Genomic DNA, 57,671 nt, shown 5'->3' on the forward strand with positions numbered 1-57,671 from the left:
CCGAACTCACGGGATCGCTCATGGACGTCACGATGCGGATCGTCCACGAGGACGTCACCGTCCGCACCCGGATGGAACTCGAGGATGGCTATCCACTCATGCGGCTCGTCACGGTCGAGTCGTGAGTGGCTCGTCGACTTCCCGGGGGCTCCCGTGGTTCAGTCGACGACCGCGAAGGCACGAATCGGGGATCCCGATCCGTCCTCGACTTTCAGGGGAACGGTGAACAGAAGCGAGAACGGTGACAACTCTTCCAGGTTGGTGAGATTCTCGACGATGTACGTCTCGTTACCGAGTAGTTCGTAGTGTGCGGGGAACTCGTCCTCGCCGCTCGCGTCGATGGCAAGCGTGTCACAGCCGACCACCGTGACGCCCGCGTCGGTGAGATACTCGGCGGCTTCTCCGGAGAGACCGGGCCAACCGTCGAGATACTGTTGTCCCTTCTCCCCCGTGTCCCAGTAGCGGTCCCAACCGAACCGGAAGAGAACTCGATCTCCCTCCTGGATAGCACCGTGTTCGCTCTCCCACGCTTCGATTCGGTCGACGGGGACCGTCTCCTGCGGTCCATGATCGGATACGTCGATCGTCGCAGCCCGGCCGGCGAGGCGGTCGATCGGGATCGTCGCGACGTCGTAATGGGCGTCCCCGTCGGGGATGAAGTGGAGTGGTGCGTCGATGTGCGTTCCCGTGTGTTCGCCGAGAGTCAGCCGGTAGTGACACGCCGTGTCACCGCGCTCGTAGGACTGATAGAGCGTGTGTCCATATCGAGCGTGGGTGGGAACCGACGGTATCCCCTCCTCGAGGGTGTGTGAGAGATCGACCCACTCCCCGTCGGCGAGCGTCTGCATCGCGGCGAGGACGGAGCCATCATCGGCCATCGCCAGCACCTCCATGCACGGGATCCGGTTTCGACCAGCCACGAGGGTTCGGTCTCTCACCCAGTCTCGTGTCTCTGCGTTCTTTTTGAGCCATAGTCAACTCAGCTACTCTTCGGTGATATTAGTATTTTTGGCGGCCGGTACGTTCTCGGGAGCCCCCGATCGAAAGCAAAAACGGCTCTGCGTTCACTTGATGACGTCTATCTTGTCGCGGTCTATCGAGAGGGCCACGGCGAAGATGACGACGAACCCGAGGACGATCTCCTGGACGAACGACTGGATGCTCAGGAGGTTCATCCCGTTGGTCAACACGCCGATGACCAGCACGCCGAGGATGGTTCGGTGCGGGCCGCCGACGCCGCCGGTGAGAGCAGTGCCACCCATCACGATGGCCGCGATGCTCTCCAAGAGCAGACCGTCGGCCATGCCGGAGGTCGCAGAGGAGATCCGGACGGTCAACAGCACCCCTGCGAGCCCGCAGAGCGTTCCGGAGACCACGAACGCACCGATCTTGTATCGGTCGACGTTCACGCCCGAGAAGTCCGCGACTCGTTCGTTCTCGCCGAGTGCATACGTGTAGCGTCCGAACGTCGTCTTCCATGCGAGCAGGGAGGCTAACACGTAAAAGAGTAATCCCCACAGAACGAGATTCGGAACGTTGGGGATGGCGTTCCCGATGGCGATCTCTCGGATTCCAGGCGCGTTGTACGGAACCGCGCGGCCGCCAGTCATCAGGAGGGCAGATCCGCTAAAGACGGACAGTGAACCGAGCGTGACGAGAAATGAGGGGATCTTTCCTTTCGCGAACACCACGCCGTTCAGCAGGCCGACGCCGACGCCCGCAAGGACGCCAATGACGAGCGCAAGCAGGCCGAGGCTGTAGTTATTGATGAGCAACGCCGTGATGACGCCACTCAGCGAGACGATGGACGCCACGGACAGGTCGATGCTCTGCTGGAGGATGGGGAACGTGCCGGCCAGCGCAACCAACAGCAAGATCGTGCTGTTCATCATTACGTTCCCGACCAGGTTGTCGTAGGTCAAGAACACGTCCGACAGCACGGTGAAGATGGCCATCAGTATTAGCAACATCAGGAACGGACCGAGGTCGATGAGGATGTCCGCTACCGAGCGATTGCTGCGATACGCTTCGAACCAATCGAGGACCGAGTTTCCGGAAGTATCTCCTGGCATGGTTAGATCATCTTTTTGATTATCTCAGATTCGGACGGCTTGTCGCCGGGCGGTGCGTCGACGATATCCACCATTTCCCCCTCGTTCATCACGCCGATGCGATTACTCATTCCGATGAGTTCGGGGAGTTCGTCGGCGATGAAAATCATCGAGACGCCCTCGTTGGCGAGTTGCCGGAGGAGACGGTAGACTTCCTCTTTGGCACCGACGTCGATGCCACGAGTCACGTTGTCCATGACGAGAACCGAAACCTCCCGCTGGAGGTTCTTCCCGAGGACGACCTTCTGTTGGTTCCCCCCGCTGAGCTGGATGAGCGGAGACTCGATGCTCGGGGTTTTGACGTTGAGTTCCTCCACGACGTCCTCCGACATGGCTCGCTCCTTGTCGAAGTCGATGAGCCACGGCACCGAACCGAGTCCGGGTACCTTGTCGGCGATGAGGTCCGTCCCGAGACTCGGGAGCGAGACGTTGACCCGGAGCGGCTGGTAGAGCAGGGTGCCCTCCGATTGGCGATCCTTGGGCACGTATCCGATGCCGTTTTCGACCATCCGGGAAACGGAGCCCGTAGGGACCGTCTCGCCATCGACGGCGATCATTCCCTCGTCGGTGGCGTCGACACCACTCAAGACGCGACCGAGCGCGCTTTTGCCGCTGCCCATCACGCCACAGATGCCGAATATCTCGCCGCGTTGGACGTCGAAGGAGACGGACTTGAAGCCGCCCCGCTTCCGGAGGTCGGATACGGAGAGGACCGTGTCCTCGTCCGCGAGTTCGCGCTGTTTGGAAACCTGGTAGTACTCCTCTGAGACCTCGCGACCGACCATGCTCTGTTGCAGTTTGTCCTCGTTTGCGTCGTCCCGCTGGAGGTGGTTGACGACTTTCCCGTCTCGGAGGACGTAGATGCGGTCGCTGATCTCGAGGACCTCGTCGAGTTCGTGGGAGACGAACACGAATGAGGCCTGGTCACGGAGGTCGTTGATGCGGTCGAAGAGCAGATCGCGTCCGTCCTCCTCGAGCCCGGCAGTCGGTTCGTCCAGCAGGATGATCGGGTTTTCGGTGTAGACCGTCTCGGTGAACGCCCTCGCAATGCTCAGCATCTGCCGATCGCTGAAGGAGTAGCCCGAGACGCGTTTCTCGAGATCCAAGTCGATGCCGAGCGTGTCGAGAACCTCCTCTCCCTCCCGCTTCAGTGCGCCCGAGTCGAGAACACCGGCGGTCGAGTAGTCCGGGAACTGTTCCAGAAACAGGTTCTCGTATCCCGAGAGGTTCGGAATGATGTTCTGTTCTTGGTGGACGATCGCGATGCCGTGCTGGGCGGCGTCGCGCGGTGTCTCGATCGTGACCGCCTCGCCGTCGACGTAGATGCGGCCCTGGTCCTGCTGATAGATGCCGCTGAGGATGTTGAGGAGCGTGCTCTTGCCGGCTCCGTTCTCGCCGACGAGCCCGACGACTTCGCCGCTTTGGAGTTCGAAGTCGACGTCGTCGAGTGCGACGACGTTCGTGAACTCCTTCCGGACGTTCTCGATCCGGAATCGGACGTCGGACCCGGAGTTCTGTCCGGCCTTTTGCTCGTCCAAGTCGACGTTCGCACTCATCTCATGACTCGTATTGATCCATCTTCGGACGTCCGTCCGCGGTGTTCACGAGGTCTCCTGGCGACAGCAGTCATAGGTATGGGTTGTCCCCGTTCTCGTTCCGCCTCCGGTAATCCTCCTCGATCTGGTCGAAGAATTCCTCGTCGTCGTACGCGTCGGGGATGTCGAGATTGTTTGGCCTGTTGTCTTCGGTCCACTGGAGCTGGTTCCACTCGGACTGTCGGATCGGAACGAGTTCGTGTTGGGGGTCCCAGTCGTCACCGCTCTCGTGGACGGACATCGCCTTCCAATCGTACGGGGAGTGCCCGTCACTGTACGCCACGGACAGGTACTCCTCCGGCGTGGCGAATCTGGTTTCGAGGTCGCTGAATTTCGACTGGTCGAGTTCGGGGTTGAGGACCGTGAGGGTTCGAACCCACATCATCCGTTCCGGGGTTTCGGGACGCCATCCGTGAAGCCAGTCCCAACCCTTGGCGACGGCCCAGCCTCCTTGCCAGAACGGTGGCGCAGCCTGTTCTTGCACCTGGTACGGTTCGCCGGAGTCCGGACCGTTGTTCTGGAGATACTCGATGTTCGAGAGTGCGCCGTCGAATCCGGTGAACGGAATCGCCATGTCGTTCTCCGAGAGGACCGACGCCGCGCCCAAGCCGAGGGTGCCGTTGTTGGCGTACACGCCGTCGATGTCGTCGCCGTAATTCGAGATGAACGACGACATCACTTCACGACCATGTCGACGAGTCCACCCTCCCGAATAGATCTGGTCCAGCAGATTAATGTCGGGATACTCTTCTGCTGCCGCCAGGGCGCCCTGTTGGCGATACGATCCGATGTGCCCTTCCGGACCCAATATCATGACGTAGTTCCCTTCTCCACCCATCTCTTCGAAGAGAACTTTGGCAGGTATCGCTCCTGCGTGGAACGTCTCTGGAATCTGATATTGGACGAACTCCTCTCCGACTGACGATGGCAGGAGCCATTTCCCCATCGACCAGTACTCGAAGAAGGGAACGCCATTGGACACTGCCGTCTCCGCCAGCGATCGGACACCTGAGTCGCTCGGGGCAGTCGCGGCTATGATGTCCGCACCGCTCGTGATCGCGCCTTCGATCTGCGAGATCTGCTGGCTCAACTGTCCGCCGTGGTCCTGTGCATCGGCCGTCATGCCGAAGTCCTGGGCCGCCTCCTTCATGCCGTTGAGGAAGGCTCTCCAGAGGTCGATCTCGAGGCTATCGGGAGACATGAACACTTTGTCGATCTCCCTGTCGTAGCCCTCCTCCGGAGTCGGCGTGGTGTCTCCATTGCCACCGTTGCCGTTGCCGTTGCCATTCCCGTTACCGTTGCCGTTACCGCCGTTTCCGTTACCGCCATTGCCCGTACAGCCAGCCAGAGCACCGATCGCTGATGTTCCGACCACACCTCCGATGTTCTTTAAATACGTTCGCCGTTTGGCTTTACCAAAATACCGGTCATCCGTCATATGCAACGTTGGGTCCGTCGCTCTCACTTATATATCTTTTTGACGTTCCTGATTAATAATAATATAAATTGATATCAACTTAGTCACCCAATATATTGGGTTTCTCCCGCTAAAACGAGATATATGTTGTGGAATACCGCTGGTTTGTCCGTCGAATTTCTCTTGCTTCACGAGCAAAGTAAGACGATCTCTCACCTTGGTTTGTTGGTCGTCGGGGTACCGTTGCCTCAAAAGGAGTGGTGACTTCACTGACTTCGCTGTCGTTTCAACACCCTTCTTATAAATCAATCTTGAACTGTCCCGTGGTAACCGGTCTAATCTGGTGATCAAGATACCCCGATATCTCGTGATAGGGCTCTCGAAACGGGCGATCTATCAAACCATTCGACGTGCGTCTTATCGGTTTGGTATTAGCAAAAATACGTCGGCGAGCATTAGTCTGCCGACAGGCACAACCGCGCACCGGAGCGACCACGCCGCTAGCGACGTGACGTCGGCTGCGGCTCTTCCGGTTCGAACCTCACTCATTCCGCTCGCTTCGCTCGCTCCGTTCCTTGCTTCAAACTCGCCCTTCCATACCTGTGGCTCACCGTGCGGTTCGCTACAGGTATGGGCTCGGGCGGGTTCGAACCGGACTCAGTCGTGCGCAGTGAACGCAGTGAGCGAGCACGACTGATAGGGCCCGACCGCCCTCGCAGACACTCCTGTGACTCTCTTCGTTCGTCCCAAAAATGGGCTCGGGCGGGTTCGAACCGCCGACCTCAGCCTTGTAAAGGCCGCGTCATAACCAGCTAGACCACAAGCCCGTACGCTTTCGATCGGTCCCGGAGCGGAAAACGGTTTCTTTCCGCGGCGCCAACCACTCATGTGAACCGCCGTCTCACCGTCATCGGCCTGCTACTCGTCGCCGCCGCTCTCGGCCTGCTCGCCGTCGACCTCTGGCCCGCCGAGGCAGGCGAGTACGATCGGACCACTGTCGAGATCGAGGATGGAGACACCGGCGAGCGGCTGGCGACCGTCGAGGTCCGAATCGCCGACACCCAGACCAAGCGCTACACCGGCCTCTCGGAGACGGAGTCGCTCGATCCGGACGAGGGCATGCTTTTCATCCACGACGAACCCGGATCGTACGCCTACGTGATGCGGAACATGTCGTTCCCGATCGACATCGTCTTCATCAACGCAGACGGCACGATCTCGACGATCCACTCCGCCGAAGCGGATTCGGACGCCCGCTACGAGGGCCAGGGCCAGTACGTCCTCGAGGTTCGATACGGTTACATGGCGGATCACGGGATCGAGACCGGCGATCGCGTGATCATCGATCGCTGAGGGGAACCGTAACCGTCGATCGCTGAGAGGATTCCGTGGCCGTCGATCGTCACGAACGCCTTCGATCGCCGACTTCTCGTTCCCTGAAGGGAAGTCTCTTTGCCGCGAACGCGGTAGATTCGGCCGAATGAGCAGCCCCGACTGGGAGGACGACGATCCCTTCGAGGATCAGCGGGACGCGGTCGAGAATCCGATGAAACGGCTGTTCCGAGAGTACGGGTGGACCTATCGCCGCCACGTGACCGTCGGGATCCTCGCGAGCGTCTTCGCGCGACTGCTCGATCTCCTCCCTCCGTTGATGCTCGGGATCGCCGTCGACGCCATCTTCGTCACGCCGTCCCAGCGCGAGTCGGGCGAGGTGGCCGCCTTCAGCGAGCAGATCCCGCTCGTCGTGTTGCCGGAGGCGTGGCTGCCGACCGAGCAACTCGGCCAGTTCTGGTTCACCGTCACGGTAGTGGCCGGCGCGTTCCTCCTGGGTGCGGGGTTCCACTGGCTGCGAAACTGGGGCTTCAACGCCTTTGCCCAGCACATCCAACACGACGTGCGGACCGACACCTATGATCGGATGCAGCGGCTGAACATGACGTTTTTCGCCGACAAACAGACCGGGGAGATGATGTCGGTCCTCTCGAACGACGTCAACCGTCTCGAGCGGTTTCTCAACGACGGCATGAACTCGCTGTTCCGGCTGGCTGTGATGGTGGTCGGGATCGGCGGCATCCTCTTTTGGATCAACCCCCAACTCGCGGTGGTCGCGCTGTTTCCGGTCCCGATCATCGCCGGCTTCACCTACCTGTTCGTGAAGACGATCCAGCCGAAGTACGCCGACGTCCGTTCGACCGTCGGGACGTTGAACTCCCGGATCGAGAACAACCTCGGTGGCATCCAGGTGATCAAGTCCGCGACGACGGAGGACTACGAGTCCGACCGCGTCGACGACGTCTCCTTCGACTACTTCGACGCCAACTGGGACGCGATCGAGACCCGGATCAAGTTCTTCCCCGGCCTCAGGGTGATCGCCGGAATCGGCTTCGTGATCACGTTCATCATCGGCGGACTCTGGGTGTTTCAGGGTCCGCCAGGCCCGTTTTCGGGTGACCTCTCGGTCGGGATGTTCGTCGTGTTCATCCTGTACACCCAACGATTCATCTGGCCGATGGCGCAGTTCGGACAGATCATCAATATGTACCAGCGCGCCCGTGCCTCGGCAGCACGCGTCTTCGGATTGATGGACGAGCCGGCACGGCTCGATGAGGACCCGGATGCTACGGAGCTCGTCGTCGAGGAGGGCCGCGTCGAGTACGACGATGTCACCTTCGGCTACGACGAGGAGCCGATCATCTCCGGGATCGACTTTACGGCTGAGGGCGGCGAGACGGTCGCGCTCGTGGGGCCGACCGGGGCCGGAAAGTCGACCGTCCTCAGGCTCCTGCTTCGGATGTACGACGTCGACGACGGCGCGATCTGGATCGATGGCCAGGACGTTCGGGACGTCACACTCTCGTCGTTGCGTCGGTCGATCGGCTACGTCGGCCAGTCGTCGTACCTGTTTTACGGGACCGTCAGGGAGAACATCACCTACGGCACCTTCGAGGCCGACGACGAGGACGTGGTCGCGGCCGCAAAGGCCGCCGAGGCTCACGGATTCATACAGAATCTCCCCGACGGCTATGACACGATGGTCGGCGAACGCGGCGTCAAGCTCTCAGGCGGCCAGCGGCAGCGGCTCACGATCGCCCGGGCCGTCCTCTCCGATCCCGATCTCCTCGTGCTCGATGAGGCGACCTCTGACGTCGACACCGAGACGGAATTGCTCATCCAGCGATCGCTGGATTCGCTCACGGCCGACCGCACCACCTTCGCGATCGCCCACCGACTCTCGACGATCAAGGACGCCGACACGATCCTCGTCTTGGAGGACGGCGAGATCGTCGAACGTGGTAGCCACGAGGAGTTGCTCGCGAACGAGGGACTGTATGCGAACCTCTGGGGCGTCCAGGCTGGCGAGATCGAGGAGCTCCCCCGTGAGTTCATCGAACGCGCGGCTGAGCGAACCGCCACGATCGACGCCGAAAGCGATCTCGACGACTGAGACGCGGTTCGCCCTCGGAAATCGAACGAGACCTCCTCACGCCGGACCGACCGCCGGCTATACGGTCCGTCGTCCCGGAGTGGGCATATGCACCTCTCGGAGGTCACCTGGACGGACGTCCGCGACGCCACGATCGATGCGGCGGTGATCCCGGTCGGGAGCACCGAACAGCACGGACCCCACGCACCGCTCGGGACGGACGCGCTCACCGCCGAGGCCGTCGCGGCTGCCGCCGTCGACGCTTACGGTGAGGTCGACTCCGAAACTGCGGCCGATTCCGGAACTGCGGCCGATTCCGGAACTGCGGCCGATTCCGAGGATCCTGCCGACGGGACCCGCGGCGAGTTGCTCGTCGCACCCACGATCTCGGTCGGGATCGCCGAGGAACATCGCGCGTTCGACGGCACGCTGTGGGTAAGTCCCGACACGTTCCGTGCGTACGTCCGCGAGGCCATCGAGTCCCTCGTTTCTCATGGGATCGACCGCGTCGTCCTCGCGAACGGGCACGGCGGGAACGTCGACGCGCTCGCGGAGGTCGCCCGGCGGTTCTCCCGCGATCGGTCTCACGACGGCTATGCAGTCGCGTTCACCTGGTTCCAGTCGGTCGGCGAGCACGCCGGCGACATGGGCCACGGTGGACCGCTCGAGACCGCGTTCCTGCGTGCGACCCATCCGGAACTCGTCCGGGAGGACCGGATCGAGGCGGCCGCCGACGGCGCAGCCGACCGGTGGGGCGAGTGGGTCGCGGGCGTGAACCTCGCGCACGGCTCCGACGAATTCACCGATAACGGAGTGGTCGGCGATCCGCGGGCGGGGGACCGCGAGCGCGGCGAACTGCTGGTCGATCTCGCGAGCGAGTCGCTTGCGGACCTCGTGGCGGCAGTCGTCGATCGCGAGATGACGAGGAAGAACACGGCGGAGTGACGACGATCGCGACCCTTCGCTGAGGCGATCGGACGTCGAGCCTCCGCTACTCCGCTTCCGCCTCTTCGGGGTCGGCTTCCACGTCGCCTGCGGCGTCCTCGTGGGCATCCTCGAGGGATCCGCGGATCGCAGGGATCGTTCCGGTGAGATCTGCGACCTCCTCTGCGGCCGCCTCGACCTCCTCGATCAGTGCTGCAAGGTCGTCGATCCGCTCGCCGAGGTCGTCGGCATCCTCGAAGGCGTCCGCGCGTTCGCCGAGCACGTAGGCCTTTCTGGCCTGTCGGAGGTGGTCGGCAGCCTCTCCGACGTCCATCGCCGACTTGAGGCCGTTGAGGACCCCGAGGACGTTGTCGGCGTCGGTCTCCCAGATGGTCTCGGGGTCGGGAAGCTCGGTGCGTGCCGCCTCCAGGTGCGTTTCGACCTCCTCGCGCGTTTCGGCGGCCGCCTCGCCGAACAGGTCGTCGTCGTCGTCGAACGTGGCCTGACTCATACGTGGAACCTCGTTCCGTGGTGGTTTAAAAGCGACCCCGAAAGCGAAAGTGAAACAGGCCTCCCTGGGTTCTCTCGCCTACTGGTGGCCGTTCCGTCCGATTCAGTTTCGCTCCGGCCGGGTTGGGATCGGTGCGAGTCCTCCGTGTCAGGGCGTTCGTGAACGTTCTGGACTCCCGATCGACCCACGTCCGCGGTTCCGGTGGGAGCCGGCATACCGATTCGGGAACCGCACATGGAACTCTCGGAGAGAAGTATTCTACCGAAGTCGTCCTATCCGCGTGTTCTGAGGTCGTGAACGGAATGGTGTCCTGACGGAGTTCCACGCGAGCGGACGCGAGCGTGGAGCAAGTCAGGTCGTGAACGGAATGGTGTCCTGACGGAGTTCCACGCGAGCGGACGCGAGCGTGGAGCAAGTCAGGTCGTGAACGGAATGGTGTCCTGACGGAGTTCCACGCGAGCGGACGCGAGCGTGGAGCAAGTCAGGTCGTGAACGAAGTGAACGTCCTGACGGAGATTTGAACTCCGGTCCCTGGCTCCGCAAGCCAAGAGGATAGTCCACTACCCTACCAGGACTCATCTATTCGTATTCGCGAGACACATAAGATGGTTACGGTCCGCTCTGAGTATGGTTCCGATGCGCACGGATCACGTCACTCTCCTCCCCGCGGTCGCCGTTTCGGGCGTCGTGCCCGGCCAGGATCCGGAACGTTCCGGCGGATCGATCCGAAGCCACGCCGTTTATCCGACCGCACCTCATGTAAGGGTACAATGACCGATGCCGACCCGACCGTGACCCGCCTGTTCGGCGGTCCCGGAAGCGGGAAGACGACGGCGCTACTCGACCGTGTCGACGAACTCCTCGAGGAGGACGATATCGACGTTCGAGACGTCCTCGTCGTCTCCTACACCCGTGCGGCCGCCGCCGAGGTCCGCGACCGGCTCGCCGAACGTCGTGACCTCTCCCCGCGATCCCTTCAGGGCAACGTCTGTACGATGCACGCGAAGGCCTACGAACTACTCAACCTCTCGCGTGGGGACGTCGTCGGCGATGACGACAAATCCGACTTCTGTGAGGAGTTCGGGATCGAGTTCGAGGACGAATACGGCGGCGCGAGCCGCAGAACCGCACGATCGACGACGATCGGGAACAAGATCATCGCCACCTCCCAGTGGCTCCAGCGCACCAAACGTGACGTCGCCGACTGGTATGACGTTCCCTTCAAATGGAACGTCGAGGAGGTTCGCCTTCCCCCGGAGGTCGACCCGAACGCCCAGGAGGGCAACAAATACACTCCGACCTGGCCGGCCGACGACGATCGGATCGACGTCCCGGAGGCGATCCGCGCCTGGCGATCCTTCAAGGGTGAACACGAGCTCATCGGCTTCGCGGACATGCTCGAACGCGTCGCCCAGCGCTCGCTCGTCCCGAACGTCGACTTCCTGGTGATCGACGAGTTTCAGGACATTACCACCCTCCAGTACGACGTCTTCAACGAGTGGCGACCGCACATGGAAAAGGCCCTCATCGCCGGCGACGACGACCAGGTCGTCTACGCCTGGCAGGGCGCCGATCCCGACCTCCTCTTGGACACCGACGTCGACGAGGACGTCGTTCTCCCGAACTCCTACCGGCTGCCCTCCCGGATCCTCAACGTCGTCAATGCGGAGATCCGTCACATCGACAAGCGCCAGGAGAAGGACCTCCGACCGCGCAAGGAAGGTGGCGTCGTCGAGGGGATCGAAAGCCCGTCGATGCTCGAACTCGTCCGGAACGTCCGCTACACCGTCGAGGACGACGACGGGGACGTCATGTGTCTGTTTCGGGCACGCTATCAGATGTTCGATTTCATCGACGAGTTCCTCGATCACGGGATTCCCTTCACGCTGCTTACCGATGGCCGGATGTGGACCGATCGGCTCACCGATTACGTCCGCGCCATCGAGAAGTACAACGACGACGAGCCCGTGACCGGCCTGGAGGCTCGTCGGCTTGCGGACATGCTCCAGGATTCAACGTTCGGAACGAACGAGCGGGATGCGTTCTACGACCATCTCGACGATCTGGAGGAGACGGCGGACGTCGAGGACATCACGGCGATAGATATCGACCCGGAGACGATCACGGAGTACGCTCCGTTCATGCCCGATCGGACCAGCGCGAGCGACATGGTCCGAAAGGTGACGAGTTTCCAGCGGAACTCCATCGAGGCCTACTTCGATGGCGACTACCAGGACGTCGACCCGAATCGCGTCCGGGTGGGAACGATCCACTCCGCGAAGGGTCGTGAGGCCGACCACGTCTTCGTCTCGACGGACCTTACGGAGAAGGTAGTCGAACAGCTTGCCGCCTCCGTCGAGGACCCCACCGACGTCGACGGCGTCGAGGAGTTCACGAAGACGACGAATCCCGTGCCGGTCCTCGCCGACAACGAACGCCGCGTCTTCTACGTCGGAATGTCGCGCGCTCGCGAGCGGCTCGTCCTCCTCGAGAATCTCATAAACGGCGCGCCGACGCTGCCGGTGAGCGTGCTGCTTTACAACGAGCTTCGTGACGAGCCCGTCGACGAACTGCTCGAGGACGTGCAAGCGGAGCTTGCGGCGCCCGAACCCGAGCCGTGAGGTGGGCGGTGTCGATACCGTGATCGACGAGGGAACGCGCACAGGCGCAGCCACGAGCACCGACGCGGAGAGGGACGGGTCAGTCTCGCCGCTCGTCACCGACCTCTCGACGTTCTCCCCCCGACTCGCCGAGGAGGGGGCCGACGCGCTCGTCGTGGTCGGCGATCGGTTCGACGCTGATCTACAATATCTCACCCGCCTCGACGGGTTTCAGGGTCGGGTTGCGATCGTCGTGACGACCGATGCCGCGGTTCTTTGCCCGTCCGAGGGCCATCGAAGCATCGAGCGTGCTCGCGAGCGGTTCGTCGACACTGTCGCCACCGCTGCCACTTCCACCACCGTCGATGACGGACTCGATCGATCGATCCGGACGGACGATCTTGATGCTCCGGTCGGAAAGCGGGCTGCGTCGATTGTCACTGACCTCGTTGGGGACACCGCCGACATCCTCGTTCCACGCACGATCCCCCACGACGCCGTGGTCTACCTCGAAGACGCCGGCCATGCGCTCACCTCGACGACTGCGATCCGGGAGGCACGGGCGGTCAAATCCGGCGCTGAGATCGACCGGCTCCGCCGCGTTCAGGCGGGTGCCGCCCGCGGGATGGACCGGGCGGCGACGATCCTGGCCGAGGGTCGTTTCGGGTCGGATGACCCCCGCGCTCTTCTCTGGGACGGCGAACCGCTGTCGGTCGATCGGCTCCGTCGAGAGATGAACGCGGCCATGGCGCTTGCGGGCGTCGATGCGGCAGGAAACACGACCGTACAATGCGGTTCCCGGTCCGGATCGGATGCTACCGGTGAGCCCCTCCGTGCCGGCGAGCCGATCGTGATCGGGCTCGCGCCGCACGGCCCGGATGGCTATTACGGTGCCCTCGCCCGAACGTTCGTCGTGGATGGCGACGGCGGCTGGGAGCGACGCGCCCACCTCGCGGTCGAATCCGCCCGCGAGGCGGGGATCGATGCGATCGAACCCGGGGTCCGAGCGTCGATCCTTCACGAGGAGGTCGCCGCCGAGATCGGCGCCTACGGATTCGATCTAAACCCGGCCAACCGGGAGTCGGGGTTGACCCACGATGCCGGTCACGGCGTCGGACTCGAACGGCGGGAGGCCCCTGCGCTCACGGCGACGGCGGATCTCCGGCCGAACACCGTACTGGCGATCGACGCCAGCGTTCGCGACCCCGACGTCGGACGAGTTCGGCTTCGAGACCTCCTCGTCGTGACCGATTCGGCCGTCGAGACGCTCGTGAACTCCCCGACCGGGATCGTTCCGGAACGTCGCTGATCGGCCGAATGGGACGGCGTGTGGCCGACCGACCCACTCCCACTTTTACGGCTCGTTCACCCCATCAGACGTCGCTCTCGCGATCGTGAATTCCAAGGGTAGCGATCCTGGCTGCACACTCGACGGTCTTGACGAGCACTCCGAGCGCACAGGTCGCGCGGTAGTCGCTCCGTGTCGATGATCCTGAACGGAGGGCGTCACGGAGGGCTCCGACGCGGTCAAGCACCCGATCACGTGTTTCGATGGCCGCGATCGCGTGATCGGATCGACCATGGGATGGCGTCGAGGTGTTCGCATCGATTGAGCCCGTGACGGCAATTACGGCTCGTTCGAGTGCGTGGTGCGCGTCCTCGGTGAGCCGATCGGCGGTTTCGACGAACGATTCCGAAGGCGAGCACGTCCCGAGATCGACGTGTGCACAGCCATGGTGGAGAGCAACCACATCGTCGGCGATCCTGTCGAGCTCGTGGGCGATGAGCGCGTATCCCACCAGGCGGCGGCAGTCGAATCCCAGCCGGTCGAACACGTCGGGGTCCGCGAGGGCTCGCGTGACGTATCTCGTGATGGCGTCAACGAGCCTGGTACGGTCCTCCCTGTTGGATGCGACGTGATCGAGAGACGGCGGTGCAGAGGGTTCCGATACCCCATCCAGGATCGATTCGACCGCCTCAGCCTGAGTGCTCGCTGACAGGCGTCGAAGCCGGCGTATCCATTCGGCGAACGGAGCGGTTCCAGCGTCAGTTACCTCTCGAAGCACGATCCGATCGTCGGCCTCGATGTCGAGGGTTATTCCGATCGATCCTCGGGCCATCGATCGAACGGCACGACGCGTCCCGTCGGAAATCGATGCGGTTGACGTCGTCCCTTTCGTCCCATCGCCAGGTGGTGGTTCGACCACGATCCGTTCGTAGCCGGCGACGTAGGCCGACCGGAGCCGACGAACGATGTCGTCGGTTCCGTCGGAATCGTCGTCGCTCTCGTCCGCCCCGGCCACCACAATCCGGGTGAACGCAAGCGGACGATCGGCGGGATCGGTCGAGCGAACAAGCAGCGATCCGTCGGGTCGGCGGTGGAATGCGATCGGCTCCCCCGCTTCGACGCCGCGCGCTTCGGCCCACTCCCGGGGGATCGAGACGGTGTAAGTCCCTCCCTTGACCTGCTGTAGCGTGCGCGTTTCGGTCATTGATCCTCCCGCTGGTACCGGTTCCGGATCAGGATCGCCGCCGCGTTCATCCCGATCAGTAACGCCAACAGGACGATCGCGGTCGCGGCCACGACACCCTCGCGGTACTCGGGGATGTTGTTACCCTTTGCCGCGAAGATCTGGAGAGGGAGCGCGGTCGCGCCCGAAAGCAAACCGTTCGGCGCGGAGAACTTCGTGGTCGCGACGCCGATCATCACGAGCGGCGCGGTCTCGCCGATCGCGCGTCCGAGCGCGAGGATCGTCCCCGTCAGGATCCCCGGAACGGCCTCCGGAAGGACGACGTTTCTGACGGTCTGCCAGCGACTGGCGCCGAGCCCGAGCGATCCCTCGCGGACCTCCGGCGGAACCGCCCGGAGCGCCTCCTGGGAGGAGACGATCACGATCGGCAGGATCAATAGCCCGAGCGTTGCACTCGCCGCGAGAACGATCCCGGGTTCGAGCCCGCCGACCCGTCTGAACAGTGCGAGTCCGAGCAATCCGTAGACCACCGAGGGGACGCCGGCGAGATTCGAGATGTTCACGTCGAGCGCGTCGATAACGCGTCCGTACCGCCCGGTCGAGGGGGCGTACTCCTCGAGGTAGACCGCGGCGGCGATCCCGACCGGAAACGCCAGGACCGCCATCATCGAGACGATCAGGATCGATCCGACGATCTGCGGATACACGCCGGCCTCTCGCGGTCGGAACGATGACCAACTATCGAAAAGCAGCGTCGGCGTGAGCCAGCTATCCGGGCCGGCGACCCCGAGGCGTGCGGTGAGCCACGCGCCAAGCAGGACGCCGCCAACCACCACGACCGGCCCGATCAAGCCGACGCGACCCTCCCGGCGGGTCACGAGAACGTCACCGACGAGGAACGCTACAGGGGCGACGAACGCCGAAACGGCAACGACCCACATCGAGGGATCAACTCCCCTGGCGATCCCGATCACGCCGGCGAGGGCTGCGGCCGTCACGACGGCGGTGGCGCTCGCGAATCCCGCCCGTCGGGAGTGGCGGCGATCGGCGAGGACGCCAAGCGAGATCGCAACGGGGACGGTCACGAGCACGACGTAGACGACCCAGCGAGCCACGATCCCCGCGATCGGCCGGACGACGCCGTAGCTCGCGAACGCCGCCAGAATACCGCCGAGCACCGATACGGGGACCACGGGACCGGTCAGGTGCGTCGTCGAGCGGACCCGGGTGTAGCCGATCACGATGGTCGGCGGGACGAAGGCGAAGAGCGCGAAGATGGCCACGTCGTAGGGGCTCAACGCCTCCGGAATCACGTAGGCGACGAAACTGACTGTGAGTGCCCCGAACGTGACCGCGAACGCCGTGGCGTTGACGCGCCGCGCCGGGGGATGCCGCCGGATGTAGAGCGTGGCCGCGCTCGTCGGTGTGACGAGCGTCACCAGGTAGATGAGGTACCACGAGGGACCTGCCGACAGCGGTGCCAACGCGTCGAGGCCGATCAGGACGACGATGGCGACGAGTGCAAGGAGCCCGAACAGCGTCGCGGCGACGAGTATGCTCTCGAAGAGGATGCCCTTGAGCCGCCGCCAGCGTCTGCTCGCTTGGGTACCGGACTCCTCGAGCGTCGTGGTCGGTACGTCGGTCGCCATCAAGCGTACTCCTCCCGGTACCGGCGCCGGATCCATTCCGCGAGGACGTTCATGATGAGCGTGATGACGAAAAGCGTCATCCCCAGCGCGAACATCGATTCGAAGGCCACTCCGCTTCGTGATTCCGCCTGCGCGATGTTCACCATCGCGGCCGTGATCGTCTCCGTCGATTGGGCGAGGTTATCGAGTACGTTCGGGAAATACGGCATCCGGGGGCTCTGACCGGCGGCGATCGTCACCGCCATCGTCTCGCCGATCGCCCGGGAGAGTGCCAGCACGTACGAGGAGACGATTCCGGAGGTGGCCGCCGGCACCACGACGCGTGTCGAGACGTCGAGTTTCGTCGATCCGACTCCGTAGGCCGCGTTGCGGAGACTGTCGGGAACGGCACTCAACGCGTCCTCGCTGATCGACGAAACCATCGGGATGATCATCAACCCGACCACGATGCTCGCCGAAAGCACGTTGAACGTCCGAAGCGAGGGAACGACGAGCGTGTATTCGGGGAGGACCGGCGTCCACGTCGGGATAATGGGGATCGAAAGCGGAAGCGGCCGATCGAGGATCGGCGTGAGATACACGAGCGCGAAGTAGCCGTAGATGACGGTTGGAACTCCGGCGAGCAGCTCCAAGGTCGGTTTGAACACCGAACGAGCCCGATTTGAGGCGTACTCGCTCAGGTATATCGCGATCGCCAGCCCGATCGGGAGGGCGATCGCCGCCGAGACGAACGTGATCAGGAGGGTTCCGCTGACGAGCGGTAACACGCCGTACGTCGGGTCCCCGATGAGGGGGCTCCAGTCGGTTCCGGTGAGATAGTCGATCGGCGAGATCGCACCGAAGAACCGGAGCGTTTGGCCGATCAATGCGAGGACGATCCCGACGGTGACGAGGAACGTCAAAAGCGCCGATCCGGCGAGCAGTCGGCGATAGAGTCGTTCCTTGCGTACCGCGAGTCCGTCGCGTCGAATGGGTGAGTCCCGTGAGTGTGGCATCGATGACTGATGAATGGAAACGAGGTCGCGGGAGGGTGGTTCACGCGCCGTGACGGTCACGACGAGGGACCGGCGGATACGACCGATCAGACGTACTGTTCGAGCGTGTCGAGGTTCTCCGCTGCCTGCTCCTCCGAGCTTTGGACGTAGCCGATCTCCTCGGCGATCAGTTGTCGATCGGTCGTCCGATCAATGTAGAAGCGGATGAACTCCTGGAGGTGGTTCTTCTCGGCGATCCGCTCGCTGTTGGCGTAGAAGAACAAGGGGCGCGCCAGTGGGTACTCGCCGGTCGAGGCGGCATCGAGACTCGGATCCGTGGGCTCGTCGTCGGCCGTCTCCGCGAGCGGAACCGCGGTGGTCTCGTCGGGGTTGTTCGTGTAGTAGGCGAACGGAAGGTATCCGAGCGCGTACTGGTTCCCTTCGACGCCCGCAGCGATCTGATCGTCCTCCTCGGTGCCCTCGAAGTCGTCCCGGATCCGGCCCGCTTCTCCGAGGATCGTCGAGGTGAAATAATCGAACGTCCCCGAGGTCGAGGCCGGCCCGTACAGGTCGAGCGGCTCGTCGGGCCAATCGGAGTTGACGTCGGCCCACGTCTCCGGCGTGTCGTCCGGAGTCCAGATCTGGGCGAGTTCGTCGTAGGTCAACGAATCGATCCAGTCGTTATCGTTGTTGATGACGACGGTAAGCGCGTCCTGAGCGACCATGAACTCGACGGCCTCGAAGCCGTTGTCCTGACAGGCCTGGATCTCCTCGTCGGTGATCGCGCGGCTCGCGTTGTTGATGTCGGCATCGCCCGGGATGAAGACGTTCTCGAAGCCGCCGGAGCTACCGTCGCGGCTGATGTCGAAACTCACCTCGGGATGCCGTTCCTGGAAGAGTTCGCTGACTGCGGTCGCGACCGGGTACACCGTGCTGCTCCCCGAGATCCGGATGTTCCCCGAGAGCGTCTCGGAGCCGCCGGTGCCGTTTTCATCTCTATCGCCGTTGCCGTCGTTGCCTCCCCCGTTGTCGTCGCCGTTACCGTCTCCGCCATTCCCGCCACCGTCACCGCCGCTACCGTTTTCGTCACCGCTTCCGGAGGTACACCCGGCCAGTGCGACCGTACCCGCCGAACCAGATGCCAGCAGGAACTTTCGCCGCGATACGCGCTCGGACGGACGCCGTGGGTTCTGCGCCATCGACTGAACGGAGGCCGTGCCGGTACATTAATCATAATATGATTGATATATAAGAATCGGATAGCTATCCAGGACGGAGGAGACGTCCGGAGAAATACGTCGATTGGGAGGCGACCCCGAGACCTATATATCGGATCGTAGCGCTCGGTTCGGTCCATAGCCCTCTGAGATCACATATAAGCGGTTAAGCCGTCGCTGCACGCGTGCGATCGTATGTCAACCGGATCGAAACGGGAGGCAAACGACGGGGGTGGCGGGAGCGACGACCCCGCACGCACACAGATTGCGGTGATGTGGCGAACGCTCCGGACGGAGCGCCGGCGGGTGGTCGACGAGCGAGAGGCGTTCCGCGCCTTCCGGAAGCGGCTCACGGACATCGACGCCGGCGGGACATTGAAACGCCCCGCGTCACCCTTGCGTCCGGTTGGCACCTCGACCATCCGCTCCACCTCGCCGGGATTGGTCGCCGTTCGGGACGCCTACGAGGAGACCGTGATGAGCGTCCCTCACTACGTCGAGGACTATGACGACACCTATCCCGAAAGCCTCGCCGCCGAATTCGGCGCCGAGATGGCCACTGCACTCACCCGCGGTGTGGCCCTCGATCCCAGGCTCAAACGCGAACTCCGGCGCGCGACCGAGCGACTTCGGGTGCATCGAGCGTCGTTTCTCGATACGCTTGATATGGAAGCCGCCTCACTGGAGGATCTTGCCGATCCGCTCTTGGAGGTCACGACCGAGATCGAGACGATCGCGGCGGCCGACTTCGACGGCATGGACTTCGGTGCCCTCGACGCCTACTGCGCGCGGACCGAGACCCTCCGAGACCGGTGTGCAGAGCACGCTCGCGAGCGTCAGGCGGTGCTCCACCGACAACGTCGCGAGCTACGAGTTCCGGGCGACAGTCGGGACGTTCCACGGTACCTCTACCGGGAGCAATCGGCCCGGTATCCGATCCTCTCGATGCTCGCCGACCGGATCGACCGGCTTGACGAACTGCGATCGACGGTCGAACGTGCGATCGCCCGATATTGAACGGATTCGATCCGGTCGTCCTCGCTGGCGCTCTCCCCCTCCCGTTCGGCGCTCGTTCTCACGCCTCCGTCAGTTCCCGGTCTCACTCCTCTATCGGCTCGGCCGCGTCTCCGGTCTTCGTGTCCTCCTCGCTTGCCGATCGAAGCCGCCTCGGGAGGAGTCCGGCAAGCAGTCCCCGAAGGATCCGCTCCGGGTCCAGAAAATACTGCGGGAGAACGACCATCGCGATCGCGACGCCGACCATCGCGATGCCGAGGGCCGTCTCGCCCTCGAATGCGCGTATCACGCCGTAGTTCGCAACCGGCAACGCGAACACGACGGTGGTTGCGAGCCCGATGGTGTCCAGAATTCCGAGTCGCATCGCCGATCGGTAGCCGTCGCCGCCGTATAAACGGCGCGAACCGGGATATCGATCGGACGTTCCTCGTCGGCATCGCCACACGACAACGACTTCACTCGGCCGCTCGAAGCCGGCGTATGTTCACCGGGATCGTCGAAACCGTCGGCGAGATCGTCGGCATCGACCGCACTGCGGACGGCCGCCGGCTCGCGATCGCCGTCGAGGGATTCACCGAACTGTCCCACGGCCAGTCGATCAGCGTCAGCGGCGTCTGTCTCACCGTCGAGGCACACGGCGCGGACGTGACCGTCGCGGATTCGGAGGCGCTCGTGAACGTGGATCTCGTGGAATCGGGCCCCGACGACGTCGGCGTCTTCGAGGTGTTTCTCGCCAGCGAGACGGTCGAGAAGACGTATCTCGGCGATCTCGCCGTCGGCGACGTCGTCAATCTGGAGCGCGCGATGCCCGCCGACGGCCGTTTCGACGGCCACCTCGTGCAGGGACACGTCGATACGGTCACGACCGTGACGGGGATCGAGTCAGTCGGCGAGGATTGGCGGTTCATGTTCGAGATCCCCGCGGATCAGGGCCAATACGTGGTCTCGAAGGGGTCGGTCGCGCTCGACGGCATCTCGTTGACCGTCGCCGACCGCCGGGAGGACGCCTTCGAGGTCGCGATCATCCCGACCACCTATGAACACACCACCCTCTCGGAGAAGGCCCCCGGCGATCCGGTCCATCTGGAGGTCGACGTGATCGCGAAGTACGTCGAGGGGATGATCGAGGGATACGTGTGAGAATCGGTCGTCGCGTGCCGTCGAACGAGTTTCCGTTCTCGGACGACCGTCGGGTTTCGGTTGGTATCGATCCCGGCTGTACTGCGGGTCCAAATCGTTTAGTTCGGAGACGCCGAACTCGTGGACATGGCACAGACGACGTTGTACGATCGGCTTGGAGGACATGAAGGAATCCGGGCCGTCGTCGATGCGTTCTACGACAGGCTCCTCGCTGACGACGAGTTAGCGCCCTTTTTCGAAGGGGCCGATATGGAGACCCTTCGAGAGACACAGACGGATTTCCTGTGTGAAGCGGCGGGCGGTCCGGAGTCGTACGATGCGGAACCCGTCCGTGAGGCTCATCTCCACGTTCCGTTTACGCCCGATCACATCCAGCGGGCAGTCGACATTCTGTCCGAAACCCTCGATGAGTTCGACGTTCCGGAGGCGGATGCAGAGACGGTCATCCAGGCGATCGCGGCCCACGAGGAGGATCTACTGGCCTCACCTCCCGCTGAGGAGTGATCGATTCACGGGATACGTTCTCAGGTCGGGGTTCGTCGATCAGATCCGAAATCGGACGCCAGTACGTCGATTCTCCCCCGTTAGGAACCGACGAGTGCGGTCTCGCCGGCATGAACGGTTTCGCCCTCGCTAATACACAGGTCCTTGCGATCGATCGACGGCGGGAACAGGACGTCCGCACGCGACCCGAAGGAGACGTGGCCGACGCGCGCTCCGCGATCGAGGTCGTCGCCGACCGAGACGTGTGAGTGGATCCGGCGAGCGAACCAGCCGGCGATCAGGAATAACTCGTACTCCCCGCAGTCGATCACGACCTGCTCGTTCCGATCGGAGTCCTTGCTGAAGGCGGGTTTGTTGGCTCCCGGCCGGTGGCGAACGTCGGTCACCGTCCCGGCGAGGGGCGCACGGTTCACGTGGACGTCCGTGACGTTCATGAACACGCCCACGCGCAGCCGGTCGCCCTCCTCGCGGATGATGGAGACGGTCCCGTCGGCCGGCGAGACCGCGGGCGGGTTCGCGTCCGGATCGGACGATGGTTCGGGAGGAGACCGTTCGGGATCGCGATGGAACCAGAGGATCGCAAGCGCCAGCGCGAATAGGCCGAGACCGATCGGGGGTGCGAGAACGATCATTCCCGCCCCGACCAACGCGGGGATCCGGGCGAGCCGCCAGGCGTCCGCGACGACCGGAAACGGGAGGAGACGAGCAAGCGGTGGCTGGGACCTCGTTGACGACATCCGCATCAGGCCTCCACCGATTCCCGCAGCTCGCCATCGAGGGTGTCGCGCCCGGCCACCCACGTAGCAAGCAGACGCGTGAGGTGGAGCCGATCGTCGAGTCCCTCGGCGAGATCGAGGCTGGTCTCGCCGGCGAGTTTGTGCAGTCGTCCGAGTTCGGTCCCGTTGTACGTCGATCCTGCGCGAGCGACCCGAAGCAGCTCGCGAAGCAGATCCTCGCCCGAGTATCCCTCCTCGTCGAGCAGATCCTCGAGCGTGCTTCTCGCGTCCGCCAGATCGCCGTTCTGGGCTGCCGTGAGTGCCTCGCGGATCGCCTCGTCGTGGCCGATCTCGCCGAGCGTCTCGTAGGCGGTCGACATCGTTATCTCCTCGCCCTCGATCGCGGTTGCCTGCGCGGAGAGGATCGCTCGCCGGAGGTCGCCGCCCGCGGCGCTGGCGACGAACTCCAACCCGTCGTCGTCGTAATCCACGTCCTCACGGTCACTGATCGTGGCGAGCACGTCGATCGTCTCCTCGACGGTCGGCGCGCGCATCCGGATCGGGAAACATCGCGAGCGGATCGGCGGGATGAGCTTCGTCGGCTGACGGGTGGTGATGACGAACTGTGTCGTCCGGTGGTACTGCTCCATCACACGCCGAAGCGCCTGCTGGAAGTCCTCGCGGATCGCCTCGGCGTTGTCGAGAACGACCGTCTTGTAGCTTCCCGTCATCGGAGCGTAGGCCGCCGATTCCTTGAGCACGCGATTTATCATGTCGCGTTTCGCCATCCGGCTGCGCCCCGAGAGGAACGACTCGAAGCGGGGATCGGTGCGGATCTCCTTTTTCGTCCGTCCGAAGAAATCCGCGACGTTGATCTCGATCAGGTCGTTTTCCGGATCGGCGTGCGCCTCCTGAGCGAGCGCACGGGTTGCTGCCGTCTTGCCGACGCCCGAGGGCCCCTGAACCACGAGGTTCATCGGCTCGCTGAGCGCGCGATCGAACCGCTCGCGCGCCTCGGTCTGACGGATCTCCGAGAGGTCGGGCGCGTGTCGTTCCGTCCACAGCGGTCCGTCCATTACCGATCTGTCCGCGACGCGTACTCAAGAATCGGTCGATCGCATGGGTTGTGATCCCGGTCGATCGACGGTCGATGACGGATCGGTCGTCGTCCGGCCCGACTTTCGACACCGGTTTATCAGTTCCCGCCGGAAATGTGGACATGTCCCTGCGCGTGCGCTTCCTCGGGACCGGCGGCGCAGTCCCGACGACCGAGCGGGCCCCGAGCGCCATCTACATCAACCGCGAGGGAGACCGCCTGCTTTTCGACTGCGGCGAGGGAACCCAACGACAGATGATGCGATTCGGGACCGGCTTCTCGGTCGATCGCGTCTTCCTTACGCACCTCCACGGCGATCACATCCTCGGACTTCCCGGGCTGATCCAGACGATGGACTTCAACGACCGGGACCGTCCACTTACGATCCACTGTCCGCCCAATACGACGCGAAAAATCGACGATCTGGTTCACGTCGCCGGCCACGATTCGTCCTTTCAGGTGCGGATCAAGGAGGCGGTCCCCGGAACCGTCGCGTTCGACGCTGAGGAGTACGAGGTTCGCGCCTTCGAGACTGCCCACCGCACGCGCTCACAGGGGTACGTCATCGAGGAGGACGACCGTCTCGGCCGCTTCGATCGGCCGAAGGCCGAGGAACTCGGCGTCCCGTCCGGTCCGAAGTTCGGCCGGCTCCACGAGGGCGAATCAGTCGAACTCGAGGACGGAACGGTCGTTCGCCCCGAACAGGTCGTCGGCCCGCCGCGTCCCGGTCGGCGGGTCGTCTACACTGCCGATACGCGCCCGCAGAATCGGACCGTCGAGGTCGCGGACGAGGCCGACCTGCTGGTTCACGACGCAACCTTCGCCGACGACATGGCTGAGCGAGCGCGTGAGACCGCCCACTCGACCGGCCGCGAGGCTGGCGAGATCGCCGCCAGATCCGCCGCGAAGCGACTCGCTCTCACCCACATCTCCTCGCGATATACCGGGGACGCCTCACTGATAGAAGCCGAAGCCCGCGAGGCGTTCGATGGCGAGTGTTTCATCCCGAACGACGGCCAGACGGTGGAGGTCCCGTATCCGGACGCGGGAGACGAGTAGGACGTCCGTGGGCGGCAAGACGGGAGTCGCCGATCCGACCCCATTTCGATTGACCCCGCCGGCGTGGAGTATTTACCCGTCGATCGCGTATCGCCGGACGTGACTGCCGGGACCATCCGCGCCCTCGATCGGCCGGTGTTCGGGGTCGACGTGCAAAGCGGCGACGTTCGTGGTGATTCGCCGTCCTACGCCCTCGTGACCCTTACGCCGATCGACGAGGCTGACGAGGAGGAGGTACCTGACGCCGAGCTCCCCGACGTCGATGGACCGATCGCTCGGATCGACCGCGACGTCGTCTCCCTGCGAAAGCTCTTCCGGCTCATCGATGACCAGGAGCCGGCGCGGATCGCCACCGACAACGCCTACGAGTTGGCTGCCGACAAGGGCGAACTCGTTCAGCTCCTTCGATCGCTGCCGGACGGCACCCGACTCGTGCAGGTGACCGGTGCCGAGCGACCCGAACCTCTCTCGCGAGTCGCCTCCCGACATGGAATCCCCCACGAATCCGACCCAATGGCTGAAGCGGAGGCCGCCGCCCGGCTCGCAGCAGTGAACGTCGGACACGAGGTGACGGCTTTCACCGACGAGACGAGGGTGAAGGTCGCTCGTGGCCGCTCGACCGGGAAGGGTGGGTGGAGCCAGGACCGCTATACCCGCCGGATCCACGGGAACGTCAAAAAGCGGACCCGCCAGGTCGAATCCGAACTCCGGTCGGCGAACCTCGAGTACGATCGTGAGGTGACCGAGAAGTACGGGGGCTATTCGAACGCCATCTTCACGGTCTCGGCGCGCCCCGAGAACATTCCCATCTCGAGTTCGCGCGCCGGAGACGTCCGCGTCGAGATCGAACGCGAGCGACGCGACGGCATCGAGTTCGGACCGTTGGTGGAGCGCCGCGATCACGTCATCGTCGGGATCGATCCGGGCACGACCACGGCGGTGGCCGTCGTCGGCTTCGACGGAACGGTCCACGACGTCCACTCGACGCGAACCGCCGATACTGGCGACGTCATCGAATGGATCGTCGAACGCGGTCGGCCGGCGATCATCGCGGCGGACGTCGAGCCGATGCCTGATACCGTCGAGAAGTTCCGGCGGTCCTTCGACGCCGCCGAATGGATCCCCGACAGCGACCTCCCGATCGACGAGAAGCTCCATCGAACCCGGGAGATAGAAACCGAAAACGACCACGAGCGCGACGCGCTCGCGGCGGCCCTCTTCGCGCTCGACGATCACGCCGACCAGTTCGACCGTATCGCCGAAAAGACCCCACCGCGGCTCGATCGGGACGCCGTAATCGCCCGCGTGATCGCGGACGAGCAGTCCGTCGAGTCTGCCATTGTCGACCTCCGGGACGACGCGGACCCGGGCGGAACGAACGGCGATGGTGGGGGCGACGGAACAAGCGACGGAGACGAGGAGTCGGACGAGCCGGATCTCAGCGAGGAGGAACGCGAGATCCGGCGGCTCCGCGACCGTGTCGACCGGCTGGAGGGTCACGTCGACGACCTTACCGACAAACTCGACGCGCGAGACGACCGGATCGATGACCTCGAGACGGAGCTCTCCGATGCCAAACGTAAAGAGCGGATCGAGGCCCGTGAACGACGCTCGGTCTCCCGGCTCGAACGCGAGACGGATCGCCTTGAACGCGAACGCGACGAGGCCCGCGAACGGGTCGACGAACTCGAGGACAAACTCGAACGTCTCAAGGCGCTCTGGAAACTCGATCACTCCGATTTCACCGACGTTGCGGCGGGACGAGACCTCCTCGCGGTCAAGGTGGTCGAGCAGTTCACGCTCGATGCGATCGAGACCGCCGACCGCGAGTACGGACTGGCCCCCGACGACGTGGTCTACTTGCGGGACGCATCCGGTGCCGGACGCCGGACTGCACTCCGACTCGCGGAGACGGAGCCGCGCCTCGTCCTCCGGGCGGGGAACCTCTCGGATGCAGCCGACGCAGTGCTTTTTGACGCGTCGATCCCGGTCGCGCCGGCCGATGACGTCACCATCCAAGAGGTCGACGAACTTGCGGTCGCCCGCGAAAGCGACGTGGAGGCCGCCATCGACGACTGGAAGCGGCGGGCCGAAAAGCGAGAGCGGGCACGGAACGCGGAGCTCGTCGATCAGATCATTTCGGAGCATCGCGCCGAGCGGTTGTGACGGTCGCGTTCGTCGGGACGTGATCGACGACGATCACGACCGATCGCACCGACCATCACGTTCCGGAAGGCGGCGAACGGACGAGTAGGACACAGCGATCGATGGATGGATCGGATCCGCCCGTCGGTTCCCGACTGTTTTCGTGGACCAGCGGCGATGTTGCGCTTGGCGCCGTCGTCAGCTGGGACGACGGCTCGCGTTGATCGGGTGAACCATGGACCGCTCTGGATGGTGGTGCCGATCGTCGATCGTACCGTTCGGAGCGGCGTTCATCCGTCGACCTCGGGTCGTGGCTCGTCTTGCCGAGATCGGTGTGAGGGATCGCGGGGCGTCATCCGATCCCTCCAGCGGTCCGGTCGTGGGCGGGCCCTCGATCGGACGGTGCGGACGTGCTTGAATTTCGTCCGTTCGCTTGCCGGTCGCGTCCGTCGATTGTGTTCTCGATCGCCGATCGGCGACTCGCAGGCATCTCGTCTCCGGGTTCGATGCGAGACGTCGGGTGATCGTGGTGTTCGTTACTATATGCCGTCCTCCGTCTAGTTTCATTTATTTACGATACGGTTCATTCCTGGACTACCGTTCATACTTTGATGTCTTATTCACGTGAGGATGAGATGATTGTCTATCATATAAGCGTAATCCTTAAACAGATCCTATAATACACTCACATCTTAACTCCTCGTACGCTTCTCGCGTCGTTCGCGTTTCTGTCCCGTCCTCGCGTTTCTGTCCCGTCCTCGCGTTCCCGGTCCGTCCTGAGTTTCGAATTCGCGCGCGTCCCTCCCGGCGGTCACTCCGGATCGGATTCCGTGAGTTCCGCTACGATCGAGTCGGTCGTGACGATCCGGGCGAACTCCCCCTGTAGATGTGCGAGCGCGCTTCGATGGACGAGATCGGCCTCGAACTGCTCGTCGTCGAGGCGGCGATCGAAACTTGCGGTCGCGTCCCGAACCACGGTGACCTCGAACCCACGGTTCTGTGCCATCCGAACCGTCGTCGAGACGCAGTGATCGGTGGTGAGTCCACAGACGACGAGTCTCTTGAGCCCACGTCGCTCAAGCCAGTCCTGCAGGTCCGTGTCCACGAACGCGCCGTTCACCCGTTTCGTGACGACACGTTCGCCGTCCGCGGGCTCGAACCCGGATTTGAACGCGAATCCTGACCGGTCGCTTCGAAGCGGCGAGTTCGGCTCTCTCGAGTCGTGGCGGACGTGGATCACTGGGAGGGCCGCCTCTCGCCAGGTGTCGAGTAGGCGTTTCGCGTGTTCCTCGGCTCCCGGATTGTTCCGCTCGCCCCATCCCGACTCGTCGAAACCGCGCTGGAAGTCGATCAACACGAGTACCGGCCGACCGGCGTCACCGTCCGTTTCCCGAGTCATCGTGGCGATCCCACTGTCGGGGTCGGTGTCTGCTCCGCCAGCATCCGTGTCGATTTGGGGTGCTCTCGCGTGATCTCGATCGGTGGTTCATCGGGTGCTTTCGATTCGTCCTCCGAGAGCATGTACTGGACCCACTCGCGGTCGCCCTCATGGCCCCAGTCGCCGAGGTCGGCGTGGGGACAGACGCCATCGTAGTCCGACAGTCGGTCCTGGATGATCTCGCGGGCGCGTCCCCCCTTCTCGTGATCGGCGGTGACGTTCAGGTTCTCGAAGAGGGCCCGCGGCTGGAAGGTGATCTCCAGGCCCACCGGGCAGTAGCGGCTCTTCCGCTCCTCATAGAACGGCGCACGACACGTCGGGAACATCGGCTCGCCGGCGAAACAGAACTCCCAGTATGGGTCGTCCGGGTCGGTCGGAATGTCCTCGGGCCACGGTTCGGGATCGTGCACGTGGAGGAACTGGAGGACGTTCCAGAGATGCTCGTGGTACTCGGCCTCCGAGAGGCTCCCGTCCGGCGGCTTGAAGAACGTGACGAGCGAGGCGTGATCGTCGTATGTCGGGTAGACTTCGAGATACGAACGCAGCGTTCGACCGAGATTTAAAAGGGCCTCCGGGTCGGTCATCGAAGGAACGGCGGTGTAAAGCGGCGCTCCCGCCTCGACCGACCGCGCGCCGAAGTAACACGGAAACGGCGAGCCGTTCCGCTCGCCGAGCAGTCCCTCACGGAAACTCCTCCAGTGGGCTTGGATCCACTCGGGGACGGTCCCCTCCTCGACGCGCGTTTCGATCGTTTCCTGTGTGTGTAGCCCGCCGGCGATCGGCTCGACCATGTCACGTGTTGCTGGTCGCGACACTTGCGTCTATCGACGGTTTTCGGATCGAGAGACCGCTCACGGACATCGAGGGCACCGCGCTTTCAGAAGTCATATCCGGACGGTCCCCGACCTGACCCGTATGGACGCCTACGAGTTGATCACCCGGAACGCTGCCGAGGTGGTCACGGAGGAGGAGATCGAGGCGCTGGCTGACGACCCCGACGGAAAGCGGGCGTACGTCGGCTATGAGCCCTCGGGCGTCCTCCATATCGGGCACATGCTCACCGCGAACAAGCTGATCGACCTCCAGGAGGCCGGCTTCGAAGTCACCGTCCTTCTCGCCGACGTCCACGCCTATCTGAACGAGAAGGGATCCTTCGAGGGGATCCGTCGGACTGCCGAACGGATGCGCGATCAGTTCATCGCCTACGGACTCGACGAGGACAGAACGCAGTTCGTTCTCGGCTCCGATTTCCAACTTGAGGACGACTACACCCTCGATCTCCACGCGCTGGAGCTTGAGACGACGCTTGCCCGCGCCGAACGGGCCATGGCCGAGATCAAATCCGGCGACTCGGTGAAGGTCTCCCAGGCGGTCTACCCGTTGATGCAGGCGCTCGACATCCCGTATCTCGGCGTCGATCTCGCCGTCGGCGGCATGGAACAGCGGAAGGTCCACATGCTCGCACGCGACGTGCTCCCGAGCATCGATCGCCAGCCCCCGACGAGCCTGCACACCCCGCTCATCGCCGATCTCGCCTCCGGCATCGGGAAGATGTCCTCTAGTACGGGTGTCACCATCTCCATGGAGGACTCCACCGACGAGATCGAAACGAAAGTGGAGAAGGCGTACTGTCCGCCCACGGCCGATCCCGAGTCCGATGAGGATGGACGAGAGCGGGAGAATCCGATCCTCCAGATCTTCGAATATCACGTCTTTCCCCGATTCGATCGCGTCGTCGTCGAACGCCCGGAACAGTACGGCGGGGATCTCGATTACGAGACCTACTCCGAGTTGGAGGCCGATCTCGAGTCGGGCGAGCTTCACCCGGCGGACGCCAAATCCGCGCTCTCCTCGTACCTCGATCGCCTCATTGCGCCGGGACGCGAACAACTGCGGAACAGGTAAGACGTCGATCGAAGTTCGTCAGCCGACCGACGTCCGGCGGATTTAAACCTCGACGGATCGAACCGGGGCCCATGAGCGACGACGGTGACGGTCGGCGTGATCTCCGAATGCCTGACGACGACGAGGTGTTCGCGGAGGTCACCGACATGCTCGGCGCGAATCGCGTGAAAGTCCGATGTGCGGACGGCAAGGAACGCACCGCCCGCATTCCCGGCCGGATGCAAAAACGCATCTGGATCCGCGAGGACGACATCGTCCTCGTCGAACCGTGGGACTGGCAGGACGAGAAGGCCGACATCACCTGGCGCTACGAGAAGAACGAGGCGGACCAACTGCGCGAGGAAGGCCACATTCAGTGATCGTCGGCGCCGGATCCGTTCACCCACCGGAGTTCTTCGGCGTTCGGCTCTCGATCGGTTGTTTCGGACCGAAACCGTTTCACGCACCCTCTCGAAGCATTCTGCATGCGCCTGCTTACGGACCGCGACGCCTTTCGTGACGTCGCAGTCGACGCGCCGGCGGGTGCCCGCGTCCCCGTCGAGGCGCGCCTTGAGATCCCCGATCCCTATCTCGGATATCGACGCGCCCGCAAGGGCCCCGGCGGCGTCTTTCTGGAGACCGCAGGCGGGCACCCCGGTTGGAGCTACTTCGGCGTCGATCCGGTCGAGCGCCTTCAGGTCTCCTCGGAGGCCGTTCTCGCCGATCGCGAGCGCGTAATGCGGACCGACACTGCCTCTCACAACGCCGACACTTCTCCGACGCTTGCGGCCCTGGAGGAACTGGTCGCCGACGAGCGGCTGGTCCGGGGCGACTGTACGGTGCCGTACCCCTGTGGCGCCATCGGCTGGATCGCCTACGATGTCGCCCGTGAACTGGAGGATCTCCCCGAATCCGCCGTCGACGATCGCGACCTGCCTCGGCTCCAGTTCGCAGTCTACGACACCCTCGCGGCGTGGGAATCCCCACAGGACTCACCCGTGGAGCTTCGAATCGTTCGGTGTCCGACGGTGCCGGGCAGCGCCGAACACGGGACTGGTCTTGACGGTGCCTTCGAGCCCGACGACCTCGACGATATCGATCGGATCCACGCCGAGGCCGTCGAGGCGTTGGAGACGTTTGCCGACCGCATCAGGGATGGCGATCCTGACGTCGACTCCGCCCCGGTTTCGGCCGACGTGGCAACCTTCGAGAGCGACTGTGGACGCGACGCCTTCGGCGATCGCGTCCGCCGCGTGAAGGACTATGTCCGCGCGGGAGACACCTTCCAGGCGAACGTTTCCCAGCGGCTCGTCGCCCCCGCGGCGGTTCACCCGGTCGAGGCTTTCGATGCCCTCCGGCGCGTGAATCCTGCCCCCTATTCGGGACTGCTGGAGTTCGACTGGGACGGCCGCGGCGTCGACCTGGTGAGCGCCAGCCCGGAACTGCTGTTGGAACGGGACGGCGACCGCTTGGTGACCGAGCCGATCGCCGGCACGCGACCGCGCGGGGAGACGCCCGAGGCGGACGCCGCTCTCGAGGCGGAGTTGCGTGCCGACGAGAAGGAGCGCGCCGAACACGCCATGCTGGTGGATCTGGAGCGCAATGACCTCGGAGCGGTCTGTGCGTTCGGCACCGTCGACGTGTCCGAGTACCGCCGTGTCGATCGCTACTCCGAGGTGATGCACCTCGTCTCACTGGTGGAGGGACGAGCGCGCGCGGACGTCACCCTCGCCGACGCCGTGGCCGCCTGTTTCCCCGGGGGAACGATCACCGGCGCGCCGAAGCCGCGGACGATGGGGATCATCGACGAGGTCGAGGCGACCCGACGCGGCCCCTACACCGGATCGATGGCGATCCTCGGGTTCGACGGCCGCGCGACGTTCAACATCCTCATTCGAACGCTCGTCCGTCACGCCGACGAGTACCACCTCCGGGTCGGCGCCGGTATCGTCCACGATTCCGAACCCGACGCCGAGTACGACGAGACGCTCGATAAGGCCCGCGGACTCATCACCGCCGTCGACGAGGCGCTCGCCGACGAGGAACTGCGTGTGGAGACGCCCGCGTCGACGGATCGCGACCGCGATGGGAGGCCGACTGATGGCTGACGACGGTTCCGGATCCGACGCGTCCACCCCTGCCGGAAGCAATGATGCCACACCTCCGACGATCGAGTGGCGTCCCGGAGCGGCCGACGGCGACGCGCGTATTCTGGTGATCGACAACTACGACTCGTTCGTCTACAACCTCGTCCAGTACGTCGGCGAAGTCGCCGGGGCGGTGGCGGTCCGGCGCAACGACGCGATCACCATCGAGGCGATCCGGACGATCGATCCGGACGGAATCGTGGTCTCGCCGGGTCCGGGTACGCCTGCGGAAGCCGGAGTCTCCGTTCCCCTCTTCGACCTCGAATACCCGACTCTCGGCGTCTGCCTTGGCCACCAGGCGCTTTGTGCCCGAAACGGGGCGACCGTCTCCCGTGCGCCCTCGGTGGTCCACGGAAAACCGTCGACCGTCTCCCACGACGGCGATGGCATCTTCGCGGGGCTGCCGAACCCCATCGAAGTCGGCCGGTACCACTCGCTTCGGGTCGAACGTGGGACGCTTCCCGACGCGCTCGTTGAGACCGCTCGCACCGAGGACGGCAGCGAGGTCGTGATGGGCGTCCGACACCGCGATCGCCCCCACGTCGGCGTCCAGTTTCACCCGGAAAGCGTGTTGACACACCACGGAAAGCGGCTGGTTCGAAACTTCGTCGATCTGTGTGAGACGGGAGGAAATCGATGACCGACGACGGAGAGTGGTCGGTGAGCGGTGACCGTGACCGATCGATAAACGACGAGGGGGACCGCCTGTTTCACGTCGACGGCGAACTCGTGCCCGCGGGGGAGGCGACCGTAAACGTCCGCGATCGAGGATTCATGTACGGCGACGCCGCCTTTGAGACGCTTCGCGCGTACGGCGGCGCGGTCTTCGAGTGGGAGGCACACGCCGATCGACTGGCGAACACCTGCGACTCCCTCGCGCTCGATCACGGCCTCTCGCGGGGCGAACTCCGCTCCCGGATCGACCGGACGCTCGCCGCCAACGACTTCGAGAACGCCTATCTCAAGATTTCCATCTCCCGGGGCGTTCAACCCGGGACGCTCGATCCGGATCCGGACGTCGATCCCACGGTCGTCGTTTACGCGCGGCCGCTTCCCCGCGGCGGGATGCAGGGGAACCCAGTCTTCGACGGTCCTGCGACGATCCGGACCGCCGAAACGCGATCCATCCCCGATGCGGCAATCCCGGCGACGGCAAAGACCCACAACTACCTCGATGGAATCCTCGCCAGGATCGAGGCGCGGGCGGTCGACGCTGACGAAGCCCTGCTTTGTGACGCCGACGGCCACGTCGCCGAAGGCGCCACCTCGAACGTGTTCTTCGTCTCCGAGGACGTGTTGCGGACGCCGAGTCTCGACGGGCCCGTTCTGCCGGGAATCACCCGTCGGATCGTCCTCGATCTCGCCGCGGCGGAGGGAATCCCGGTCGAGGAGGGCTCCTACGAACCCGAGGACCTTCGCCGGGCCGACGAGGCGTTCCTCACAAACACGATCGCGGAGATCCGACCCATCGAGACGATCGACGAGACGGCCGTCGGCGGTGGTCCGATCACGCGACTGCTCCGGGAGCTGTTCGACCGCCGAGTCGAGCGGATCTGTTATCGGTGACCGTCGCTCGCGTCCCCGTTTCGACCCTCTCACAGGCGCTTGATCACGAGATGGACGAGGACGCCGACGAGGAACGCCACTCCGAGGTTGAAGACGACCGCCCCCACGCCGATCGCCACGGAAAGCGGGAGGTTCGACGACTTGAGGACGCTCCTCGAAAGCGAGATCGAGACGATCGCGAGCAGCACGCCGAGAAGCGCCAGGGGAAACGCCGCGAGCAGTTGTGAGGTGGCAAACAGGGCCGCTCCGAGATACCCCACGCCGAGGATCACGTTCGCTCCGCCGGTTCGCGCGCCGAACGCGTGCTTTCCGGCGACGCCGTCACAGCCGTGACACATCGGGATCCCCCCGATCGGAACCGCGATGAGGTTCATTGCGCCCATGCTCATCGATAGTTCGTCCGCCGAAACGTCGGCATCGAAGCGCTCAGCAAGGAGCAACGACGTCGCGAGCGCCGCGTTTCCGACGGTCATCGCGAGTTGGGCGAACGTCCCCTCCGCCGCCCGGCGCGTGGCCCCCTCTGCAAGCGGGGGGACCGATGGTGCTCCCGGCAACTGCGGCATCGGGAGTCCCGCGATCGCGAGGGTCGCACCCCCGCCTGCGAGGAGGACGATAAGCGCGCTCGCGCTCCCGTAGCCGGCCGCCACCGATGCGGCGGCGATCACGATTCCGGCCGCCGCGACGGTCGGATCTTCGGCCGCGATTCCGACGGCCGTCTCAAGGAGGATCAGGCCAACCGCCAGTTGAACGCCGCGGACGACCGGCTCGCCGATCCACCGTTCGACCGCCGCGAGCGTCCCGGTGGTCCCGATCACGAGCAGTACGACGCCAAGCACCAGCCCCGAAAGCGCCAGTTCGGCATGAGTCAGTCCCCCGGCGATCGCGAGCGCCGCTAGAGCCTTCATCGGCTCGACGGAGATCGGGAGCCCGTAGACGACCCCCCAGACGATCTGAAAGATCCCGAACGCGACGAGCACGTGCGGTAGCGACACCTCGGTGACGACTGCAAGCGCGACGACGATCGGCAGGACCGTAATTGAATCCCCTACCGCGCCGGTCACCTCGTTGCGGGCGAATTCGATCCGACGGTATTTCTCAATGTCGACTGTGGCGGCCACGAAACGCCGATACGGACCACATTCCCTTGAGCCTGATCGGTTCTCTCCCGCTTCCGGGACCTCGGCAACGTTACCTAAATCGGTTTCTGATCCGTTACCGGCGTCTTGGCGTTTATATGTCTCGCCCGCTGAACTCCCGCCATGACCGACGATCCTCCCGACTCCGACGACGGGCGGGATGACCTCGATCGCCTCGCACGGGCGGCGAGAGCGGTCGCCGCCTCGAACACGGACGTCGATCCCGACATCGTCGAGGACGCGATCCGGTACGCCCGCGAGGAGGCCGAAACCGGACGCACACGCTGTCGGATCCTGCTCGCGGACGTGGCCGGATCGGCGGTCGCTGGTCCGGATCCGGAGGATCCGGATCCGAACCCGGGCCCGAATTCGGTCGACGCCGAGCGACGTGCGGTCGCGTACGCTCGACTTCGACAGCACGTTGAACGGCGGCGCTCACGTGAATCGGACGTCGACGGTCTCTTCGAGTGACCCGGTTCGTCCATCGGCTCGATCGCGGGCCGTCCTTCGCTCACCGAACGGATCGGCGATCGGCGACTTCCGGCAACGGCAAACCCCGCCTGCGGTGGGTCCCTTATCCGTTCGCACGACGAATTCCGATGTGACATGGCTCGCGTCCGCGTCGTCACCGGTGCCCGGCTCCACTTCGGGTTCGAGAACCTGAGCCTCTCACATGAACGGCTCTACGGCGCCCTCGGCGTCGCGATCGACGAGCCGACCGTCGAGATCGTTGCCGAGCCGGCGGAGGCCATCGATGTCACCATCGAGGCTGACGCCGACTCGCTATGTGGTGATCTCCCTGACTCACTGTGTGGCGATCTCGTCGCCTCCCTGCATGCGGACGTCACCGACTACGCTGAACGGTCGCGCGATCTCCTCGACGTCCCCGGCGTCTCGATCACGGTTCGCTCGTCCATCCCTCGACACGCTGGACTCGGGAGCGGGACGCAACTCGCGCTCGCGACCCTCGCGGGCGTCGCCCGTGCATACGACCGCGAGCCTCACGTCCGTGATCGCGCTCCACGGCTCGGACGGGGCGGGCGATCCGGACTCGGCGTCGCCGGCTTCGAGACCGGAGGCTTCCTCCTGGATACCGGCCATCCGACCGCGCGGTTCACCACGGAGCGACCGCCGGTCGGCGAGTGGGAGGTCCCCGCGATTGCCGCACGCCACCCGATACCGGACGACTGGCGGTTTCTCGTGGTCTCTCCGGCCGTCGATCCCGGGCGGAGCGGCGACGCGGAGGACGAGAGCATCCGGACGGCCGTCGAGCGAGCCGACCCGGATCTGGCCGACCGTATCGCCGGGATCGTCACGCGGCGGGTGCTTCCGGCAGTCGTCGATGGCCGCGTCGGTGCGTTCGGCGAAGCCGTTGCTGACGTCGGCCGGCTCAACGGTGCGTGGTACGCCGACGAGCAGGGAGGCGTCTACCGCCCGCCGGTCGGCGGGATCGTCGCCTCGATTTCGGACTCTCCGGCCGTCTACGGCGCCGGCCAGTCCTCGTGGGGCCCGGCCGTCTACGGTGTCACTGATGTCGAACACGTCGAGACCGCACGTGAGGCGGGACGTGCTGCACTCGAGACGCTCGGCGTCGATGGCCGGGTCCGGATCGTCCGAGGTCGGAATCACGGTGCTCACGTCGATCCGGCGTAACGGCTAAACGCTCCGCGGACGCCGATCCGGCGTAACGGCTAAACGCTCCGCGGACGCCGATCCGGTATGGCGAGTTTTCCCTTCGGTATCGCGCGTCTCGATTCGATTCTCGGTGGCGGCGCTCCCCCGGGAAACGTCGTATTGCTCGCCGGAGAATCCGGTGCCGGTGCTCGTGAGTTTCTCTATACGAGCGTTGCGATGAACGCACTGGCCAACGTCGATCAGGAACTCTTTGATCTCTATTACGGCGATCTGGACGAGAACGCCAGCGTTCCACCGGAGATCCACTACGTCTCGTTTACTGCCGGCGAGGGGTCGATCCAACGGGAACTCGAGTACACCATGGCGGAGGAGATCGCGGAGGTAGCCGTCTCGGGAATCAAGTTCGCGGATCTGTCGGTTCCGTATTTCCAGTTGAGCCCGATCCCCCGCGACTGGTACCGAAGCGATCCCACCGGGATTCGCGATCTCGGAAACGAGGATCGCCACGGCGACGTACTCTCCGAACTCGGTGACTACCTCTCCGCGCACGCCGCCGGGAATCTGGTCGTTATCGACTCGATCACCGATCTCGTCTCGGCCGTCTCCGATGAGATGACCTGGAACGACATCGCGATGGTGCTGAAGGGGCTCAAGAAGGCCGCCTACCACTGGGGCGGATTAATCTTACTGTTGGTCAACGCGGATACGCTCTCGGAGACCGAACAGGGGAAACTGATGGACGCCGCCGGCGGGACGTTCCTCTTCTCCTGGGAGACCGGCGGATCCAAGCGTGCTCGAACGATGGTCATCCGCGAGTTTCGCGGCGTGTTGTCCCGACTCGAGGCGGAGAACATCGTCCAGTTCGAAACGGAGATCCACGACGGCGGCTTCGACATCAGCGACGTTCGAAAGATCCGGTGATCGGCGTCCCGTTCCGACCCGCGGGTCCCGATTGTGATTCCGGGGGATCAGAATTCTTCGACGGTCGGCTCGGGAACCGTTCCGTCCTCGCGTTCGTCGAGATCGAACGCCGACCGCAACTCGGCGATCCGGTCACGGATGTCGGCAGCCAGTTCGAACTCGAGGTTGCTTGCGGCCTCATTCATCCGGTCTTCGAGTGCCGCGATCTGCTCGCGAGCATCATCCTCCGTCTCGACGTCCCCGACGGAGACGCTCCCGGTGTCCGTCTTCGCTCCGGGGAGGGACGTCTCGCCGACCGGCTTGTCGATCGTCGTCGGCGTGTGGCCGTGTTCCTCGTTGAACTCGCGTTGGATCTCACGGCGACGCCCCGTCTCCTCGATCGCCTCAGCCATCGAGTCGGTGACCTCGTCGGCATAGAGGACGACCTCCCCGTTGACGTTGCGGGCCGCTCGCCCCATCGTCTGGACGAGCGTCGTCGTCGACCGGAGGAACCCTTCCTGGTCGGCATCGAGGATCGCAACGAGGCTCACCTCGGGAATGTCGAGTCCCTCACGGAGGAGGTTGATCCCCACGAGTACGTCGATGTTCCCCAGACGGAGATCGCGGATTATCTCGTGGCGTTGTAAGGTATCGGTCTCGTCGTGCATGTACGCGACATCGACGCCGGCCTCCTCGAGGTACTCCGTGAGATCCTCGGCCATCCGCTTCGTCAGGGTGGTAACGAGGGTTCGCTCGCCCCGATCGATCCGCTCGTCGATCCGCTCGAGCAAGTCGTCGACCTGTCCGGTTGCGTCGGCGATCTCGACGACCGGGTCGACGAGATAGGTCGGACGGACGATCTGTTCGACCACCTGCGCGGAGTGTTCGCGCTCGTACTCGCTCGGAGTCGCGGAGACGTAGAGAATGCGGTCGGTCTTCTCCTCGAACTCCTCGAAGGTGAGTGGCCGGTTATCGTAGGCGGTCGGCAGCCGGAAGCCGTTTTCGACGAGTGAGTCCTTGCGCGATTTATCCCCCTCGTATTGACCTTTGATCTGGGGGATCGTCTGATGGGATTCGTCGATCACCGTCAGGAAGTCGTCGGGGAAGTAATCGAGCAGCGTGTAGGGCGGATCCCCGATCTCGCGATCGTCCATGTGAACGGAGTAGTTCTCGATGCCCGAACAGTAGCCGGCCTCCCGAAGCATCTCGAGATCGAACGTGGTTCGCTCGTCGATGCGCTGGGCGGCGACCAGATCCCCTTCGCGCTCGAAGTAGCGAACGCGCTCGTCGCGCAACGTCTCGATCTCCGCGATTGCCGTCTGAAGTTTATCCTCAGGGATCGAGTAGTGTTCGGCCGGATGGATCAATGCGGCCGGTTCCTCGGAGACGACTGTCCCCTGAATCGGGTCGACTTTCAGTATCCGATCGACCTCATCCCCCCACAACTCGATCCGCAGGGCGTACCGTCCGTACATCGGAAACACCTCGATGGTATCCCCGCGCACCCGGAAGGTTCCCTGCGTGAAGTCCACGTCGTTGCGGTCGTAGTTCCGGTCGACGAGTTCACCGAGAAGGTCATCGCGACCGATCCGGTCGCCGACCGACAGTTCGAGGGCCATCTCCCGGTAGTTGGTCGGGTCACCGAGTCCGTAGATCGCCGAGACGGAGGCGACGACGATGACGTCATCACGGGTGAGAAGCGACCGCGTCGCCGAATGACGCAGTCGGTCGATCTCCTCGTTGATCGACATCTCCTTGTCGATGTAGGTGTCGGTCTGTTCGACGTACGCCTCCGGTTGGTAGTAGTTGTAATACGAGACGAAATACTCGACGGCGTTGTCGGGGAACAGTTCGCGGAACTCCTCGTAGAGTTGGGCCGCGAGCGTCTTGTTGTGCGCCAACACGAGCGTCGGCCGATCGAGTTCCTCCCCGACCCACGAGACCGTGTTCGTCTTGCCCGACCCCGTCACGCCGAGTAAGGTCTGTTCGTCGGCGCCGTTCTCGTAGCCCTCGACGAGCGCCTCGATCGCCTCCGGCTGGTCGCCGGCGGGCTCGAACGGTGCCTCAACCTGTAGCGACCGATCGACGGCGGGTTGATCCTCCGAGATCGGGGTGTCGGCGTCGCTCACGTCCGTCGTTGGCCGTGCATGCACTTGAGCGACGCGCCCGACGGGGGAGCACCCCATTGGGACGACGCTGCGAAGCGATCACAGCGCGTTCTCGATCGCGCTCGCCACCGATCGCGCCCGCTCGGCGAGCGCTTCGGTGACGAACCCGGTCTTGACGGCAGCATCGAGTTCGTCGTCGTCGACGCGTTCCACGGTCCCATCGGCGTGTTTGATCACGTCCACGTGGAGGTCCACGTAGCGGATCGACTCCGGAAACACCTCGACGGGCGTACAGACGTTGACATAGGTTCCCTTCAGGTTGCCGTCGCTATCGCGGTAGGTGGTCGGATACCACCAGCGACCCTCCGTGAACGTCGTGGTCGCGACGTCGCCGGCCTCCCGCGGGATATCGAGCGCATCGTAGGTCCCACCGGCGGTCATCGAGCGCTCGACCGTCACCTGTTCTGCCGCCGGATCGAGATCGGTCACGTCCCCCTCGCCGAGGACGATCAGGTGCCCGGCCGGCTTGCCGTGGGCGATCCGGATGCGATCGCCGACCTGCGGGCCGAACTGGTCGGTTACGACCTCGAAAGGGAATTCGGGGGCGTCTGCGTCTCCATCACCATCCGAACGCGCGTCCAGCGTTTCGGCGCCACAAAGCGCCTCGACGAAATTCACGCCGGCGCTTGCCGCCTCCGACCCGGCCTTGACGCGATGGTGGCCGGGCATCGTCGCCGTCACCGTCCGCCGACGATCGTCGAGTTCGAATCGCGATTTTCGGCCGAACCAACACCACGCGCCGACGGCCGGAAACGCGAGCGGTCGGGGTGCGGAGACGGGCTGTTCACGTATCCCGGCGATCGTCTCGACTCGCTCCATCGTCCGGGAGAGCCCAGCCTTCAGCGCGTCCATCCCGGCGTCGACGGCGGGCCGGTGCCAGACGACGCCCCATCCGTCCGGTGGTTCGAGTCCGAGGAGGTCGACCATTCCGGCGAGTTCCCGGCCGGCCGCCTCGTCGTGGGACTCGACGCGCACTCCCTCCGTGGGGACGAGCGACACCAGGGTTCCGGGCACTCGGATCTCCGTTCCCAGTTCCGGGCGGTGGTCCGTCCAGGGTGCTGCGGACTCGCGAATCTGTACTCGGAGCGTGTCGCCCGTTTCGATCCGCTCGTCGCTTGCGTCGTACGGGAGGTATCCCTCGACCGGCCGATCCTCACCGGGGATGCCCCTCCGCTCGAAGATGCCCTCATCGGCCGTCGACGTCCCGATCTCCGTGGTCTCCCGGATTCGATCGGCGATCGTGTTCGGCCGGTTGGCCAATCGAACGACTGCACCGCCGCCGAGCGTCTCCGTCACCTCGCCGTCGAAGATACCGCCCTTCGGGGTCATGTCGGGCCAGACGAGCGCGTCGATCCCGATGTCCGTGAGAAGTCGACTCGCGTCCTCCACGGCGGATGGTGCGCCTCGAATCCCGACCCCCTGACGGTCGTCCGTCGTCCCGATCGACGCGTCGACGGTCGCGGGGCCGTAAACCCCCGTCTCCTCGCGATCGGCGTCCCGTCTCGATCCGTCTTCCGTCCCCGCGTTCGGTTCCGAATCGACCGTTTCGCTGCTCTTCACCTCATCGAACCGCTCGCGGATCGGAGTCGATGCGTCGACGACGTCGTGGCCCGCATCCAGAAACAGCCGGGTCAGCGCTGTCGTGTAGATCCCTCGGATCCGAACGCTCGGGGGAGTTCCGTCGGTCTCGGATCCAGACTTCTCGTCACCGTCGTTCATCGATCGACCCTCCGATCGTCCCCGCTCATAGGTCGTCCGGGTCCGTTACGAACCGCACACGGTCGTGGACCGTCGGTCCGAGAGTTAACTCGACGACGTCCGCGGTCAGAACGCGCCCGTCCTCGACGTAGACGCCCCACGAGTCGAACGAGAGGTATCCACGGAGATCGCCGCCGTGGGTATACAGATCGATCCCGGTGACCTCGTGTTCGGTCGGACCGTCCGGGCCGTGTGCGGTCTCCATGTCGGAGTGAAACGTTCCGCCGCCGCCGAAGAACGCCTCGATGGCGTCGGCGTCCTCACGGACCAACTCGGCCGCCCGGTCGCTTGCGGCCCGGATCGCCTCGGTATCCAGCCCCGCCTCCCGGAGCGCCTGCTGGGTGCGCGGATCGAAGTGCATACCACCGGTTGGGACGGCAGGGTTTTGAAGCCTCGCGGTTCGTGTCGTCGTGCAGTGAGTCCGGGCTCCATCCGCGTCCTCGATCGGACTTCTTCCTTCGAGCATACTCGATCCGACTCGCCCTCCCGGCGTCCTTGTTCGGACTCGTCCTCCCGGCATCCTTGATCGCGCCCCTCTCTACTCGACGTCCGTGATCGCGCCAATACCTTACAAGTGGAACCCGATTGCACGAATACGTATGAGCGATCGTTCAGACCCCATCGAGTCGGCATCCGACGGGACCCGAGATCTCTATGACGTTGCCACCTGGGAGCCCCGAACCCTTCTCGATCGAATCGTCGTCTCCTTCTATTGGGCCCTCACGACCGGCACGAAGGTATTTTTGGTTCTGATCGCTTTCTCGATCCTCGTCGGGATCGGTGCCATCGGCGCGATCGGTGATCCGGCCGTTCGCGCCCTCACGATCCTCTCCGTCCTCCCGGCGGCGGCGATCGCGGGCTACGTGTGGTACTCGGACGTACCGACGTCGGAGCCGCTGTCGCTTCTGATCGCCACGTTCCTGCTTGCGGTGTTGACGGCGACGTTCGCCGCCGTGCTCAACTCCGCGGTCACCGGCGCGTTCGGGCCCTTCTCCGCCCTCGGCTACGTCGCCTTCTTCTTCCTCGTCGTCGGTCCAGTCGAGGAGATCGTAAAGCTGCTTGCGGTCCGGCTGTACGCCTACACCGATCGCCGGTTCGATGCCGTGATCGACGGCGCGGTCTACGGCGCCGTCGCCGGTCTCGGGTTCGCGACGATCGAGAACCTGCTTTACATCTCCCAGAACGTCGACGCCGTCGATATGGGGATCGGGCTGGCTCTCCTCGGCGCAGGCGACGGGATCGCGGCGATACGAGCGTTTGCCGGCCCGGGACACGTCATCTACTCCGCGTTCGCCGGATACTATCTCGGACTCGCGAAGTTCAACCCCGAACATCGCGGTCCGATCGTGATGAAAGGGATCCTCATCGCTGCGGCCATCCATGGGACGTATAACTCGACGGTCGGTCTCGGAACCGGACTCATCGGTACGATGACGGGACTCGGATCGATTCCCTCGTTGATCGTCTACGTGCTCGTCTTCGACGGCATCTTTGGATTCATCCTCCTCCGGAAGGTCTGGCGCTATCGCGAGATCTACCGGACGGTTTACGCCGAGATCGACGGCGATGCGGACCCCGAGTTGACCGAATTCGAGGAGTGACGGATCCGGCGGGAAACCTTCATACGCCGTCGCGACGATCCTCCGGGCATGTCCGAGGAGTGTATCTTCTGTTCGATCGTCGACGGCGACATCCCGGCCCGAACCGTTCACGAGACCGACGCGGCGCTCGCGTTCCTCGATGCGAACCCGCTCGCGCCGGGTCACACCCTCGTCGTGCCGAAGGCCCATCACCGGCAGATCGAGGACCTTCCGGCCGATCTGGCCCAGGAGGTCTTCGACGTGGTCACCGAACTCACTCCGCATGTTCGGTCCGTGGTCGACGCTGACGCCGCAAACGTCGGTCTCAACGACGGTGAGGCCGCAGGCCAGGAGGTTCCTCACCTCCACGTCCACATCGTCCCGCGCTTTGAGGGCGACGGTGGCGCGCCGATCCACGCCGTCGCCGGGGAGCGCCCCGATCTCACGGACGACGAGATCGACGCGATCGCCGAGTCGATACGTTCGGAGTGACAATCACCGATCGGCCTTCCGTCCGTCCGTTTGTTTCCGTTCCCGAGTGCTTAAACCGCCCCCGTTCCGCGGACACGTATGAGTGAGACGACGCTGGCGCTGGTGGGTGCGGTCGGCGGTGTCGGGACGACGCGAACCGCCGTGGAATTGGCGGCGATCGGCGCGATCGACGGGCGGGACGTCGTCGTGTTGGATGCGGCGTATGCGACCCAGGGACTCTCGGAGTACGTCTCCGGCCGGATCGCCCCGGATCTGACACGGCTTCTGGTCGACGAGACGGATCGTTCCCTGCGGGAGACGACCTACCGCATCGACGGGAACTGGCCGGGAACGCTGTCGGTTGTGCCAGCTCGTGCCCCATTCGAACGCCTGGCGCGTGCGAAGGCGGCCGAACCGGCACGGGCGCTTGCCTCCCGGATCGAAGAGGCGGCGAGGACGGCCGATCACGTCGTCATCGACACGCCCCCCGTAGCTTCGAATCCGGCCGTCGCGGCGGTCACGGAGGCAAAGCGGGTCGCGGTGCTGACACCGGGATCCGATCACGGACGCGACGCGCTCCAGCGGCTCCGCGGTCGCATCGAGGACGTCGGAACGAGCCTCGATCTCACGATCGCGGCCGGGGAACCGATCGCGCCGGCCGAGATCACCCTGCCGGATCCGGCGGCCTCGACGATGCGTCCGGTCGTGGATCGGGACGGTGGCGTCTATGCCGCCGCCGTCGCGACTGCCTTCGAGACGTGTTTCGACACGACGGTCGAAGTCGACTTCGAGGAGGAGGGGGTTCTGAGTCGGCTTCGATAATGGATCCGAACGCTACCGGAGGTCGTCGGGGAGCGAAAGCGATCCGCCGAGAGTCCCGACTCCGACATCGACCTCGCTTGCGGCGGCGATCGTCTCCGCTATCTCCGGAACGGGATCGTGGGTCTCGATGTAGGTCGTGAGGGCGAACGCCGCCTCATCACCGCCCGAAAGCGCGACTGCATCGCTTCGCGTCTGTCGTCCGTCGAGCCACTCGCGGACGATCCCGCGCCGTGTCGGTGCGAGCGGACAGAGTCCGGCGATGCCACACCGATGCAACGCCTTCGCGGCCGTCATGGGTGCGACCTCGGCCTCGCGGGCGGCCTCGCCGACGCTTCCGCCCCCAGTATAAGTCGTGACGAGCGTCGCGGTCGCCGCCGCGGTACAGGGAAGCGCGTCCGCGTGGGCGGCGAGTCGATCGACCAGTTTAACGCCGGTGTCGTCAACGACCGCGGCGCCTCGATCGTGCTGTTCGGTCGTCACCTCGATCCCCGCCGCGATCTCCGAGAGAGTCACACGAATCCTTCCGACATATCGTATTTAAATTTTATGTTCAATGAAACTCGGATGAATGGGGGTCCGGCGGAACCTACCGGTCACCGGTCGGTTCGTGTTCGCGATCCGGTACCGTACTCGTCGATCCGTCCCAGGTTTAAGTATACGATCGGGCCCAACGTTCACTCGTGATGAGTCAGACCAGTACGACTCAGGTGAGTGACCCCGTCTGTCCCGAGTGTAGCGGTCGCGTCAGAGTGGACGGAACTGAAACCGTCTGTGCGGAATGCGGGCTCGTCGTCCGCGAGGACCGGATCGATCACGGTCCCGAATGGCGGTCGTTTTCGGACGATACGACCGATCCGAAACGGACAGGCGCACCACGGACCCGCGCACGCCACGACCGCGGGCTCTCGACGGAAATCGGACGATCAACCAGGGCCAGTTCACGAAAACGTCGGCGGCTCGCGAGAATGCGAACCCACCATAACCGCGCACGGATCGGATCGAAACGCGATCGGAACCGGGTGTACGCATTCACCGAAATACGCCGCCTGGCCGATGTCCTTGGATTGCCCGACGACGTGCGTGATCGTGCGTGCACGCTCTTTGAGTCCGCCCAGGATGCCACCCTCCTTCGTGGCCGCTCCATCGAGGGATTCGCGGCCGCGAGCACGTACGTTGCCGCTCGAACCGCCAACGTCGCCCGCACCGTGTCGGAGGTCTGTGCGGTCGCCAAGGCCACCGAGGACGAACATCGGGCGGCCTTCACCGCGATGAACCGGGAACTCGGGTTGCCGATCGGTGCAGTTCATCCGACGGAATACCTCCCTCGGTTCGCTTCACGGTTGGACTGTGGATCGGCGATCGAGGCGCGCGCTCGCGAACTCGCTGAAACAGCCATCGAGGAGGGGATCGTCGGGGGTCGAAACCCCTCCGGCGTCGCCGCGGCGTGTCTTTACACGGCAGGACGCGAACTCGATGGCGACGTGACCCAACAGTGCGCGGCTGACGTCGCCGATGTCACGCCGGTGACCGTCCGGAAGACGTACGTCGACCTCCGCGACCACCCATCGTCGTGATCCGGTAGCTCCTGGTCTCCGAACGGATCGGACGACCGGCGACGGATCGACGACCCGGTTGACCGCGAGCGCGGACAATCCCGTCTCGAACTCTCCGGTCAGTTCTTGCGCCGGATCGCATCAGGTAGCGCGAACGTTCGCGGCGAGACGACGATCACGCCAACTGCTCCAGAATCGCGACGGGCACGTCAAGCCGATCCCGGCGTTCGATCAGTGATTCCATCCGATCTCGGAGCGCTCCAAGCCGCTCGACGTCAGCATCCAGCCGCCGCAGATCGCGACGAAACGCCGATAGGTCGCCCGCATCCGAGACGATCCTCGTTGCGACCGTCAGGGATCCGTCCTCCAGCCGTTCGAGTCGTTCGAGTCGTTCGACCATTCGGTCGAGATGCGCTTCGAGCGGATCGCGGGTCCGCTTTGTTGTTTGCTTCTCCCGCGTCGTCGTCGGCGTACGGACGCCTCGCCTTCCGGTGGTGGAAGATCGTCTCGATCCGTCCGCGATACTTTTTCGCGGCGGTCGGTGATCTCCGAGAGTTTGGTGAGCGACGGTTGTTGAATCGTCGATCCGGACGTTTTCCTCCGATTCATCCGAACCGTCCCCGTCTCGGGCGTCTTTCGGCTCCGCTACTGAGTCGATCCTTGCCGGAGGTCCATCCGCCGGTGCGTCCGCTGCACAAACGTACCCGAATGCCTCCGTCGACTCTCCGGCTACTCGGCAGGTGTATCCCTCGGCGTCCCATCCCGGTTCCGGCACGCCGCGGCGCCGTGGCGGCAATACCGGTCCCTCAAGCGCGTTCGCGATCCGAACGCGCTTTGGACTCCCGGTCTCGTTTCGAATCCGTCCGATCACGATCGCCAGTCCACCTCGGGTCTCGCGGCTACAGGAGAGATCCATACGGCCGTTGGTTGCCCGTTCGTATATCAACGCTCGCGTCACATCACCCTCGTCGGACCCCTCGCCCTAGGGGGTCGGTGAGGATGTCACACTCGGATGATCGGATAGCCGAGCCGCGTCGCGATCGACGAGGCGGCCCCGTCGAGAGGATCCGCCTCCTCATTCGACCGGCCGGTGGAGACACACACGACGGGTGCTCGCCGTCCAGCAAGGGCACCGGTTACAAGCCCTGCGAGCGTGAGGTCGCCACGAAACTCGCCGGGAGTCTCGCCGATCGGTCCCGTCGTGACGGGGAGTCCCTCGAGCCGCTTGCGAACCGCGGGATACAGCCGGCGAGCCAGCTCGCGGCGAGCCGTCCGCTCCAGGTTTCCGATCTCATCCTCCATCCGGAGCCGCCGTTCGCGGATATCGCGTGCGGCACGTCCACGACGCCGAGCACGATCGAGTTCCTGCCGTGCAGCGATGTGTGTCGTCTCCGTCTCGGCGAGCGTCGCGGTCGCGGTCTCGAGTCGTTCGCGAACCCGGTCGGGCGCGGCATCGAGTTCGCGCCGGGCCGAAAGCTCCCCGCGAAGCGACGCGATCTCTTCTTTGAGTCGATCAACGTCAGTGCCCGTTTCGGCCACTCGCCGCCGGGCCGCTTTCACCTCGACATCGGGGACGTCGAGCGACGACAGTTGTCTGCGTCGCTGGGCGAGCTCACTTGCCACTGAGGCCGTCCACCCTCGCGATCGTGCCGCCGCCGCGAGCATCGCTCGAAACGACCTGGGGGCGGGGACGCGATCGAGTTCCGTCGGGGTCGCCGGGTCGATACAGTCCACGTCGAGTTCGATCGGTCGCCCGTCCGGCTCCCGTCTTCGGGCTTGCGCCACCGTTTGACAGCCCGATTCGGGACGGATCGCCGTCGTCACCGCACGCGTGAGACTCGCTTGTGTGATCGACGACGATTCGGAGAGATCGCGAAGATCGACGACCGTCCCGGATCGCTTCGATCCTCCAAGGTGGATGCGCACGGTACCCACGTGAGGGTGATCGCGGCTCAAAGCGACCGCTTTCGCAGTGCGTCCGGATCGGGATGTGACGACCCCGCGGCGAACTTCGCGTACGGCGTCGAGGACGACTCCCGGTCCGTATACGCGCTCGCGGCCTCCCGGACGTCCGAATTGACCGCCTCGAACTCGTTAAACGGCCTCGTTCGTTCGATCTGTACGTCTCCTCCGTGTTCGGCCCGCAACCGAAGCGCCAGAAACGCGCCATAGCCGTTCTCCTCGAACGTCGCCGCTCGACCGAACCGTCGTACGACGACGTCTTCGTGGGCCCGACACGCGTTCCGAAGCGACGTTCGCGCCTCGCGGGAATACACCATCACCAGTAGCACGATCTACCTACTGTCAATACTAAAATTAAATCTATTGTTACTGGAACAATCGTTCACTGCTCCGACACGTTTCGACTCCTGCCTTCCGATCTTTCCGATCCGTGTTTATAGTCGCTCGAGATCGACGTCCGGCTCACTGCCGTCGCTTTCCATCGTCGGATCCGTCTTCAGTCGCTCTTCGATCCGATCGCGTGCGGCCGCTTTCGAGGGGGCGACGACGACAGTTCCATCGATCGGATCGGGTCCGGTGGCTCTGTAGACGTCCTCTGTGCCCTCGAATTCCGTCGCATAGGTTCGCAACACGGCGATGGCGCGTCGTTCGGTCTCCTCGAGGCTCGCTTCGCCGTGATCGAATTTCCGGAGCGCGTTTTCGAGATTCCTGATCGCGGATATTCGGTCCATCTACGTGGTTCGGAGGTGGTTTTGCGTCGGTTCATACACTTCTCCCTTCCGACGCAACTTCTCGATCTCGTCTTCCGCCTTTGTGGGATCCATCCCAACCTCGTCGGCGCGTTCGAGGACCTCCTCGATCGGTGCCCCCTCCTCGTACTCCTCCTCGATGTCCGCGATCAGGCCCTTCAGGTTCTTGATGCGGTCGCGCTGGCTCTTCGATGTTCCCGTCTCGACCACGTCCGCGTCGAACTGTCCCGTCTCCGGATCGACGCCGATGTCCTTGAGGCATGACTCGACGATGTTCGTCGACCGTTCGGCGTCTTTCGGATCGACGGTGTCCGATAGTCGAACGCGGGCGCTCGCCTCGGCCAACCGGACGAGCGCTTCCAGCTGTCGGGCCGTCACCGGAACCGGTGCATCCTCGTCGACACCCTTCGATCGGAGGTCGACGTAGAACTCCTCTATGACCGCCTTGGCCTCGTCGGTCATCGTTGGGTAGCAGTTCCGTTTCGCATAGGCGATGTACTTTCGCAGGAGGTCGGCGTCGATCGCGGGTGCGACCTCCTCCGTCACGTCGTCGACTTCGGCCTGCGTGAACTCCGAGGTGGGGAGCTCCTCGCGTTGTGTGTTCAACTCGCCGGCATAGTTCGTCTTCAGGATGTGTTTCGCGAGCCGGCTGTCGTGTTCGGGATCCGGCTGGTCCGTGACGGTGAAGATGAGATCGAACCGCGAGATGAGCGCGGGCTCTAAGTCGATCTGCTCGCCGATCGGCTCGTACTGGTCGAACCGCCCGTACTTTGGGTTTGCGGCGCCCAACAGCGAACACCGGCTCTTGAGCGTGGCGTTGATGCCGGCCTTGGAGATCGATATCTTCTGCTGTTCGAGCCCCTCGTGCATCGCCGAACGGTCGCCCGCATCCATCTTGTCAAGCTCGTCGATCGCCGCGATCCCCTTGTCGGCCAACACGAGTGCACCGGCCTCGAGAGACCACTGTTGGCCGTCGCCGAAGTCGTCTCTCACAGCTGCAGCCGTAAGCCCCGCCGCACTCGAGCCCTTTCCGGAGGTATAGACGGATCTGGGGGCGATGTTCTCGACGTAGGAGATCATCTGTGAGTTGTGCGAGACGATTCCGTTCGAGACGTAGTTGTGCGTGTCCTCGACTTCGAGGTCGTACACCCACTCGTCTTCGGAGTCGATCGCTTCCATCGATTCGATCCGATCCCAACGAATCCCGCTTCCAACCGCCATATCGGTGTTTCCAGCCGTGACGGCGCCGCCGTCGGTGGCGGCTCGCGGTGTGACGGCAACACGGTCGCGGGTGGTGAGTTCATCTGCTCGCCGGGGTTCGTGGTCGCCAGCTCCGTCTCGTACGAACAGCGGATGCGACGGCGTCACCTCGACGGTTCGTCCCGAGACGGTCTCGATCCGATACATCCGTTCGGGGGCTTCCCGCTTCCAGACCTTCGTCGCTCGCGACGAGCCGATCGTCCCGTCCGGCTGGAGTGCGGGAACCTCGACGTCAACGTCGTCCCAGACGCCGTCGTCGACGGGCTTTGGATCGTCGAGGTTTCCTTCGACGAGTTCCCGTATCGGTAGCTCGCGTCCGTCACCAAGCGTGACGCGTGTCTCTCCGTTCACACACTTACCCGTCCCCGGATCTCCGATAAGTAGCATGTGGAGGTCCCCGCGGATCCGCGATCCGTCCGGAAGGTGTTTGGTCACGCCCGAGAACAACTGGAGGACCATCGCGAGCTTCTCCTCCTCGTAGCCGTAGATCGCGGGTGCGATCGACTTGACCATTTTCTCGTAGACGTCCGGGTCGTTCGAGAGTTCGACGATCTCCGCTCTGTCCTCGGTCGTGATCTCCATGTCCTCGAACTCCTCGTCCTCGATCGAGATGGAGACACCGTCCATGTAGAGATCGAAGATCGCGGACTTCTCGTTGCCCTGTTGGACCTGCTCGATATGGAGGACGCCGACGGCGGTGACGTGGTCGCCGGGCGTCACCTTCCCGGTGAGGTCGTCAACCACGTTGACGTCGATCGCCTGGGGCGTCTCTCCGCCGCGGAGCCCCTCGGGCGACTCCTGAATGCGGAGCTTCTGGGAGTCGATGAACTCCGACTGGTCGAAGTTGACTCGGAAGGGACCCTGCCGTTCACAGCCCTGACACTCGTGTGGCTCTTGAAATCCGCCCTCGCTTTGGGGGATGTACGTCATCGTTCCGCAGCGTTGACACTCGAAGGCGGCGTCGGTGATCTTCGGACGGACGTCGGTCGCCTTCCGGACGATTCCTCGCACGGAGACGAGCCGACCGATGTGGTTGTCGTGGACTCGGATCCCGCGGATGTCGATGCTGTCCGGGAGGTTCTCGATCCGCACGTGGGCTTGTCCGAGGCCGACATCCGCCGGCAGGTCGTACAGCCGTAACGCTTCCTCGGCGTACTCGAGCATCTGCTCGGGCTGGCTGCAGAAGTCCTCCGCCAGATCACGATCGAACTGGAAGAGATCGTCGTAATCGACGTATAGCGAGCGCTGCTCGTTGGGATATCGCTGTGCCAACTCGCCGATCTCCTCGCGGTAGTAGTTCCGATAGAACTGAATGAACCGCTCCGTGAGATCCTGATTGCCGGCCTGAGCCATTACGACGCGTCTTGGTCGCCATCACCTAAGAACCCTCCTCTCGCGGATCGACCGTGGTCGCGGATAGCCGACCCGCTTGTCGGACTGGAGACGTCGGGGCTGGTCCCCGGAGCCGACGGAGCCGCGCCGAATCAGTTACCCGTCCACCGAAGGAGCGCGAGGGTGCCCTCGTAGAGTCCGATCATGGTGAGCGTGACGATGATCGGTGCCATCCCGGTCGGATCCGGGCTGAAGAGGAACGCGATCCCCAGGAAAGCGCCCCAGAAGATGAGCCGTTTGTCCTGGAGCCACTGCCGGGTGACGAGCCCCATCATGATCGCGAGCATGATGAAAAGCGGGATCTGGAAGACGATCGCCATGAACGACATCATGACGATGATGAGGTTGAACGTCTCCGCGAGCCCGAACGCGATGACTGCGGCATCGGAGGTGTAGGTGGTGAAGTAGCTAAAGATCGCCGGCAGGACGAGGAAGTGAGCAAAGAGGATCCCGATGGTTCCAAGCACGAGACTCGTCGGGACGGCCGCCAGGTAATAGCGGCGCTCGCGACGGTAGAGTCCGGGGCGCATGAATCGGTAGGTCTGGTAGACGAACACCGGCAGCCCCACGACCACGCCGGCCAGTCCGGCGACCTTGAGCCGAGTCAACACGAGCTCCAACGGACCGTACAACCGCGGCCGGTTCCCGCTCGGATCGGGGATGTGGTACGACCAAAAGTAGTTGATCAGATCACTCGCGGAGGGGAACGCGAGGAGGATCGCGATCCCCGCGACGAGAAACACGATCCCCAACCGCCGCATCATCTCCTCGATGTGGGCCGCAAGCGGCATCTCCTCGTCCGTGTCGGGGCCCTCGACGAGCGGATCGTCGGGTTCCGTATCGCTTACTGTCGGCTCGTTCGATCCGCGCGAGTCTTCTTGTTCGTCCCCGCCGTCTTCCTGCTCGTCCTCTCTGTGATCTACTTCCTCGTCTCCATCATCGTCGTCGCTCTCCTCGTCGACGTCTTCGTCAGCGTCGGCTCCGTCATCTTCGTCGGTTCCCTCCTCCTCCTCCTCGTCGCCCGATCCGTCGGGCTCGTCCTGTTTGTCGTCCGTATCGTCATCGCCGTCCGTATCGACGTCTCTTTCCTCGTCATCACCGACGACGCCGTCATCGTCGTCCTCTTTTGGCTTCTCGTCGGCGTCCTCTCGATCGGTCGATCCGGGCGGTTCAGCCGGATCCGTGGATTCCGTCGCGGTGGTCCTCCGGTCCGCCGCAGACGGTTCCGAGTCGTCGTCCGGCTGATCGGACCCGCCGCTGTCCTCGTCCGTCGACGTCACGTCGGCGACCGAGGGGTCTTCTTCGTCCGGCGACGGCTCGTCCGCCGGCGACTCTCGCGAAGGCGAGTCCTCACCCATTCGTTCGTTGTTCACCCCCGGGTTATTATAGGCCTTTTTGGATGGCTCCGACGATCGGCGTCGATAGGTGGATTCGGTGTCCATTCGGCTCCCGGAGGTGGAAAATTCGAGTAGCAGCTCCGATCCGCGTGAGAAAAGGTTGATAACCGCGACGGACATCCTCCCGATATGGCCAGCGCTCTCGACGAGGACACCCAACAGGCGCTTTCGGCCGGTCGTGATTCGGTGGCGGCGATCCTCCGATCGGTCCAAAAGGATCTCCAGAAGGTATTTATCGTCTTCCTCATCGTGTTCGTCGCGACGTTCTACGCGCTTCGGGTGTACGTCTGGAACGCGCTCAAGGGCATCACGATCGCCAACATGCCCGTCGACGTGGAGTCGGAACTGGAGATCATCGCACAGACGCCCTTCGAGGTGATCCTCCTGCAGGCGAAGATCGGGCTCATCGTCGGCGCGATCGTTTCTCTCCCCGTCCTCATCTACTTCGCCCGGGACGGCCTCCGCGATCGGGGCTGGTGGCCGCAGTCGCCGATCCCGCGCTGGAAGATCGCCGCGATCGGCCTGCTCGCGACGGCCCTGTTCTTGGCGGGAATCTCGTACGGCTACTTCGTCTTCTTCCCCGTGATGTTCGCGTTCCTCGCCGAGTTCGGTCTCGAGGCCGGATTCAATCCGAGCTACTCGATCGTGATGTGGACCGAGTTCATCGTCTTTTTGTCCATCTCCTTTGGCCTTGCCGGCCAGATGCCGCTTTTGATCACCGGCCTCTCGTACGCCGAGATCGTCTCCTATGAGACCTTTCGCGACAAGTGGCGCCACGCGATCGTCGCCATCTTCGTCTTCGGCGCGATGTTCTCTCCGCCGGACCCGTTCACCCAGATCATGTGGGCGGTCCCGCTCACCGCGCTCTACGGGTTCAGTCTCTATCTCGCGAAGGTCGTGGTCACGGCGAAACGCTCCTCCGACCGGATCAATCCCTTCGCCTCCGCCCGTCGTCACTGGAACCTCGTCGCCGGCGCGATCGTCCTCGGTGCCGCGATCATCTACGCGTTCTACGAATACGGCGGCCGCGAGTCGACGAACGAACTGCTCGCGATCATCGGCAGTTCGCGTCGATTCGGGCCGGCCGGTGCCGGAACCGGCCTCGATCCTGCCGTCGAGGTCGGGCTGTACGCGGCGCTCGTCGCCCTCTCGTTCGGCATTCTCGCGCTCCTTGCTGCGATCTACCGTGATCTCGATGCGACCGCCGTCGGCGCCCGCTACGGCGACCCAACCGGGATCGATCTGCGTGAACTCGACGCTGCCGGCGTTCGGGCGGCGCCCGAGGAGGCGTTCGAGGCGCTGAGCGAGGAGGAGGCCCTCGCGATCGCTGGCGAGGCGATGGACGAGGACGACCCCGAGAGGGCACGCGCGATCCTCGATCGGTTCGACGAGGCGACTGCCGAACCGGAGTCGGTCGACGGAGACGGGGACGAGGGCGAGGCAGTCGACTCCGCCGATAGCGAGGAGGGTGACGCCGATTCCGGTACCGTGCCCGGGTCCCCGGCTGCAGCGAACACATCGGATTCGTCCGACGCCGGCGGGGGGATGCTCGGTAACGTCACCGATCGCGCCTCACGAGCGAGTACGACGTTCCTCGACGATTTCGCCGAGGACACCGACGAGGAGGAGATCGGCGGCTACTACACCGACCTGAAGTTCATCTTCGACTCGCTACGCTCGCGGTCGTTCCGGATCGTCGCGTGGTTCGTCGCCGTGATGGGCGCGGTGTTCACCTGGCTGTACCTCGGCGGACTCGGCGACGTCCGCGCGGACTTTCTCGCTCGCGTGCCCGAGGAACTCGATCCTGGACAGGTCACGGTGATCACGCTTCACCCCGTTGAGGCACTCATCTTCATGGTGAAGTTCTCGGTTCTGATCGGCCTGCTGGCGACGCTTCCGGTCGTGGCCTATTACGCGTGGCCGGCCCTTCGTGACCGGGGAGTCGTTCGTGGACATCGTCGGCGTGTCTTCGCGTGGGTTGGTGCGCTCGCCATCGGACTGGTCGGCGGATTCGCGATCGGGTACGCCTACATTGCGCCCGGGATCATCTCCTATCTCGTCACGGACGCACTCGGTGCCCGCATGGTCATCACCTACCGGATCAACGATTTCTTCTGGCTCATCATCTACACGACGCTCGGCATTGGGATCCTCGCTGACATCCCCGTGTTAATGGTGCTTTTGAACTCTTCCGGCATGCCCTACACCGCCTTCCGGACCCGCTGGCGGGAGGTGACGATCGCGGCGTTGACCTTCGCTGCCGCCTTCACGCCCGCGGACATCGTGACGATGTTCCTCGTGACGATCCCGCTTTTGGCTGCCTACGTCGTCGGGGTCGGGGTCCTCTTCGTTCTCACCCTCGGCGGACGTCGCGATCTCGCCCCCCCGGCGTCGTTCATCGATGTCGGGGATCGGATCGACGCCGACTCCGATTGACCCCGCCGTTGATCCCGCTGAGGCGGGCCGTCACCGTAGGGCGCTATCCGACCGCCGTTCATTTACCGATTCGTCGATGGTGACGTCCATCGATGCCAGCTTCTCATGGGCGATCTCCCGGTCGAGTCGCTCGGGGATCGAATGGAGGCCGGGACCGAGATCGGTGCCTGCGGCCAGCGCCTCCAGGCTCCGTGCCATCAGCACGAAAGTCGTGTCCATCACCTCGATCGGGTTCCCGGCACTCCCCGGCGCCGCCAGGTTGACGACGCGACCCTCCGCGAGCAGTCGGATCGTTCGTCCGTCCGGCAGCCGGAAGCGTTCGATCCCGGCCTCCGGACGCGTTCGTTCGACCGCGAGCTTCGCGAGCGCGTCGACGTCGATTTCGATCTCGCTACCGATCGACGCGAGCACGGTCCCGTCGGCCATCGCCTCGAGTTGCTCACGGCCGACCACGTCACGTCGGCCAGTCGCCGTGATCACCAACGATGCATCACGGACCGCCTCGGTCGCTGGAGCGACGTCGTGACCGTCCGCGAGCGCGCGGAGCGCCTTTCGGGGATCCACCTCCGCGACGACCGTCCGAGCGCCGAGGGATCGGAGCTTACTGGCGATTCCGCGTCCGCAGTGGCCGTAGCCGACGACCGCCGCCCGCGACCCCGCGATCATCGCGTTCGTTAGGTTCGCGATCGCCGAAAGCGAGCTCTCGGCAGTGCCGTGGACGTTGTCGAAGTGGCGTTTCATCGGGGCGCCATTGACGTCGTAGATCGGAAACGGGATCGCCTCCCGCTCCTCGAGCGCCCGCAGGCGCGTTATCCCGCCGGTCGTCTGCTCGCAGGCCCCGTGAACACCGCGGGCGATCGCCGGATGCTCCTCACAGAGTGGTTCGAGAAGGTTGGCCCCGTCATCAGCCACCAGATCCGGCTCGGTCGCCACCAACTCGTGGCGCCTCTCCCGAAGCGCCGCCTCGTCCTGGTCCGCCCGAGAGAGCGGTCTGATTCGGGGATGGTCCTCCAGCCGCTCGACGACGTCCCCATGGGTCGTCCCTGCCTCGCCGGTCACGATCACCCTCGCGGCGTCACCCGCCGCGATCGTCTCCACGAAGAGACCGGTATGGGGAGTGATCGGTGCGGAGATGCCGATAGTGAGCCCCGAGAACGGTTCACGCTCCCTGAAGCGTTCGCCACATCGTCGAAGCAGGGGCGCCCGTTCGGCCACGCGATCGACCGCGTCCGATTCCGCTGGCTCGTCCATGTCGGATCGGGGACGCCATCGCGGAAAACGGTTCGCCCGGCGATCGACTGCCGGGTGCGGGCATGACGCGGGTGAGGCACAACGCGGGTGCGTACTGCACGCGACCGCGATCAGTCGTCGTCCGCCGCCCTCGCGGGCTTTCGACGCTCGCTTCGGGGCCCCTCAGCATCGACCCCCGGTAGCATGTCCCGGAGGTATCGACCGGTGTGTGACGCCTCGGCTCGGGCGACCTCTTCCGGGGTTCCAGCAGCGACCAATTCCCCGCCGCCGTCGCCGCCCTCCGGTCCGAGATCGATCACGTGGTCGGCATTTTTCACGAGATCGAGTTCGTGCTCGATGACGACAACGCTGTTGCCGTTGTCGACGAGCCGGTGGAGAACGTCGATCAGCTTCCGCTCGTCCTCCTTGTGGAGGCCGGTTGTCGGCTCGTCGAGGAGATACAGCGTGTCTCCGGCGTCCCGCTTGCCGAGTTCCTCGGCCAGTTTGACCCGCTGGGCCTCGCCGCCGGAGAGCGTCGTCGAGGGTTGGCCGAGGCGCATGTATCCGAGCCCCACGTCGCGAAGCAACTCCAGACGCCGACGGATGCCGTCGTGGCTCTCGAAGAACTCGTGGGCCTCCTCGACGCTCATCTCGAGGACGTCGGCGATCGTCTTCCCCTTGTAGGTCACTTCGAGCGTCTCGTCGTTGTAGCGAGCGCCGCCACACTCCTCGCAGGGCACGTGGACGTCCGAAAGGAAATTCATCTCGATCGTGACCGTCCCCTGTCCGCCACACTCCTCACAGCGGCCGCCCTTGACGTTGAAGGAGAACCGTCCCTTCTTGTAACCGCGCTGGCTGGCGAGTTTCGTCTCCGCGAACAGCTCGCGAATGCCGTCGAAGACGTTCGTGTACGTCGCCGGATTCGATCGGGGCGTTCTGCCGATCGGCGACTGATCGATGAGCCGGACCGTCTCGATCGCATCGATCCCCTCGATCGCGTCGTGCTCGCCGGGGTCGACGGAGGTGTTGTCGTTCATCTCCCGCGCCAGCCCCTTATAGAGAACGTCGTGCATCAGCGTGGACTTTCCCGACCCCGAAACGCCGGTGATCGCGGTGAAGACGCCAAGTGGGAGTTCGACGTCGACGTCCGCGAGGTTGTGCTGGCGCGCGCCACGGATCACGATCTCGCCGTCGCGCTCGCGGCGCTCGTCGGGGACCGGGACCGTCTTGCGTCTCGAGAGATAGTCGCCGGTGATCGACTCGTCGCTTTCACAGACCGTCTCGAAGTCGCCCTGAGCGACGACCTCGCCGCCGCGTTTGCCCGGTCCGGGACCCATGTCGATGATCGAGTCCGCCCGCCGCATCGTCTCCTCGTCGTGTTCGACCACGATCAGGGTGTTACCGAGATCGCGAAGCCCTTCCAGGGTGTTCAACAGCCGGTCGTTGTCCCGCTGGTGGAGCCCGATCGAGGGCTCATCGAGGACGTAGAGCACGCCGACGAGTCCCGATCCGACCTGTGTCGCGAGCCGGATCCGCTGGCTCTCGCCGCCGGAGAGGGTCGACGCTTCCCGATCGAGCGTGAGGTATTCGAGTCCGACCTCCTCCATGAACCCGAGCCGA

At 64.3% G+C, this 57,671-nt stretch carries 51 protein-coding genes and 2 tRNA genes (2 of these 53 cut by a window edge); 24 read left to right on the forward strand and 29 right to left on the reverse strand.

The window, feature by feature from the left end; all coding sequences use genetic code 11:
* Positions 1 to 125, forward strand: partial view of a dihydroneopterin aldolase family protein gene (locus ACERIT_RS05375; protein WP_373673809.1) — the 3' portion only. It extends 217 nt beyond the left edge of the window; only the last 125 of its 342 coding nucleotides appear in the window; its start codon lies off the left edge, out of view; its stop codon occupies positions 123 to 125.
* Positions 126 to 158: 33 nt separating this feature from the next.
* Here ACERIT_RS05375 and ACERIT_RS05380 read toward each other — a convergent pair whose 3' ends face one another.
* The 5 genes from ACERIT_RS05380 to ACERIT_RS05400 form a co-directional block, all read right to left on the reverse strand.
* A complete protein-coding gene (locus ACERIT_RS05380; protein ID WP_373673810.1) occupies positions 159 to 878 on the reverse strand; it encodes a cyclase family protein in 720 nt (239 codons plus the stop codon).
* Positions 879 to 1,064: 186 nt separating this feature from the next.
* Positions 1,065 to 1,970 carry an ABC transporter permease gene (locus ACERIT_RS05385; protein ID WP_373673928.1) on the reverse strand — a complete coding sequence of 302 codons (906 nt, stop codon included), beginning with the start codon at positions 1,968 to 1,970 and terminating at the stop codon, positions 1,065 to 1,067.
* 104 nt (positions 1,971 to 2,074) lie between these two features.
* Positions 2,075 to 3,667, reverse strand: a complete 1,593-nt coding sequence (locus ACERIT_RS05390; protein ID WP_373673811.1) for a sugar ABC transporter ATP-binding protein — start codon at positions 3,665 to 3,667, stop codon at positions 2,075 to 2,077.
* A 70-nt stretch (positions 3,668 to 3,737) separates the two neighbouring features.
* A complete protein-coding gene (locus ACERIT_RS05395; protein WP_373673812.1) occupies positions 3,738 to 5,081 on the reverse strand; it encodes a sugar ABC transporter substrate-binding protein in 1,344 nt (447 codons plus the stop codon).
* Positions 5,082 to 5,876: 795 nt separating this feature from the next.
* Positions 5,877 to 5,950: transfer RNA gene (locus ACERIT_RS05400), tRNA-Val, on the reverse strand.
* A gap of 61 nt (positions 5,951 to 6,011) precedes the next feature.
* Between ACERIT_RS05400 and ACERIT_RS05405 the strand changes: the two genes are divergently transcribed.
* From ACERIT_RS05405 to ACERIT_RS05415, 3 genes are all read left to right on the forward strand, one after another.
* Positions 6,012 to 6,476 (forward strand): DUF192 domain-containing protein, encoded by a 465-nt coding sequence (locus tag ACERIT_RS05405; RefSeq protein ID WP_373673813.1) that lies wholly within the window; start codon positions 6,012 to 6,014, stop codon positions 6,474 to 6,476.
* 127 nt (positions 6,477 to 6,603) lie between these two features.
* Entirely contained in the window at positions 6,604 to 8,568 is a 1,965-nt protein-coding gene (locus tag ACERIT_RS05410) for an ABC transporter ATP-binding protein (protein WP_373673814.1), read from the forward strand.
* 87 nt (positions 8,569 to 8,655) lie between these two features.
* The gene (locus ACERIT_RS05415) at positions 8,656 to 9,492 is read left to right on the forward strand and encodes a creatininase family protein (protein ID WP_373673815.1); all 837 of its coding nucleotides are present in this window, start codon (positions 8,656 to 8,658) and stop codon (positions 9,490 to 9,492) included.
* Positions 9,493 to 9,538: 46 nt separating this feature from the next.
* On the opposite strand, the gene ACERIT_RS05420 is transcribed toward ACERIT_RS05415, so the two are convergent.
* Both ACERIT_RS05420 and ACERIT_RS05425 read right to left on the reverse strand, forming a co-directional pair.
* Positions 9,539 to 9,982, reverse strand: coding sequence for a DUF5790 family protein (locus ACERIT_RS05420; protein WP_373673816.1), 444 nt, complete (start codon positions 9,980 to 9,982; stop codon positions 9,539 to 9,541).
* Positions 9,983 to 10,484: 502 nt separating this feature from the next.
* Positions 10,485 to 10,557 (reverse strand) — tRNA-Arg (locus tag ACERIT_RS05425).
* Positions 10,558 to 10,752: 195 nt separating this feature from the next.
* Between ACERIT_RS05425 and ACERIT_RS05430 the strand changes: the two genes are divergently transcribed.
* Positions 10,753 to 12,603 carry a UvrD-helicase domain-containing protein gene (locus tag ACERIT_RS05430; RefSeq protein ID WP_373673817.1) on the forward strand — a complete coding sequence of 617 codons (1,851 nt, stop codon included), beginning with the start codon at positions 10,753 to 10,755 and terminating at the stop codon, positions 12,601 to 12,603.
* Complete coding sequence (locus ACERIT_RS05435; RefSeq protein WP_373673818.1) at positions 12,578 to 13,891, forward strand: M24 family metallopeptidase; 1,314 nt, start codon at positions 12,578 to 12,580, stop codon at positions 13,889 to 13,891. The genes ACERIT_RS05430 and ACERIT_RS05435 overlap by 26 nt, the downstream gene beginning before the upstream one ends.
* Before the next feature lie 64 nt (positions 13,892 to 13,955).
* On the opposite strand, the gene ACERIT_RS05440 is transcribed toward ACERIT_RS05435, so the two are convergent.
* The 4 genes from ACERIT_RS05440 to ACERIT_RS05455 form a co-directional block, all read right to left on the reverse strand.
* The gene (locus ACERIT_RS05440) at positions 13,956 to 15,074 is read right to left on the reverse strand and encodes an AbrB/MazE/SpoVT family DNA-binding domain-containing protein (RefSeq protein ID WP_373673819.1); all 1,119 of its coding nucleotides are present in this window, start codon (positions 15,072 to 15,074) and stop codon (positions 13,956 to 13,958) included.
* Positions 15,071 to 16,702: a phosphate ABC transporter permease PstA gene (pstA, locus tag ACERIT_RS05445; RefSeq protein WP_373673820.1), complete on the reverse strand. Its 1,632-nt coding sequence runs from the start codon at positions 16,700 to 16,702 to the stop codon at positions 15,071 to 15,073. Before pstA ends, ACERIT_RS05440 begins: the two co-directional genes overlap by 4 nt.
* Positions 16,702 to 17,697, reverse strand: coding sequence for a phosphate ABC transporter permease subunit PstC (gene pstC / locus ACERIT_RS05450; RefSeq protein ID WP_373673821.1), 996 nt, complete (start codon positions 17,695 to 17,697; stop codon positions 16,702 to 16,704). The genes pstA and pstC overlap by 1 nt, the downstream gene beginning before the upstream one ends.
* An 86-nt stretch (positions 17,698 to 17,783) precedes the next feature.
* The gene (locus tag ACERIT_RS05455) at positions 17,784 to 18,875 is read right to left on the reverse strand and encodes a PstS family phosphate ABC transporter substrate-binding protein (RefSeq protein WP_373673822.1); all 1,092 of its coding nucleotides are present in this window, start codon (positions 18,873 to 18,875) and stop codon (positions 17,784 to 17,786) included.
* A gap of 213 nt (positions 18,876 to 19,088) precedes the next feature.
* Between ACERIT_RS05455 and ACERIT_RS05460 the strand changes: the two genes are divergently transcribed.
* Complete coding sequence (locus ACERIT_RS05460; RefSeq protein ID WP_373673823.1) at positions 19,089 to 19,910, forward strand: hypothetical protein; 822 nt, start codon at positions 19,089 to 19,091, stop codon at positions 19,908 to 19,910.
* An 82-nt stretch (positions 19,911 to 19,992) separates the two neighbouring features.
* On the opposite strand, the gene ACERIT_RS05465 is transcribed toward ACERIT_RS05460, so the two are convergent.
* Positions 19,993 to 20,271, reverse strand: coding sequence for a hypothetical protein (locus tag ACERIT_RS05465; protein ID WP_373673824.1), 279 nt, complete (start codon positions 20,269 to 20,271; stop codon positions 19,993 to 19,995).
* Positions 20,272 to 20,387: 116 nt separating this feature from the next.
* Here ACERIT_RS05465 and ACERIT_RS05470 point away from each other — a divergent pair, with 116 nt between their 5' ends.
* Together ACERIT_RS05470 and ACERIT_RS05475 are read left to right on the forward strand one after the other, a co-directional pair.
* Positions 20,388 to 21,047, forward strand: a complete 660-nt coding sequence (locus ACERIT_RS05470; RefSeq protein ID WP_373673825.1) for a riboflavin synthase — start codon at positions 20,388 to 20,390, stop codon at positions 21,045 to 21,047.
* Positions 21,048 to 21,173: 126 nt separating this feature from the next.
* Positions 21,174 to 21,551 (forward strand): truncated hemoglobin, encoded by a 378-nt coding sequence (locus tag ACERIT_RS05475; protein ID WP_373673826.1) that lies wholly within the window; start codon positions 21,174 to 21,176, stop codon positions 21,549 to 21,551.
* Positions 21,552 to 21,631: 80 nt separating this feature from the next.
* On the opposite strand, the gene ACERIT_RS05480 is transcribed toward ACERIT_RS05475, so the two are convergent.
* Positions 21,632 to 22,288: a protein sorting system archaetidylserine decarboxylase gene (locus ACERIT_RS05480; protein ID WP_373673827.1), complete on the reverse strand. Its 657-nt coding sequence runs from the start codon at positions 22,286 to 22,288 to the stop codon at positions 21,632 to 21,634.
* Between the two features lie 5 nt (positions 22,289 to 22,293).
* Complete coding sequence (locus tag ACERIT_RS05485) at positions 22,294 to 23,343, reverse strand: AAA family ATPase (RefSeq protein WP_373673828.1); 1,050 nt, start codon at positions 23,341 to 23,343, stop codon at positions 22,294 to 22,296.
* Between the two features lie 143 nt (positions 23,344 to 23,486).
* Here ACERIT_RS05485 and rnz point away from each other — a divergent pair, with 143 nt between their 5' ends.
* A complete protein-coding gene (gene rnz, locus ACERIT_RS05490) occupies positions 23,487 to 24,422 on the forward strand; it encodes a ribonuclease Z (protein ID WP_373673829.1) in 936 nt (311 codons plus the stop codon).
* 99 nt (positions 24,423 to 24,521) lie between these two features.
* Entirely contained in the window at positions 24,522 to 26,588 is a 2,067-nt protein-coding gene (locus ACERIT_RS05495) for a DUF460 domain-containing protein (RefSeq protein ID WP_373673830.1), read from the forward strand.
* A gap of 790 nt (positions 26,589 to 27,378) precedes the next feature.
* On the opposite strand, the gene ACERIT_RS05500 is transcribed toward ACERIT_RS05495, so the two are convergent.
* Positions 27,379 to 27,966: a cysteine hydrolase family protein gene (locus tag ACERIT_RS05500; protein WP_373673831.1), complete on the reverse strand. Its 588-nt coding sequence runs from the start codon at positions 27,964 to 27,966 to the stop codon at positions 27,379 to 27,381.
* Complete coding sequence (locus ACERIT_RS05505; RefSeq protein WP_373673832.1) at positions 27,963 to 28,796, reverse strand: YqcI/YcgG family protein; 834 nt, start codon at positions 28,794 to 28,796, stop codon at positions 27,963 to 27,965. The genes ACERIT_RS05500 and ACERIT_RS05505 overlap by 4 nt, the downstream gene beginning before the upstream one ends.
* A 124-nt stretch (positions 28,797 to 28,920) precedes the next feature.
* Between ACERIT_RS05505 and ACERIT_RS05510 the strand changes: the two genes are divergently transcribed.
* From ACERIT_RS05510 to ACERIT_RS05530, 5 genes are all read left to right on the forward strand, one after another.
* A complete protein-coding gene (locus ACERIT_RS05510; RefSeq protein ID WP_373673833.1) occupies positions 28,921 to 29,910 on the forward strand; it encodes a tyrosine--tRNA ligase in 990 nt (329 codons plus the stop codon).
* Positions 29,911 to 29,981: 71 nt separating this feature from the next.
* Positions 29,982 to 30,269: a translation initiation factor eIF-1A gene (gene eif1A / locus ACERIT_RS05515; protein WP_373673834.1), complete on the forward strand. Its 288-nt coding sequence runs from the start codon at positions 29,982 to 29,984 to the stop codon at positions 30,267 to 30,269.
* Between the two features lie 105 nt (positions 30,270 to 30,374).
* Positions 30,375 to 31,997, forward strand: coding sequence for an anthranilate synthase component I family protein (locus ACERIT_RS05520; protein WP_373673835.1), 1,623 nt, complete (start codon positions 30,375 to 30,377; stop codon positions 31,995 to 31,997).
* Positions 31,990 to 32,676, forward strand: coding sequence for an aminodeoxychorismate/anthranilate synthase component II (locus tag ACERIT_RS05525; protein WP_373673836.1), 687 nt, complete (start codon positions 31,990 to 31,992; stop codon positions 32,674 to 32,676). Before ACERIT_RS05520 ends, ACERIT_RS05525 begins: the two co-directional genes overlap by 8 nt.
* A complete protein-coding gene (locus ACERIT_RS05530; protein WP_373673837.1) occupies positions 32,673 to 33,602 on the forward strand; it encodes an aminotransferase class IV in 930 nt (309 codons plus the stop codon). The genes ACERIT_RS05525 and ACERIT_RS05530 overlap by 4 nt, the downstream gene beginning before the upstream one ends.
* A gap of 29 nt (positions 33,603 to 33,631) precedes the next feature.
* Here ACERIT_RS05530 and ACERIT_RS05535 read toward each other — a convergent pair whose 3' ends face one another.
* On the reverse strand, positions 33,632 to 34,720 hold the full coding sequence (locus ACERIT_RS05535; protein WP_373673838.1) for a putative sulfate/molybdate transporter: 1,089 nt from the start codon (positions 34,718 to 34,720) through the stop codon (positions 33,632 to 33,634).
* 141 nt (positions 34,721 to 34,861) lie between these two features.
* Here ACERIT_RS05535 and ACERIT_RS05540 point away from each other — a divergent pair, with 141 nt between their 5' ends.
* From ACERIT_RS05540 to ACERIT_RS05550, 3 genes are all read left to right on the forward strand, one after another.
* Positions 34,862 to 35,209, forward strand: a complete 348-nt coding sequence (locus tag ACERIT_RS05540; protein ID WP_373673839.1) for a hypothetical protein — start codon at positions 34,862 to 34,864, stop codon at positions 35,207 to 35,209.
* A gap of 135 nt (positions 35,210 to 35,344) precedes the next feature.
* Positions 35,345 to 36,391, forward strand: coding sequence for a beta-ribofuranosylaminobenzene 5'-phosphate synthase family protein (locus ACERIT_RS05545; RefSeq protein WP_373673840.1), 1,047 nt, complete (start codon positions 35,345 to 35,347; stop codon positions 36,389 to 36,391).
* Between the two features lie 66 nt (positions 36,392 to 36,457).
* Positions 36,458 to 37,294, forward strand: a complete 837-nt coding sequence (locus tag ACERIT_RS05550; protein ID WP_373673841.1) for an RAD55 family ATPase — start codon at positions 36,458 to 36,460, stop codon at positions 37,292 to 37,294.
* A gap of 47 nt (positions 37,295 to 37,341) precedes the next feature.
* On the opposite strand, the gene uvrB is transcribed toward ACERIT_RS05550, so the two are convergent.
* The 3 genes from uvrB to ACERIT_RS05565 form a co-directional block, all read right to left on the reverse strand.
* On the reverse strand, positions 37,342 to 39,402 hold the full coding sequence (uvrB, locus tag ACERIT_RS05555) for an excinuclease ABC subunit UvrB (RefSeq protein ID WP_373673842.1): 2,061 nt from the start codon (positions 39,400 to 39,402) through the stop codon (positions 37,342 to 37,344).
* Positions 39,403 to 39,480: 78 nt separating this feature from the next.
* Complete coding sequence (locus tag ACERIT_RS05560; RefSeq protein ID WP_373673843.1) at positions 39,481 to 41,160, reverse strand: DUF402 domain-containing protein; 1,680 nt, start codon at positions 41,158 to 41,160, stop codon at positions 39,481 to 39,483.
* Between the two features lie 25 nt (positions 41,161 to 41,185).
* A complete protein-coding gene (locus tag ACERIT_RS05565; protein ID WP_373673844.1) occupies positions 41,186 to 41,560 on the reverse strand; it encodes a hypothetical protein in 375 nt (124 codons plus the stop codon).
* A 238-nt stretch (positions 41,561 to 41,798) separates the two neighbouring features.
* Between ACERIT_RS05565 and ACERIT_RS05570 the strand changes: the two genes are divergently transcribed.
* From ACERIT_RS05570 to ACERIT_RS05580, 3 genes are all read left to right on the forward strand, one after another.
* Positions 41,799 to 42,800, forward strand: coding sequence for a PrsW family intramembrane metalloprotease (locus ACERIT_RS05570; protein ID WP_373673845.1), 1,002 nt, complete (start codon positions 41,799 to 41,801; stop codon positions 42,798 to 42,800).
* 48 nt (positions 42,801 to 42,848) lie between these two features.
* A complete protein-coding gene (locus ACERIT_RS05575; protein WP_373673847.1) occupies positions 42,849 to 43,271 on the forward strand; it encodes an HIT family protein in 423 nt (140 codons plus the stop codon).
* Positions 43,272 to 43,349: 78 nt separating this feature from the next.
* Entirely contained in the window at positions 43,350 to 44,072 is a 723-nt protein-coding gene (locus ACERIT_RS05580) for an AAA family ATPase (protein WP_373673848.1), read from the forward strand.
* Positions 44,073 to 44,084: 12 nt separating this feature from the next.
* On the opposite strand, the gene ACERIT_RS05585 is transcribed toward ACERIT_RS05580, so the two are convergent.
* On the reverse strand, positions 44,085 to 44,585 hold the full coding sequence (locus tag ACERIT_RS05585; protein WP_373673849.1) for a hypothetical protein: 501 nt from the start codon (positions 44,583 to 44,585) through the stop codon (positions 44,085 to 44,087).
* 170 nt (positions 44,586 to 44,755) lie between these two features.
* Here ACERIT_RS05585 and ACERIT_RS05590 point away from each other — a divergent pair, with 170 nt between their 5' ends.
* A complete protein-coding gene (locus tag ACERIT_RS05590) occupies positions 44,756 to 45,646 on the forward strand; it encodes a transcription initiation factor IIB family protein (RefSeq protein ID WP_373673850.1) in 891 nt (296 codons plus the stop codon).
* Positions 45,647 to 45,800: 154 nt separating this feature from the next.
* Here ACERIT_RS05590 and ACERIT_RS05595 read toward each other — a convergent pair whose 3' ends face one another.
* From ACERIT_RS05595 to ACERIT_RS05620, 6 genes are all read right to left on the reverse strand, one after another.
* Entirely contained in the window at positions 45,801 to 46,541 is a 741-nt protein-coding gene (locus ACERIT_RS05595; protein ID WP_373673851.1) for a hypothetical protein, read from the reverse strand.
* An 86-nt stretch (positions 46,542 to 46,627) separates the two neighbouring features.
* Complete coding sequence (locus tag ACERIT_RS05600; RefSeq protein WP_373673852.1) at positions 46,628 to 47,551, reverse strand: hypothetical protein; 924 nt, start codon at positions 47,549 to 47,551, stop codon at positions 46,628 to 46,630.
* 26 nt (positions 47,552 to 47,577) lie between these two features.
* Complete coding sequence (locus ACERIT_RS05605; RefSeq protein WP_373673853.1) at positions 47,578 to 47,916, reverse strand: hypothetical protein; 339 nt, start codon at positions 47,914 to 47,916, stop codon at positions 47,578 to 47,580.
* A gap of 105 nt (positions 47,917 to 48,021) precedes the next feature.
* Complete coding sequence (locus tag ACERIT_RS05610) at positions 48,022 to 48,318, reverse strand: hypothetical protein (RefSeq protein WP_373673854.1); 297 nt, start codon at positions 48,316 to 48,318, stop codon at positions 48,022 to 48,024.
* Positions 48,319 to 50,949: an ATP-binding protein gene (locus ACERIT_RS05615; RefSeq protein ID WP_373673855.1), complete on the reverse strand. Its 2,631-nt coding sequence runs from the start codon at positions 50,947 to 50,949 to the stop codon at positions 48,319 to 48,321.
* Between the two features lie 131 nt (positions 50,950 to 51,080).
* Positions 51,081 to 52,346 (reverse strand): twin-arginine translocase subunit TatC, encoded by a 1,266-nt coding sequence (locus ACERIT_RS05620; RefSeq protein ID WP_373673856.1) that lies wholly within the window; start codon positions 52,344 to 52,346, stop codon positions 51,081 to 51,083.
* Between the two features lie 168 nt (positions 52,347 to 52,514).
* Here ACERIT_RS05620 and ACERIT_RS05625 point away from each other — a divergent pair, with 168 nt between their 5' ends.
* Positions 52,515 to 54,821, forward strand: a complete 2,307-nt coding sequence (locus ACERIT_RS05625; RefSeq protein WP_373673857.1) for a twin-arginine translocase subunit TatC — start codon at positions 52,515 to 52,517, stop codon at positions 54,819 to 54,821.
* Positions 54,822 to 54,851: 30 nt separating this feature from the next.
* Here ACERIT_RS05625 and ACERIT_RS05630 read toward each other — a convergent pair whose 3' ends face one another.
* Complete coding sequence (locus ACERIT_RS05630) at positions 54,852 to 56,072, reverse strand: adenosylhomocysteinase (RefSeq protein ID WP_373673858.1); 1,221 nt, start codon at positions 56,070 to 56,072, stop codon at positions 54,852 to 54,854.
* A gap of 110 nt (positions 56,073 to 56,182) precedes the next feature.
* Positions 56,183 to 57,671: the 3' end of an excinuclease ABC subunit UvrA gene (uvrA, locus tag ACERIT_RS05635; RefSeq protein ID WP_373673859.1), read on the reverse strand. The gene runs 1,517 nt beyond the window's last position; only the last 1,489 of its 3,006 coding nucleotides appear in the window; its start codon lies off the right edge, out of view; the stop codon is at positions 56,183 to 56,185.

It is taken from the genome of Halopenitus sp. H-Gu1, from assembly GCF_041821145.1.
Classification (GTDB): Archaea; Halobacteriota; Halobacteria; order Halobacteriales; family Haloferacaceae; genus Halopenitus.

Bases quoted from the DNA above. Each gene is read 5' to 3' on its own strand.
- ACERIT_RS05415 (WP_373673815.1), top strand. From the start codon at position 8,656: ATGCACCTCTCGGAGGTCACCTGGACGGACGTCCGCGACGCCACGATC.
- ACERIT_RS05390 (WP_373673811.1), bottom strand. From the start codon at position 3,667: ATGAGTGCGAACGTCGACTTGGACGAGCAAAAGGCCGGACAGAACTCC.
- ACERIT_RS05430 (WP_373673817.1), top strand. From the start codon at position 10,753: ATGACCGATGCCGACCCGACCGTGACCCGCCTGTTCGGCGGTCCCGGA.
- pstC (WP_373673821.1), bottom strand. From the start codon at position 17,697: ATGCCACACTCACGGGACTCACCCATTCGACGCGACGGACTCGCGGTA.
- ACERIT_RS05505 (WP_373673832.1), bottom strand. From the start codon at position 28,796: ATGGTCGAGCCGATCGCCGGCGGGCTACACACACAGGAAACGATCGAA.
- rnz (WP_373673829.1), top strand. From the start codon at position 23,487: ATGTCCCTGCGCGTGCGCTTCCTCGGGACCGGCGGCGCAGTCCCGACG.
- ACERIT_RS05570 (WP_373673845.1), top strand. From the start codon at position 41,799: ATGAGCGATCGTTCAGACCCCATCGAGTCGGCATCCGACGGGACCCGA.
- ACERIT_RS05575 (WP_373673847.1), top strand. From the start codon at position 42,849: ATGTCCGAGGAGTGTATCTTCTGTTCGATCGTCGACGGCGACATCCCG.
- ACERIT_RS05625 (WP_373673857.1), top strand. From the start codon at position 52,515: ATGGCCAGCGCTCTCGACGAGGACACCCAACAGGCGCTTTCGGCCGGT.
- ACERIT_RS05465 (WP_373673824.1), bottom strand. From the start codon at position 20,271: ATGCGACTCGGAATTCTGGACACCATCGGGCTCGCAACCACCGTCGTG.
- ACERIT_RS05380 (WP_373673810.1), bottom strand. From the start codon at position 878: ATGGCCGATGATGGCTCCGTCCTCGCCGCGATGCAGACGCTCGCCGAC.
- ACERIT_RS05410 (WP_373673814.1), top strand. From the start codon at position 6,604: ATGAGCAGCCCCGACTGGGAGGACGACGATCCCTTCGAGGATCAGCGG.
- eif1A (WP_373673834.1), top strand. From the start codon at position 29,982: ATGAGCGACGACGGTGACGGTCGGCGTGATCTCCGAATGCCTGACGAC.
- ACERIT_RS05620 (WP_373673856.1), bottom strand. From the start codon at position 52,346: ATGGGTGAGGACTCGCCTTCGCGAGAGTCGCCGGCGGACGAGCCGTCG.
- ACERIT_RS05510 (WP_373673833.1), top strand. From the start codon at position 28,921: ATGGACGCCTACGAGTTGATCACCCGGAACGCTGCCGAGGTGGTCACG.
- ACERIT_RS05520 (WP_373673835.1), top strand. From the start codon at position 30,375: ATGCGCCTGCTTACGGACCGCGACGCCTTTCGTGACGTCGCAGTCGAC.
- ACERIT_RS05590 (WP_373673850.1), top strand. From the start codon at position 44,756: ATGAGTCAGACCAGTACGACTCAGGTGAGTGACCCCGTCTGTCCCGAG.
- ACERIT_RS05550 (WP_373673841.1), top strand. From the start codon at position 36,458: ATGGCGAGTTTTCCCTTCGGTATCGCGCGTCTCGATTCGATTCTCGGT.
- ACERIT_RS05525 (WP_373673836.1), top strand. From the start codon at position 31,990: ATGGCTGACGACGGTTCCGGATCCGACGCGTCCACCCCTGCCGGAAGC.
- pstA (WP_373673820.1), bottom strand. From the start codon at position 16,702: ATGGCGACCGACGTACCGACCACGACGCTCGAGGAGTCCGGTACCCAA.
- ACERIT_RS05440 (WP_373673819.1), bottom strand. From the start codon at position 15,074: ATGACCGAAACGCGCACGCTACAGCAGGTCAAGGGAGGGACTTACACC.
- ACERIT_RS05560 (WP_373673843.1), bottom strand. From the start codon at position 41,160: ATGAACGACGGTGACGAGAAGTCTGGATCCGAGACCGACGGAACTCCC.
- ACERIT_RS05530 (WP_373673837.1), top strand. From the start codon at position 32,673: ATGACCGACGACGGAGAGTGGTCGGTGAGCGGTGACCGTGACCGATCG.
- ACERIT_RS05480 (WP_373673827.1), bottom strand. From the start codon at position 22,288: ATGTCGTCAACGAGGTCCCAGCCACCGCTTGCTCGTCTCCTCCCGTTT.
- ACERIT_RS05460 (WP_373673823.1), top strand. From the start codon at position 19,089: ATGTCAACCGGATCGAAACGGGAGGCAAACGACGGGGGTGGCGGGAGC.
- ACERIT_RS05455 (WP_373673822.1), bottom strand. From the start codon at position 18,875: ATGGCGCAGAACCCACGGCGTCCGTCCGAGCGCGTATCGCGGCGAAAG.
- ACERIT_RS05545 (WP_373673840.1), top strand. From the start codon at position 35,345: ATGGCTCGCGTCCGCGTCGTCACCGGTGCCCGGCTCCACTTCGGGTTC.
- ACERIT_RS05610 (WP_373673854.1), bottom strand. From the start codon at position 48,318: ATGGACCGAATATCCGCGATCAGGAATCTCGAAAACGCGCTCCGGAAA.
- ACERIT_RS05420 (WP_373673816.1), bottom strand. From the start codon at position 9,982: ATGAGTCAGGCCACGTTCGACGACGACGACGACCTGTTCGGCGAGGCG.
- ACERIT_RS05580 (WP_373673848.1), top strand. From the start codon at position 43,350: ATGAGTGAGACGACGCTGGCGCTGGTGGGTGCGGTCGGCGGTGTCGGG.
- ACERIT_RS05500 (WP_373673831.1), bottom strand. From the start codon at position 27,966: ATGACTCGGGAAACGGACGGTGACGCCGGTCGGCCGGTACTCGTGTTG.
- ACERIT_RS05630 (WP_373673858.1), bottom strand. From the start codon at position 56,072: ATGGACGAGCCAGCGGAATCGGACGCGGTCGATCGCGTGGCCGAACGG.
- ACERIT_RS05565 (WP_373673844.1), bottom strand. From the start codon at position 41,560: ATGCACTTCGATCCGCGCACCCAGCAGGCGCTCCGGGAGGCGGGGCTG.
- ACERIT_RS05595 (WP_373673851.1), bottom strand. From the start codon at position 46,541: ATGGATCTCTCCTGTAGCCGCGAGACCCGAGGTGGACTGGCGATCGTG.
- ACERIT_RS05540 (WP_373673839.1), top strand. From the start codon at position 34,862: ATGACCGACGATCCTCCCGACTCCGACGACGGGCGGGATGACCTCGAT.
- ACERIT_RS05615 (WP_373673855.1), bottom strand. From the start codon at position 50,949: ATGGCTCAGGCCGGCAATCAGGATCTCACGGAGCGGTTCATTCAGTTC.
- ACERIT_RS05475 (WP_373673826.1), top strand. From the start codon at position 21,174: ATGGCACAGACGACGTTGTACGATCGGCTTGGAGGACATGAAGGAATC.
- ACERIT_RS05485 (WP_373673828.1), bottom strand. From the start codon at position 23,343: ATGGACGGACCGCTGTGGACGGAACGACACGCGCCCGACCTCTCGGAG.
- ACERIT_RS05470 (WP_373673825.1), top strand. From the start codon at position 20,388: ATGTTCACCGGGATCGTCGAAACCGTCGGCGAGATCGTCGGCATCGAC.
- ACERIT_RS05385 (WP_373673928.1), bottom strand. From the start codon at position 1,970: ATGTTGCTAATACTGATGGCCATCTTCACCGTGCTGTCGGACGTGTTC.